We start from the raw sequence: 55907 nt of genomic DNA, 5'->3' as shown, positions 1-55907 counted from the left end.
AAGGGCGTCCTGATGACCGTGCTGTCGGTGGCCGCCGCCTACGGCAGCCTGGTGGCGGTGTTCCAATGGGGCTGGCTCGAGGACCTGGGCTTCAACCGGATCTCGTCGTTGGACAGCACGATTCCGCCGCTGGTCCTGGCGATGACGTTCGGTCTGTCCATGGACTACGAGATCTTCCTGCTGACCCGCATCCGTGAACGCTTCCTGCTGACCCGCAACACGCGCGACGCGGTGGCCTACGGCGTGAGCACCAGCGCGAGGACCATCACCAGCGCCGCGCTGATCATGATCGCGGTGTTCATCGGGTTCGCGTTCGCGGGCATGCCGCTGGTCGCTCAGCTGGGTGTGGCCTGCGCGGTGGCGATCGCGGTGGACGCGACGGTCGTGCGGCTGGTGCTGGTGCCGGCCCTGATGGCGATGTTCGACGAATGGAACTGGTGGCTCCCGCGTTGGCTGACCCGCATCCTGCCGTCGGTGGACTTCGAGAAGCCGCTGCCCAAGGTGGACACACCCGATCTGATCATCATCCCCGACGACCTCTCGTCGCTGGGACCGACCGGTTCTGAGCTACGCACCGTAGTCAAGTCGGCCGCCAAGCTGAAAACCCTTGTCCCGCAAGCTGTCACGGTCGCCGATCCGCTGGCCTTCAGCGGCTGCAGTCCCGACGCACCGACCACGAAGATGCGCAGCATCGGACGGCTCAACGCCGGGCACCGCGGTGGCGGCGGGGGTACCGCGTTGGCCACCGCGCCGCCCCCGGTCCATCCGGTGACGATGTGGCGTGGCCGGCTGGCGGTCGCCCTGGACGCGCTCGAGACCGCATCGGAATGCGAGCACGCCACGATGGAACGGCGCAGTCCGATGGAGACCACCAACGTCCAACTACCGACCGGCGACCGGCTGCAGATCCCGACGGGCGCGGAGACGCTGCGGCTGAAGGGCTACCTCATCATGTGCCGCAACACCACGCGCGACTATGCGGAGTTCGCGGATCTGGTCGAGTGCATGGACACGCGCACGGCGGCAGAAGTGTTGAGCACAATGGACCGGTACTACTCTGGTTCACAGTCAAGAAGGCAGTGGGTGGCCACTCAGCTGGTGCGCCGACTGGCCGACCCTCAACCTTCGGACGAGCACGACACCCGGATGTCCGGTCCGGAGGCGGAGGCGGAGTGGGCGAAAGTTCGAGAGCGCTGCCTTTCGGTGGCGGTCGCGATGCTGGAGGAGGCGAGGTGACGGTGACTCCCGACATTCGGGATACCCGCCGCCGCGAGGGTGTCTCCGCAGAGCAGAGCCCGAAACCGCCCGCGACGCAGGCCGTCGACGAGCGTCCGGTCGAGTTCTGGCCGACCGCGGCGATCCGCGCGGCCCTGGAGACCGACGACCTCGCGGTCTGGCAGCGCATCGTCGCGGCGATCAAGCGGGACCCGTTCGGCCGTACCGCGCGACAGGTCGAGGAGGTCCTCGAGACCGCGCGACCCTACGGCGTGTCCAAGGCGCTGGCCGAGGTGCTCACCCGCACCCGCGAACATCTGGAGGCCAACGAGCGCGAGGAGGTGGCCCGTCACATCCGCGCGCTGCTCGAGCACTCCGGGTTGGGCCGCCAGGAGTTCGCCTCGCGGATCGGCGCGCCCCCCGATGATTTCGAGTCGTTCCTCAGCGGGCAGACGAGTCCGTCGGCGGCGTTGATGGTGCGGATGAAGCGGCTCTCCGAGCGGTTCGCGCGGATGCGTTCGAGCCGGCCCAACGGCTGATGGCCCGGCCCGCTGGGTATACGCCGGGAATGGACCTCGAACAGATTCTGCGGGACACCCGCAGGGTGGCGATCGTCGGCGCGTCGCCGAACCCCGACCGCGCCAGCCACGAGATCTGGACCTACCTCAAGGCGGCCGCCGATTACGACCTGTACCTGGTCAATCCGACCGTCAGCGACATCGAGGGCACCCCGGTCTACCCGTCGCTGGCCGATCTGCCTGTCGTGCCCGACCTCGTCGACGTGTTCCGCAGGCGTGAGCACCTGCCTGCGGTGCTGCAGGACGCCATCGCCGTCGGAGCCAAGGTGCTGTGGCTGCAACTCGGACTGTGGGACGAGCAGGTCGCCCGCGACGGCGAGGCGGCCGGGTTACAGGTCGTGATGGACCGCTGCATCAAGGTCGACCACGCCCGACTGCTCCGTTAGCCGCCCGGCGTCACCGCGCGTGGATCGGCGACACGTTGTCGACCAACCACCGACCGTCGGCCTTGGACAACGTGACCCGCAACGCCAGCACGGCGGTGTCCGGCGGTTTCCCCGGCGAATTCTGCGTTGCGTGCAGGATCACCGCGACGCTCGCGGCGTCCGGGCCGATAGCCTCGACGCCCGCTGAGACGGTGCTCGCCTGGGCCGACACGTTGCGGTTCGCCAAATCCTTTGCCACCGTGGCGAACTCATTCTTGAACGCGTCGGCGCGCTCCGGAGACATCATCGCCGCGGCCCGGTCGATCGACGCGGTCGGACTCTGCGGGGTGAACGTGGCCGACGCTTCGGCCACACTGCTGGCGATGCCGACGACCTCGGTGCTGTCGTTGCGCAGCGCCCGGTCGGGCACGGTCCACTTCAGATAGCCGACGAGCACCGCGGCACCCAGCGCCGCCGTCGCGACCGCGACCACTCCCAGCCGCAGGCCCGGGCCGTCGTCGTCGGTGCCGACCGTCACCGCGTCGCGGCGCGCCAGCACCGCGTTGACCACCACGCCCTGGACGATCAACAAACACAGCACCGAACAGACCGAGACCCACCACAGCGGCCACGCCAGCGCGATGCCGATGTACACCAGCGCCGCGATCGCGGCCAGCGGAGCCGCGACATCGAACGCGGCGACCCGCAAGACATTCCTCATCGGATCGGCTCCAGCCGCGAGATCTTCAGCGTGCCGTCCACATCGGACACGTCGAGCCGTAGATTCCAGCGCACCGTCCTGGGCTCCCCGCCGCCCACGTTCTGGCTGACCGATGTGGCCACCACCATGACGGTGTCGGTGCGTGCTGCGAACTCCGCGAGTTCGGGCTGAGGTCGCCGCGGCTGCGCCCCGTCCGGGCCGGGCGGCGGGTGGTAGATCGATTCGACCGCGACGGAGTCGATCTGCCCGGTGGTCTGCGACTGCAGGGTCTGCACGAGCTTGCGGTACGGCTGGACGGCCGCGTCGAAGTCCGCGTTCAGCTGGCCGACGGTGCCTTCGTGCAGCCGATTCATGTCGGCCTGCACGGTGTCCTTGCTCATGTTGATCAGCACGTTGGTCCAGTCCACCGCGGTCTGCATGACGCGGGCGCGGTAGCGCAACTCGTCGGTGTGGTCGTGGTGCTGGGTCCAGATCAAAGCGGCCAACGCCACCGCCACGACCGCGATCAGCCCCAGCACCGCCGACGCGATGCCGTACTTGGTGAAGACGGAACCGTCCTCGACTGCAGTGGGCTCGTCCTCGGGCATGCGCGTGAGGCTACCGGGCTGCGGGCCGAACGCCCGTGAGCGGTCAACGTCACATCCACCCGGCACTGGAGAAACGACAAGACGGGTATGCAGGCTTGCGACCGGCGAAGGAAAGGGATGCGTGGCCAACTACCTGATTGCCGCCAGCCCGATCCCCGGGCATGTCATGCCCATGCTGCACGTCGGCGCGGACCTGGTGCAGCGCGGTCACCGCGTCACCGTGCTGACCGGCGCCGAACACAAGGATGCGGTCACCGGGCTGGGCCTGGCGGCCCTGGAGCTGCCGGGCGCGGCTCGCCCCAAGCGCAACGGCAGCGACATGCGTGTTCTGCCGGCGCTGCTGGACCGCTGGTACCGGGGGCGAACCGAGATGCGCTCGGTGTTCATCGAGCCGCTGGCCGCGCAGTACTGGGCGTTGCGCAAGGCGCTTAGCCATGACCATTTCGACGCGGTGTTGTGCGACGTCGCCTTCACCGGAGCCCTGCCCTTGCTGACCGGACACCGGCCCCGGCCGTGGATCCTGGTGTGCGGGGTCGGCCCGCTGACCTTGTCGAGTGCCGACGCACCGCCGTTCGGACCGGCGTGGACCCCGCGCTCGGACCTCAACTACGAAGCGATGACGTGGGTGACGCACCGGGTGTTGTTCGGTGACGTCCACAGTGACCTGAACGCCGAACTCGCCGCCGTCGGCGCCCCGGCGTCCCCGGTGTTCCTGACGGACTGGCCCGTGCTCGCCGACCGGCTCCTGCAGTTCACGGTGCCGTCGCTGGAGTATCCGCGCAGCGATCTGCCGGCGAACGTCGTGTACACCGGCCCGGTGATACCGAAGCCCGCGGACAAGCGCGGGCTGCCGTGGGATCCGGCCGGCGATCCGCGCACGGTCGTCCACGTCAGCCAGGGCACATGGGACAACGACGATCTCGGCGCGCTCGTCGTGCCCACGGTCGAGGCGCTCGCCGGCCGCGAAGATCTGCTGGTGGTCGCGACGACCGGCCATGAGGGCCGCACGACGATTCCCGGCCGCGTGCCCGCCAACGCGCGCATCACCGACTTCCTGCCCTATGCCGAACTCCTGCCCCACGTCGACGTGATGATCACCAACGGCGGATACGGCGGCGTGCACCAGGCGCTCTCGCACGGCATACCTCTGATCGTCGCCGGCGGTTCGGCCGACAAACCGGAGGTCGCCGCCCGGGTGGGTTACGCGCGGGCGGGGATCAACCTGGGCACGTCGCGGCCCAGCCGCGCCGAGATCGTGGGCTCAGTCGACGCGGTGCTGGGCACGCCCGCCTACCGCGCCGCGGCGCGCCGGTTGAGCCGCGAGATCCGCACGATAAACGCCTTCGACCGCATCGCCGAAACGCTGGCAGGGCTGGCGGTGCCGCAGCGGCCAGCAACAGCGGCCGCGCGTTCTGGCACCCTGGTGGGGTGACGGTAGAAGCAATCAGATCCGGCATCGACCTCAGCTACGTCGACACCGACGCCCGCCCGCAAGACGACCTGTTCGGCCACGTGAACGGCCGCTGGCTGACCGAGTACCAGATGCCCGGTGACCGAGCCACCGACGGCGCGTTCCGCTCGCTGTACGACCGAGCCGAGGAACACGTGCGCGACCTCATCACCGAAGCCGCAGCGGCGAACGCGGCGACGGGGACCGACCAACAGCGCATCGGCGATCTGTACGCCAGCTTCATGGACGAGCAGGCCGTCGCCGCGCGGGGTGTGCAGCCGCTGCTCGAGGAACTCGCGGCGGTCGACGCTGCCGACTCCCCCGAGTCGCTGGCGCGGGTGCTCGGCGCGTTGCAGCGCACCGGAATCGGCGGCGGAACCGGCGTGTACGTCGACACCGACTCCAAGGACTCGACCCGCTACCTGCTGCACCTGACCCAGTCCGGCCTGGGCCTACCCGACGAGTCGTACTACCGCGACGAGCAGCACGCCGAAATCCTCGCCGCCTATCCTCAGCACATCGCGGCGATGTTCGAGTTGGTTTACGGCGCAGGTGATCACACCGAAACCGCAGCCCGAATCGTGGCGTTGGAGACCAAGCTGGCCGCCGCGCACTGGGACGTCGTCAAGCGGCGTGACGCCGACCTCACTTACAACCTGCGTACCTTCGCCGACCTGCCGACCGAAGCGCCGGGCTTCGACTGGTCGGGCTGGGTGTCCGAACTCGGTACCACCCCAGAGAACGCCGCAGAAGTCGTTGTGCGCCAACCCGACTACCTCACCGCGTTCGCCGCCGAGTGGTCCGGCGGGGATCTCGAGGATTGGAAGCGCTGGCTGCGCTGGCGCGTGATCCATGCCCGCGCCTTCCTGCTGACCGACGACCTCGTCGCCGAGGACTTCGCGTTCTACGGCCGGCGACTCTCGGGCACCGAGCAGATCCGCGACCGGTGGAAGCGCGCCGTGTCGGTGGTGGAGAGCCTGCTGGGCGACGCGGTCGGAAAGTTGTACGTGCAGCGGCATTTCCCGCCGCACGCCAAGGAGCGGATGGACGAGCTCGTCGCCAACATCCGCGAGGCCTACCGCGTGAGCATCAACTCGCTGGACTGGATGACGCCGCAGACGCGGGAGAAGGCGCTGGCCAAGCTCGACAAATTCACGCCCAAGATCGGGTATCCGCGCAAGTGGCGCGACTACTCGGGTCTGGTGATCGAGCGCGACGACCTCTACGGCAACTACCGCCGCGGCTACGCGTTCGAATACGAGCGCGAGCTGCGCAAGCTCGGCGGGCCCGTCGACCGCGACGAGTGGTTCATGACGCCGCAGACCGTCAACGCCTACTACAACCCGGGCATGAACGAGATCGTCTTTCCTGCGGCGATTCTGCAACCGCCCTTCTTCGACGCCGACGCCGACGACGCCGCCAACTACGGCGGCATCGGCGCGGTCATCGGCCACGAGATCGGGCACGGCTTCGACGATCAGGGTGCCAAGTACGACGGCGACGGCAACCTCGTCGACTGGTGGACCGACGAGGACCGCACCGAGTTCGGCGCGCGGACAAAGAAGTTGATCGAGCAGTACGACGAATACGTGCCCCGGCAGCTGAGCAACGGGCACCACGTGAACGGCGCCTTCACCGTCGGCGAGAACATCGGTGACCTGGGTGGGCTGTCGATCGCGCTGCTGGCCTACCGGCTGTCGCTGAAGGGTGAGCCCGCGCCGGTCATCGACGGGCTGACCGGTGAGCAGCGGGTGTTCTTCGGCTGGGCTCAGGTGTGGCGGACGAAATCCCGTGACGCCGAAGCCATCCGGCGTCTGGCGATCGACCCGCACTCACCGCCGGAGTTCCGGTGCAACGGTGTGATCCGCAACATGGACGCGTTCTACGAAGCGTTCGATGTCACCGAGGACGACGCGCTCTACCTGGAACCCGAACGACGCGTCCACATCTGGAACTAGCGGCCCCAGAACGCCGCGAGACTACGGTTTTTGACGGGGTTACTCGCGATTCCCATCAAAAACCGTAGTCTCGGCGCCCGCCTCAGAACATCTGCCAGTCGGATGCGCCGTCGGGCTGGTTGTAGATGCCGGTCGAATTCTTGATCACCACGGCGTCACCGCTGCCGAAGTTGTCGAAGAACCACTTGGCGTTGGCCGGGCTCAGGTTGATACAGCCGTGGCTGACGTTGCTCTCGCCCTGCGAACCGACCGACCACGGGGCGCTGTGAACGAAAACACCGCTGTTGTCGATGCGCACGGCGTCTTTCACCTTGAGCTTGTAGCCCTCGGGCGAGTCCACGGGCACGCCGTAGGTCGAGGAGTCCATGACGATGTCGGCGAACTTCTCCAGGACGTAGTAGGTGCCGTTCTTGGTGTCGTGGCCCTTCTTGCCCATCGACACCGGGAACGTCTTCTCGAGCTCGCCGTTGCGATGGACATACATCTGCAAGGAGTCATTGTCGATGGTGGCGACGAGCTGCTCGGGCACGGTGAAGCTGGACTTGGTGCCGGAGGCGTCGATGTTGACCACCGTGCCTGCGGGCCAGAAGTCCTGCGGACGCCACCGCACCTGGGTATCACTGGTCCAGTAGAACCGGCCGGGAACGGGCGGGTTCGACGAGATGTGGATCGCACTCTCGGCCATCTGACGGTTGGCGATCGGCCGCTGGAAGTTGATGTAGATCGGTTTGGCGGCGCCGACGATCGAACCGTTGGTCGGGTTGAAGGACGGCGGCGCGAACACCGGTGCGCCGACGTACGGCGTGGGGTTCTGTCCGGCCGGCGTGCCCTCCGGAATCGGCTGCTGCTGAGCCAGCGGATCGGGCGGGGCGAAGAACGGGTTCGACGGCGGCGGAGGGGGCGGAGCCTCGGCGGCCGGGGCCGGCGGTGCCGGTGGCGCGGGTGCGGCGAACGGGTCCGCCGGGGGCGGCGGGAAGGCCGGCGCGGGTGGCGGCGCCGCGGCGACGGCCGGATCGACCGGCGCCGGCGGTGGTGGCGGCGGAACACCGGGCTGAGCGAGCGCGGACGGGCTGGCGAGCATCCCCCCGACGACGCTGGCCGCCGCGATCGCAGTGAGCAGCCGACTGCGCTTTACCCTGCGCATACACAACCTCCCAGTCGCAGAACTCCAACCAGTGTGGCATAACGCCCCGGGCCTCCCCGGCCGATGGCGCGCCTCTCCCCTCCGGGCAAACACTCACGCCACACTCGTGACCTGCACTGTTCATCGCTCATGGGCGCTCACTGTTAACAGCGCAGCTACCGAGCCGCCCTCCGGTGGCAGGCTTGTCCCATGATTGTGGCTTTCAGCGTGAGCCCGACGGGAGGCGACGACAGCGTGGGCGACGCGGTCGCCGAAGCGGTCAGGGTGGTCCGCGAGTCGGGGCTTCCGAACGAGACGAACGCGATGTTCACCAACATCGAGGGTGACTGGGACGAGGTGATGGACGTCGTGAGGCGGGCCGTCGACGCGGTGGCCGCTTCCTCACCGCGGGTGAGCCTGGTGCTCAAGGCCGACATCCGCCCCGGCCACACCGATCAGTTGTCGGCGAAGGTACGGCGGATCGACGAGGCCCTGGGCGGCTAGGAGCGCACCAACCGCGCGATGGCGGCGGAGGCCTCGGCCAGCTTCGTGTCGGCCTGGTCACCGCCTTCGGCGACCGCCTGGGCCACGCAGTGTCCGAGATGCTCGTCGAGCAGACCCAGCGCGACGGACTGCAGTGCGCTGTTGACGGCGCTGATCTGGGTGAGCACGTCGATGCAGTACTTGTCGTCCTCGATCATCTTCGCGATGCCGCGAACCTGACCCTCGATTCGACGCAACCTCTTGGCGTAGTTTTCCTTCTGCTGCGAATAGCCATGCGTCGCGGTCATGTTCAGCCCCTCAACATCTGATTCATCTGGTCGATCTCCGCCTGCTGCGTGTCGACGATGGTCTGAGCCAGCCGCTTGGCGTCGGCGTTCTCGCCGTTGTCGAGTTCGGCGCGGGCCATCTCGATCGCACCCTGGTGGTGGGCGATCATCGACTGCAGCCACAGGGTGTCGAACTCGGCGCCCGACAGCGTCTGCAGCTTGGCCATGGTGGCGTCGTCGACCATGCCCTGCATCGCACCGCCGTGGCCCTCGTGACCGCCGTGCCCGGTGGCGGCGTCGGGGTTCTCCTTCCACTGCACGAGCAGCACCTGCATGGTGCGGATCTCGGGCTCCTGGGCCTTCGAGATCTGATCGGCGAGCGCCTTCAACTCCGGATTCACCGAGCGCTCCGGAACCAGCGCCGACAGTTCGACGGCCTGCTCGTGGTGCGGAATCATGTCAGTTGCGAAGGCGACGTCGGCGGCGTTGTAGCCGGCCGGTTGCCCGCTGATCACCGGTTCGTCGGGATGCTGGTGGTCGGTGTGTCCGTCAGAGGCCGGGGTGCTGGTGCAGGATGCGAGCATCAGCGCGGTGGCGAGGGCGAGCAGGACAGCGGCGAGGCGAGCGATCAGCGACGGCATGCGCCCGATGGTACTCCATACCCCTCGGGGGTATGAATAACGGTTTGGCCGGGCGAAACCACCGAAGGCATACTTGTTCGATGCCCTCAGAAACCCCCGACACCGAAACCCGCCGTCGGGCGGAGCCCGACATCAAGCCCCGCAGTCGCGACGTCACCGACGGCCTGGAGAAGGCCGCCGCCCGCGGGATGCTGCGCGCGGTGGGCATGGAGGACGACGACTTCGCCAAGCCGCAGATCGGGGTCGGCTCGTCGTGGAACGAGATCACCCCGTGCAACCTGTCGCTGGACCGGCTGGCCAAGGCCGTCAAGGACGGCGTCCACGCCGCGGGCGGATTCCCGATGGAATTCGGCACCATCTCGGTGTCCGACGGGATTTCGATGGGCCACGAGGGCATGCACTTCTCGTTGGTCTCGCGCGAGGTGATCGCCGACAGCGTCGAGACAGTCATGCAGGCCGAACGCCTGGACGGCTCGGTGCTTCTGGCCGGATGCGACAAGTCGCTGCCCGGCATGTTGATGGCCGCCGCGCGCTTGGACCTGGCCAGCGTGTTCCTCTACGCCGGGTCGATCCTGCCCGGTAAGGCCAAGCTGTCGGACGGCACTGAACGCGAGGTGACGATCATCGACGCGTTCGAGGCGGTCGGCGCGTGTGCGCGCGGGTTGATACCCCGCGAGGACGTCGACGCGATCGAGCGCGCGATCTGCCCCGGCGAGGGCGCCTGCGGCGGTATGTACACCGCGAACACGATGGCTTCGGCCGCCGAGGCGCTGGGCATGTCGCTGCCGGGCAGCGCGGCGCCGCCGGCCACCGACCGCCGCCGCGACGGGTTCGCACGGCGCAGCGGGCAGGCCGTCGTCGACCTGCTGCGGCGCGGTATCACCGCGCGCGACATCCTCACCAAGGAGGCGTTCGAGAACGCGATCGCCGTGGTGATGGCGTTCGGCGGGTCCACCAACGCCGTGCTGCATCTGCTGGCGATCGCCCACGAGGCCAACGTCAAACTGACGCTCGAGGACTTCACCCGCGTGGGCGCCAAGGTGCCCCATCTGGCCGACGTCAAGCCGTTCGGCAAGCACGTGATGTTCGACGTCGACCACATCGGCGGCGTCCCGGTCGTCATGAAGGCACTGCTGGATGCCGGTCTGCTGCACGGGGACTGCCTGACGGTCACCGGTGAGACCATGGCCGAGAACCTCCGCCACATCGCGCCGCCGGATCCCGACGGCAAGGTGCTGCGCGCGCTCAGCGACCCCATCCATCCGACCGGCGGCATCACGATCCTGCACGGCTCGCTGGCGCCGGAGGGCGCGGTGGTCAAGTCTGCGGGCTTCGACTCCGACGTCTTCGAGGGCACCGCAAGGGTTTTCGAGCGGGAGCGCGCTGCGCTGGATGCGCTCGAGGACGGCACGATCCAGGCCGGTGACGTCGTGGTCATCCGTTACGAGGGCCCCAAGGGTGGACCCGGGATGCGCGAGATGCTGGCGATCACCGGCGCCATCAAGGGCGCCGGTCTCGGCAAGGACGTGCTGTTGATGACCGACGGCCGGTTCTCCGGCGGGACGACCGGCCTGTGCGTCGGCCACGTCGCGCCCGAAGCCGTCGACGGCGGTCCGATCGCGTTCTTGCAGGACGGCGACCGCATCCGCCTCGACGTGGCCAACGGCACGCTCGATGTCCTCGTCGATCCCGCGGAGTTCGATTCCCGCAAGGCCGGTTTCGAGCCGCTGCCGCCGCGCTACACCACCGGCGTGTTGGCGAAGTACACGAAGCTAGTCGGGTCGGCGGCGGTCGGCGCGGTCTGCGGATAGCGCGCTCGCCGTCCCGCCTGACGACGGCTATCGAGGCGGCGGCGGATCGGTCGGCGTCAGCGCGATGGGCAACCAGTACGTGCCCGGCCCCTGGCCCGGGCATCCCGGTGCGGGCACCGTGAACGTGCGCTCACCGGAGAAGCTGCCGTCGCCGTTGGGTCTGAGCCAGTCCGAACGCTGCGTCGTCACGGTGCCGCCGCTGCCGTCGGGATTGCAGTAGAAGGGGTACTCGCCGGCGGACTCCCACCGATCGCCGTTCCAGCGGTATTCGAATTGCGCTGGCGCGTAGAGGTCTTGGGAGATCGCCGTCTCCCTCAACCAGCGGGAGATGCAACCGTTGACATCGCAGGCAGTGGTGAACAGGCCGAGCTGGGTGGCCGGCTGCGCGACGGCCGGTGCACCGTTGAACGTCTGTCTCGCGTGATCGAGTAGGGCGTTGTAGTAGCCGTAGATCGGCGCGGGTTCGGGGCGATCGGCGACGGATACGGGTGCCGGCGCCACCGTGATACAGCCGATGCCCACGGCGACGGCCAGTGCTTTCGACTTCACCGGAGCTCCTTTTCGTCGGAGCCCTCCACGGCCTGAGAACTCTGCGGCCCTGAATAGCACAGCGCCGCGCCGGATGTCGCCGAAATCAGCCAGTTTGTCGCGCGGACGCCAGCCGGGCTATCCGCGGCAGCGCGATCGCACACACGGGCAGGTATGCGGTCGCCCACCACGGCACGCCGAACACGATTCGGGATCCGCCGTTTTCGGCGATCACCTCATGTCGCGTCGCACCGACGCCGGCGACCTTCCACGCCCAGCAGCGGCGGGGGCGAAACTCGGTGATGGTGAACGGCAGCGCCACCCCGACCGGCGTGAACACCCTGCCTTGTGACCCGAGGTGCATGGCCCCGGTCTCGTCCAGCTCGGCGCCCGACACGGTGGGCCCCCACTGCGGCCAGGTGTCGAGGTCGGTGATGACATCCCACACCGCGTCGGGAGCAGCGTCGCTGCGTAACTCCACCGTCGGCATCCCGCGTCGGAATCCGAAGTCCACCTCTGGCTGATGCCCCGGCCGGCAGCGCGTTAAACGACGACTACGGAGGTGGCGGGTCGATGGGAGTCAGAGAAAAAGGCAGCCAGTGGGTTCCCGGGCCTTCGCCCGGGCACCCGGCCCCCTCGACGACGAGGGTTCGCTGCCCGAAGAAGCTGCCGTCCGGATTGGGGATCAGGTAGTCCGAGCGTGTGGATTTCACCGCGCTGGCGGGGTCGTGGCGATCGCACAGGTAGGGATACTCGCCGCTTGTCGTCCACCGGTCGCCGGTCCACCGGTACTCGTAAACCGGCGGAGCGCCCGGATTGCGGGCCTGGTCGTCCTCGTTGTTCCAGCGTGCGACGCAACCGTTCACATCACATTGGGTGGTGAGTTCGACGGGAAACGTAATGGGGTTCATCGGTGTCGGCCGGCCGTTGAACGTCTGCTTCGAGAAGTCGATGAACACGTCGTAGAACCCGTACAGCGGCGGCGGTTCGGGGCGGTCCGCGTGCGTGACGGGAGCCATGACCACGGCTGCAGCGACGGCAGCGACGGCAGCGACGGCAGCGACGGCCACCATCATCGATCTCGACATAGGCCTGCGTAACACACCGTGGCGATCAGTGCCCGGAGAATCGCGTGAAAAGCTCCGGAAGGAAGCCGGCGAGATGGTTCATCTCCTGCGCGCAGTGCACCATCAGATCACGCGGATTCGGAAGCTGACGCGCCGCGACGGGGCGAATCACCTTGTCCGTCAACCTGTTTCCGTGGCGGACACGCACATGCCTGCCGCCCATCCAGAACCGCGACCGCATCTCGGCACCGTCGGGCGTCGCGCGGACCTGATGCACCAGCCAGCCGACATCGACCGGAACATCGCTTGACCCGAGACGCGCGCAGATCGCCACCCCGTCGCTCAGGTCGCCGAGGCCCACTTCGGACGGCCGCACGAACCTGATCGCCGGCCGGGTGAACGACGACCCGAGGTACTCCTGAACCAGAGAGGTCCGTCCGACGTATCCCCCTTCGCCACCGCCGTCGTCCCAGCGGGCGGAGACGTGCGCGCGGGGATGCCACAGTTTGTAGCGGCGCGGATCATGGCCGTGCCACCCGAACCACCAGTCCCACATCGCCGGGGTGACGCCGGGCATGTCGGTGCGTACCGACACCTGGATGCCGCCGTCACGCAGGACGCCGTATCCGTTCTCGGTCTGCTGATATCCGTCGACACGCATCGCGACGATGTCGTCGAACGCCGGCAACGTCGGCTCCGCCTGGGGACCGTGCTGTAGCGCCTCGACGACATGCCCTGGAAGAGCAGTTATCTCGGGGTTGTAGAACTCCGAGAACTCGACGGCGAAGTCGTCATCGCGATAGCCGAGGTAGGACTCCATGTCACACCCTGCCCATCCAGCTGTGGAACCGCCCGTCGGGGTCATACTGCGCGCGAACGCGATCCAGGCGGGTCATCGCATCGTCGGTGGCGAATCGAGCCGGCCGCTGGCCGAGGTTCTCGTCGGCGAGCTGGATGCCTGTGGCCAGATGCGCCATCGATGCCATGTTCGAGCAGGCCCAGTCCGCGTAGCGATCGTCGTCGGCGGCGTCGCGCCAAACCGTATACAGCGCAAGATAAATATCGTCCTCGAGGCTGTACGCCATGTCCTGACGAGTCGGCGCGGGGCCCCAGTTCAACCACAGAAAGTGCGACGGGTGCGGGGGCAGGGTCTCGATGATGCGGCGGATCCCTGGCAGCAGTTCGTTGGCCGATGCCGACGTCCACATGTTGTCGGTGGCGTAGCGGTACCCGGTCGGATAGTTGCTCATCACCCCCTCGTACCAAGTCGCGAGGTCGGCGGGTGCGTATGGGACCGCGACGAGGGCCTTCTCACGGACCGGGCAGGTGTCGAGCAACGCCAACGCTTTTGTCGCCTCATCCTCGGAGTCCGCGAACACCGGTGATGCCATGACGATTCCCGGCTGCTCGATTCCTGCACCGGGCACGCTCCGGGACGCGACGATCTGCAACTCGACCCGTCGGTCGACGTCGGCACTGATCGCCCTGGCCCAGGTGAAGATCTCATCGGCCAACTCGATGGGATACACGTACAGGCTGCTGCCACAGATCGCTGGGCGCCGATACAGCTTGAGGTGGAACGCGGTCACCACACCGAAGAAGCCGGGCCCTGAACCTCTTGCTGCCCAGTACATATCGGGGTGACTGTCGGGGCTGCAGTGGATCCGCTCGCCGTCGGCGGTCACCACATCCAGTCCGATGACACTTTCACACGCCGGTCCGAGGATCCGGCTGTTCCAACCGTATCCGCCCTGCAGCAGATATCCGCCGATGCACACCCCCTTGCAATGCCCGGCCGGGAAGAACAGGTCGTGCGCCTCCAGGTCCGCGGCCAGCAGGCTGCCGCCTTTTCCGGGTCCGACCACCGCGGTCATGCGCTCGGCGTCGATGATGCAGTCGTTCAGCCGACTGACGTCGAGCAGCATCCCGCCGTCGCGCACGTGGTTGCCCGCCCAACTGTGACCACCCGAGCGCACGCCGACGCGAAGGTCGTGCGCGGCCGCATAGCGCAGAGCGGCGACGACGTCGTCGACATCGGCGGCTTGCACCACCACGTCGGGATAACGGTCGGGAGTGCGCGCGTTCCAGACGGTCGCGCGCCGGGCAGCCTCGTACCCGTCGTCGGCGCGGGTGAAGGAACGGCCAGATGGGAGCGCCATCGGGACCTCCTTGGTCCGTATACCGAATCTTTGTGAACCGGTATGCGGATCAATATAGTGAGGGCGTGACTCGTCCGGACCGAAATGAGCGAACTGATGCGGGCCGGGAAGACGGCATCCAGGTGCTGCGTCGCGCAGCAGCGGCCCTGGACGAGATCGCCGCGGCGCCCGGTCGGCTTCGGCTGGTCGATCTGGGCGCTCAGCTGGGCCTGGCCAAGTCGACGGCGCGTCGACTGCTCGTCGGATTGGTGGAGGTCGGCTTCGCGGCTGTCGACGACCAAGGCCGGTTCTCGCTGGGGGATCGGCTGCTCGGGCTTGGAAGCGCAGACGTCGCGGGGCTGGCGGCGTTGTTCCGGCCAACGCTCGAGGAACTGGCCGCGACCACCGGGGAGACCGTCGATCTGTCGGTGTTGCGGGGCGGCGAGATGTTGTTCATCGATCAACTGGAATCGGCGCATCGACTGCGCGCGGTATCGGCGATCGGCATGCGCTTTCCGTTGGAGTCGACGGCCAACGGCAGGGCGGCGACGGCGCTGTTGAACGGGTCGACCGACGTCGCGTTCGATCGGGACGAACACACGGTCGGGATTTCGGCCGCCGGTGTGGCGGGGCGTACGGCCGGCGGACATGTCGTCGCGATATCGGTGCCGGCCCCGACTGATCGGTTCGCGACCCGTGAGGAGCAGATCGTCACCGCGCTGACGACCGCGGCCGCTACGGCGCCCTGGTCGAGATGACTATCCGACGATGCGGGCGACGGCGAAGCCGTCCCAACCCTTGAGCCCGACGGTCTGTATCGCGGCGGTTTCCAGTTGCGGGTGGTCGCCCATCATCTCGAGCATCTCGCGCACGGCGCGGGCCTGAGCGTCGTCGGCGGCAGGATCGAGTACGCGGCCGAAGCGAGCGATGTTGTCCACCACGATGATTGAGCCCGGCCGACCGAGCTTGATGGCCCACTCGACGTAAGCGACGTTGTTCTCCTTGTCGGCGTCGATGAAGGTCAGATCGAACACGTCGCCGCGGTCGGCGAGCATCGGCAGCGTGTCGAGCGCCGCGCCGACAATGATCTCGATGCGATCCTGCACGCCGGCGCGAGCGAAGTTCTCCTTGGCGATCTCGGCGTGCTTGGGGTCGTACTCCAAGGTGACGACGCGTCCGTCGGGCCCGACACCGCGGGCGAGGTTGATGGTGCTGTAGCCGGCGAGGGTTCCTATCTCCAAGACACGGGTGGCCGACGACAACGAGGCCAGCAGGTACAAAAGTTTGCCGTGCTGACCGGAGACCTCGATGGGAGGCATGCCTGCGGCGTTGCCGGACTCACGCGCGGCGCGCAGGGCGTCGTCTTCGGTGTGCAGGATGCGGTTGAAAAGCTCGTCGAGCGACTTCGAGTCGGGGTCGGACATCTGCGGAACGATAGCGGAAACGACTGTCCGCGGCGAAGGCCGTCGTCGGGGTTTGCTGGCGTCGGCGGCCACGGCCGATTGTCCGGTGACGGTTCGAGCCAGACGCGGTGCCGATCGGTAACTCGTCGTGCGTGGCAGGGCCGCTTGAGAGCCCTTCGAACTGCGAGGCCAGCGTCAGGTCTGGCGCGCCGGCGTGGAGAAAATTGGCGCGATGGCCGGTGTTGCGGGTCGGGTAGCATTTGCCGGGTGACGCCTGAGGGGGCATGCCAACCGATCGGCGCGATGCTGATCGCTGCGCGGAATGACGATGACTGAGCCGCTGCGCATCGATACCGACCTGGTGCTCGAAGCCGGTGGACGGTTGCGTGCGCTCGCCGATGCCATCCCTGAGCCGCCGGCTTCGTTCAAGCCGGCGGGCGGCGATGCCTTGTCGACCGCGATCGCGGCGAAGGTGGCAGAAGTGGTCGATCCGGCGATCGCTGAGCTGCCGGTGGTCAAGGCGGAGTTGGCGAAGTACGCGCAGAACGTGGTCCACGCCGCCAACACTTACGACGCGGTTGACCGTCAGATCGCCGCGGAGATACGCAAGCGCCTCGAACTGCTCAACGATGCGGCCGGGGAGGGACCGGGGACCGCGCTGTGAGTTATCCGCCACCGCCGGGTCCGCCGCCAGGAAATCCCGGTCCGCCACAGGGATACTTGGGGCCATACGGTCCGTCGCCGCAGCAGCCGCCGTGGGCCCAGCAGTGGCCGGCGGGCCCGCCGCCGAAGAAGCGCGGTAACGCCTGGAAGTGGCTGCTCGGCGGTGTTGCACTGTTAGCCGTCATCGGAGTCACTGTGGCAGTGACGGTTTCGGTGACATCGGATGGTAGCGATGACGATCCGACGCCGTCGGGCGAGACCTATGGACTGGCGAGCGCCGACGACACTGGGCCCGTGAACATCATCACGGAAGACCCGACTTGTGCGGCGTGGACGCCCATCAACCAGACACTTGGCACGGCACTCAAGAAAGGCTGGGATAAGCGTGACGTGAGTATTCCGGCCACCGATTGGCCGCCCGAACTCCGAGCGCAATATGACGAGGTGGCCGAGGGGCTCAGGGTAGCGACGGAAGAGACTGTGCGATTGGCACAGCAGACACCACATCGGGTGATGCGTGAGCTGTACGAACAATTCATCGCCTATGGACGAGCATTCAGGGATGCGGTGCCGACATATACGGAGGAGGACAACCACCTGGCTGCGGCAGCAATTACCTCCACGAATGCACTCGTTTATATCTGCTCGGCAATCCGGTACGGGTCGGCCGCAGCTCGCTTTCCGCTCGTCGATCAACCTAAGCAACCGTCGGAGGTTCCGAGGCTGGAAGACCCTAACAATCCGTCAAGATTACTAACGGACGCTGATCGAACCTGCGACGACTGGGATCGTGTGCTCAATGAGTTCAACGCCCGAACGAAAGCGTGGCAGGCGCTGGACCCAAATTTGACCGCTTCGGATTGGACAGTAGAACAACGCGCTGTCGTCGAATCGGTAATACCGGAATTGCAGAAGTCAGCTGACGCGTTCGAACGAATCGCCTCGCGTACAGGCAATTTAACTCTCCGAGACCTAGCCATCTTCGCCGCGCAATATCGCCGCGCATATGCGGAAGCGCTTCCGACCTATATTGTCGCTGACAGCTATCTCGACCTCACCGCCTACAGAGTCTCGTCGTTCATCTATGAGGCATGCAAAGCCGTCAGGCAATAGCGATGGGGCGTTCTCGACCATTCGATCCTTACGGCTTGACCGCGCCGCCCGCATGGCCTGACGTTGATGAGGACGTCCTCAGCAGATGCAGTGACACCTTCGCTTACACATCGAAATCCCTCTCTTTGCAATTGGATTCGTTGAGACAGCAACGCTCCCGAATGTTTGCGGGCGCTGGAGGGTGGTCGGGAATTGCCGCGGCCGCAGCCGATGGCGCCGGTCGTCAACGTGAAATCGACCTTGAGTCGGCCAAGGAGATGCTGAACTCTGCGGCCAAGTTGTTCAGCGACAGTGCGCGTGCGGCGGCCAGCGCCAAGAACGTAATAATCAGCACTGTTGAACTAGCGAATAAGATTCTTGACTGGATCCGGACGAGCGAGGACATACCCGAAGATGCAAAGGCGCTGGCGATCAAAGAAGGCGTAGCAGCCATCCGAAGGGAAAATATCGCGACCATCGCAGTTGCAGCTGATCGGATAGCGGCTGTTTCGAACCGATTTCCGGAGGCTCCACCGACCGACGACAGGCAGCCCGCGACTGAGCGTGATCCAGCCCGAGACCCAGCTATCGGTCCGGTCAGCAACTGGCGGGGACTTGAACCTTCGACCGAAGTTGCCGACGCTCCTCCGCTAGAAGCCGGTCCGCTGGATTTGCCTGCAGGCTTGAGCAACGGCCGTGGTCCATCCGGAGAATCGCACAAGGTAGCGGAGGCTCCTCTTCCGGAAGCACCTGCCCTAATCGCAGACGCAGCCGTCACCTCCCGCGACCCACAAGGATCTACCACTCACACGGACGCGCCACCCATACAATCACTGCCTGGAGGTATAGATACGACCGAACCTCCTGCCGTCCCCGGAATCCCGGGCGCGCCAAGCACTCCCGCGGCACCCGCACCTCCACGCATCAACGCTCCAGCTAGTCCCATGTCGAGTGGCGGAACTTCTACGCCCTCAGCCCCGGCTACACCGTCCGCACCCACCGCGCCGAGCGCACCAAGCACCGTGAACCCCGCAGCCGCCACACCGGCTCAGGCGCAAATGGCTGACTTCCAAAGGACGATGGCCGATTCGGCAGCCAAAGCTGTTGGGCAGGCACCGATCCCGCCACCACAGTCCGCTCCGGTCACCCCATCAGCGATGCAGCCGCCCCCTGTTGCCCCGGCCGTGGACGCCGCACCGTCGACGCCACCCCAGACCACAGCCCCGACTGCTTCGGGTCCAACAACCAGCCAAGCACCCGTGGCGCCGCTTCCCGCGCCAGGCGCCGCTCCCGCTGCACCCGTACCTCTGGGTCCGGCACCCACTCCTCCGCCGGCGGCACCGGTTGCTCCGGTTGCCAACGTCGCCCCCAGCGTCCCGCCCGGCACGGCAGCTCCCGGTGCCAGCACTGTCGGCGCCCCTGCGCCCGTTCCGGTTTCGGCAGCACGCGCCCAGCGCGAGGCGATCGCGGCCTCGACCCTCCGGCGGCCCTCCGGCAGCGATCCCGCTCAACTCGCACAACGCATCGCGGCTGCCTTGAACGTCGGCATGACCGACATGGGCTTCTACTGGGTCACCGGCCTCGCGAAAGACGGAACCATCGTCGTCGCCAACAATTATGGCCTCGGCTACATCCCCGATGAGGTCAAGCTGCCCGACCGCGTCAAGATGGCTACCGCCGACGAAGGTATCCCGCCTCATGTTCGCGGGTCCTGGGCAACGTATCCCATTCTCGCACTTCATGGTTGGGCACAGCACCACAACACCGAACTACGCGCTGTCATCGCCACCGAGGACCAGTTCAAAGGCTTTGACCCGGGTGCACCACGGATTATCCTTCGGCCCGACGACATCCCCGAGAACGGCCAGATGAATGGCCGCCACCGTCTTCAGGTCATATCCCCCGACGCGGCAAGCAAATTGGCTGCCATCGCGCCCACCGGCCTCTCCGAGGTGCTACCACCACCACCCACCGACGCCACTCCCCCTGAGGACCGCCGCGCCCTGCTGTGGTTCGAAGTCTTCCGTCCGTTGCTCAGCAACTCTCCTGACCGCGCCCCGGTGCAACTGCAGTGCTTCGTCGCCTATGCCGACCACGCCCAAGAGCTGGCACTACACCGCGCACACACCGCGAGCGACGTCGCCGAACAGCGCGCCGCCATCGCCGACTGGATCTACTGGCAGCATCTGAGCGTCCTCATGCAGGACGCGATCGCCACCGACGCCACCGTCTGATCCACCGTCAACTCGCGCCCACTGCGGAAAGTTTGGCTCCCCGCTGAGTGGGCACGCCTCCCTCAGACCATGAGGAGGCGCCCATGCGAGCAGTCACCTGGCAGGGTCGTCGGAAAGTATCCGTCGACAATGTGCCCGATCCCGCGATCAAGGAACCCACCGACGCGATCATCCGAGTCACCAGCACCAACATCTGCGGCTCGGACCTTCACCTCTACGAGGTGCTCGGCGCATTCATGAACCCCGGCGACATCCTGGGCCACGAAGCGATGGGCGTCGTCGAAGAGGTCGGATCCCAGGTCGACGGCCTGCAGCCCGGCGACCGCGTCGTCATCCCCTTCAACATCTCCTGCGGCCACTGCTTCATGTGCGACCACGGCCTTCAGAGCCAGTGCGAAACCACTCAGAACCGCGACCAAGGGACGGGCGCCGCCCTGTTCGGCTACTCCAAGCTCTACGGCGAGGTCGCCGGCGGCCAGGCCGAATACCTGCGCGTCCCCCAGGCGCAGTACACCCACATCAAGGTTCCACACGATGGACCCGACGACCGCTACGTCTATCTCTCCGACGTCCTGCCCACCGCATGGCAGGCCGTGGAGTACGCCGCGGTACCCGACGGCGGCACCCTCGTGGTTCTCGGATTGGGCCCGATCGGCTCGATGGCCTGCCGTATCGCCGCGCACCGAAAGGGCTGCAAGGTCATCGGCATCGATCTTGTCGACGAGCGGCTCTCCCGCGCACGCGCCTACTGCGATGAGGTGATCGACCTACGCACCGACGACGCCGACGAGGTCGTCAAGAGCCACACCGACGGCCGCGGCGCCGACTCGGTCATCGACGCCGTCGGCATGGAGGCACACGGCTCGCCCGTCGCGGAAACCCTGCAGACCGCCAGCGGCTTCCTCCCCTCCCCGGTCGGCCGCGTCGTGATGAAGAACGCGGGCGTCGACCGGCTCGCGGCCCTGAACTCCGCGATCGCGCTCGTCCGTCGCGGCGGCACCATCTCCCTGTCGGGCGTCTACGGCGGCGCCGCCGACCCGATCAACATGATGACGTTGTTCGACAAGCAGATTCAGCTGCGAATGGGTCAGGCCAACGTCAAGAAATGGGTGCCCGACATCCTGCCGTTGCTGACCCCCGAAGATCCGTTGGGCGTCGAACAGTTCGCCACCCACCGACTGCCGCTCGACGACGCACCGGGCGCGTACGAGACCTTCCAGAAAAAGGAAGACGGCATGGTCAAGGTCATCCTCAAGCCCTGATGCCGATGGATCAATCCGAAGCTCCGCTGCTCGACGCTCTCGTCGATTACCGCCAGCGCAACCGCTACGGCTTCACCCCGCCGGGTCACCGGCAAGGGCGAGGCACCGACCCCCGGGTGCTCGACGTGCTGGGCCCTCAGGCCTTCGCCGACGACCTACTCGCCAACGGCGGACTCGACGACCGTCGCAGCAGCAACGAATATCTCACGCGCGCAGAGGATCTCATGGCTGATGCGGTGAGCGCCAAGGTCGCCTGGTTCTCGACATGCGGTAGCTCGCTGTCGGTCAAGGCCGCGATGATGGCGGTTGCCGGAGGCGATGGTGGCCTGCTCGTCCCCCGCGACAGCCACAAGTCCATCGTCGCCGGGCTGATCTTCTCCGGCGTGCAACCGCACTGGGTCACCCCGCGCTGGGACGCCGAACGACATTTCAGCCATCCCCCGTCACCGGACGACTTCCGCCGATCCTGGGATGAGCATCCCGACGCCGCCGGGGCGCTCGTGGTCTGCCCGAGCCCCTACGGCACCTGCACCGACTTGGCCGCGGTCGCGGACGTCTGCCACGAACGCGGAAAGCCACTGATCGTCGACGAGGCCTGGGGTGCGCACCTCCCGTTCCACGAGGACCTGCCGACATGGGCGATGGACGCCGGTGCTGACGTCTGCGTGGTCAGCGTGCACAAGATGGGTGCGGGGTTCGAGCAGGGATCCGTCTTCCATCTGCAGGGCGACCTCATCGATCAGGACCGGCTCTCAGCGTGCGCCGACCTGCTGATGACGACGAGTCCCAACGTGCTGATGTATGCCGCGATGGACGGTTGGCGGCGGCAAATGGTCGAGCACGGTCACGAACTGCTCGGCAACGCGCTCGATCTCGCTGGGCGCCTCCGCCACGAGATCGACATGATTCCCGATATCGAAGTGATGGAGGACGACCTGCTGGGCGCCGAGGCTTCTCACGACCTCGATCGCCTCCAGATCCTGATAGACGTCTCGGGCACCGGCACGTCGGGCTACCAGGTCCACGACTGGCTGCGGGAACACAAGCACCTCGACGTCGGCATGAGCGATCACCGGCGCATCCTGGTCACCATGTCCTTCGCCGATGACAAAGCCACCGGTGAACGACTGCTCGAAGCGCTGCATGCCTGGCGCGAGGCGGCCGACGACTTCAACCCGCCCGCTCCCGTGCAGCTTCCATCCCCCGAGGACATCGAACTGGAAACGGTGAAGCTGCCCCGCGACGCCTTCTTCGGTCGGGTCGAGCAAGTGCCCGCCGACAAGGCCAGTGGCAGGGTTTGCGCCGAGCAGATCACTCCCTATCCACCCGGAATTCCCGCGGTGGTCCCCGGCGAACGGCTGAATGACGCGGTCATCGACTATCTGCGCACCGGCGTACAGGCGGGAATGAACGTTCCCGACGCGGCCGACACAACACTTGAGACAATCCGTGTTGTCGCTACCTGATACCCCTGGTTTCGGTATCGCGGGTTCTGGCAACATTACCGACGAGTAAGGAGAACTCCGACTTCCGGCAGGTGGGCATATGACGAGTACTTGGAAAGCCTCAGAGATTTCGGTAGTAGCCCAGAGCGAGGGCGGCGGCGCCGCCATCCACGAAATCATCGGTCTGTCGATCGCCGCCGCTGTGATCGCCGTGGTGCTTTTGTGGATCGGCTGGATGCACCGCACGCACAAGATCGAGTGGTTGGCCCGCCTCGGCGACTGGTCCGGACGCCGATTCAAGCGGCCGTCATGGGTCGCCTTACCCATTGCGCTTTTCGTCGCGTCGATCATCTGCGCGCTGTTCGGATTCATCTGGGACGTCAGCCTGCACATCGGCAACGGACGCGATGACGGCGCACTCGCCAACCCCGCCCACTACTTCATCCTCATCGGCCTGTTCGGCATCTTCGTCGCCGGCTGCACCGCAATGGTGCTGCCCCGCGGCGCCCAAGAGCGACCCGGCCCTGCCGCGGTCCGCATTACCGACCACTGGTATGCCCCGGTGGGCGGCATCGTCATGGCCGGGTGCGGGTTGTATGCGCTGCTCGGATTCCCCCTCGACGACATGTGGCACCGCATCTTCGGCCAGGACGTCACGTTGTGGGGGCCCACCCACCTGATGATGATCGGTGGCGCAGGCTTTTCCACCTTGGCCGCTGCCTACCTCGAACTCGAAGGCAAGCGGGTCCGGACGCCCGACACGCCGCCTGACGGTATCGGTCTGAAGTTCATCCAGTACCTGGCATTCGCCGGGGTTCTGATCGGCATGTCCGTCTACCAGATCGAGTTCGACTTCGGCGTACCGCAGTTCCGCCAGGTCTTCCAGCCCATGCTGATCGCCGCGGCGGCCGCGCTCGCCCTGGTGGCCGCGCGCATCTTCCTCGGCCGCGGCGCGGCGATCATCGCGGCCGTCATCGCCATCGGCCTGCGCGGGATCGTGGCGTTCCTCGTCGCCCCCGTGCTCGACGCACCGGTCAACTGGTTCCCCCTCTATCTCGGCGCCGCCGTCGTAGTCGAGCTCATCGCCCTGACGCCACTGCTCAAGCGTCCGGTGCTCTTCGGCGCCGTGGCCGGCCTGGGTGTCGGCACCGTCGGTCTGTGGCTGGAGTCGCTGTGGATCAACGCCGTCTACCACCTGCCCTGGCCCAGCAGCATCTGGCCCGAGGCGCTCGCGATGTCGGTACCGGTCGCCATCCTGACCGGCGCGTGCGGCGCAATGATCGGCATGGTGTTGACCGAACAGCGACTTCCGCGCCGGGCGCTGAGCGTTGGCCTCGTCGTGTTGACGGTGCTTGCGATCGGCGGCGCCGCCGCCAACGGCCTGCGCTACAACGTTCCCGAGAACGCCAACGCCACCATCGTCTTGACCGAAGTCCCCGGTGACGACGGGGCGCGATTCGTCACCGCCGATGTGCAGATCACGCCCGCCAACCTGCTGAGCGAGGACCCGAACTGGGTGTCGGTGCTCGGGTGGCAAGGGGGACTTCCGAACCAGCGAGGCATGTTCGTCGACAACCTCGAGCAGGTCGGGCCCGGCCACTACCGCTCCACCGAGCCGATGCCGGTTTCTGGCACGTGGAAGACGCTCCTGCGTGTCCACGACGGCGGGATGCTGACAGCGGTGCCGATCTACCTGGCCGGTGACCCCGGCATCGGCGCGGAGGAAGTGCCCGCCGAGCCGAACATGACGCGTCCGTTCGTTTCGGAGATCACGATCCTGCAGCGCGAACGCAGCCCGGACATCCCAGAGTCGTTGTGGCTCATCGGATGCCTCGTGGTGCTCGTGTGCTCGCTCGCCATGGTCGCCGGTGTCGCCTGGGGAGGCGGTCGGATCAACCGAACCGAGCCGACCGCGAGTGAGGCCGAGCTACAACCCAGTGCGCAATCATGACGGGCGCGCCCGACAGCGCCGACGTCGTGATCCTCGCCGATCATCCGATCTGGATAGCGGTGCCCGCCTTCGCCCCGGCGATCGTCGTCGCCGGGGTGGTGGTCTACATAGCAATGAAGAACCGTCGTAAACGAGAAGAATCCAACGGGGAAAGCACAACGTGAAACCGACCCTCATCCGCTCCGGCGCGATCTGTTTCGCCGCGACGCTTGTCGTCGCCGGCTGCGGCGGCTCGCGCGATACCGAACCGGAAGCGAGTAGTCCCGCCCAGTCGACTGTTGGCGCTGCGGACATGCCGGATCAGCAGCGTCCGCCCGATCGCTTGACCATCGACGTCACGATCGAGGGCGGCAACGTCGACCCGACGAACGCACAGATTCAGGGCAAGGTCGGCGAGCCGATCGTGCTGCGGGTCAACAGCGACGCGGCCGATGAACTGCACGTGCATTCGGTGCCTGAACACACCTTCAAGGTGGACCCGACGCCTGGCCAGCAATTCCAGTTCACCGTCGATGTGCCCGGCAACGTCGAGATCGAACTGCACGAACTGAATCGCGTGATCGCCACCGTTCAAGTCCAGCAGTGATGTCGGGGCCGTCGGTCTCCGTACTGGCCCACGGTCTCGGCGGTTCGACGGATCTGCCGATTCCGTTCACCTACGCGGTGGTCGGGGCCGCATGGGCGCTGACGTTCACCTTCGCGGTGGTGGCGCTGGCATGGAAGAAACCCAAGTTCGATCCGGCCAATTCCGTTCGTCCCCTTCCGCGTTGGGTAACGGCGGTGGTCGACGCACCCGCGGTCCGTTGGGCCCTCGCGCTCGGCGGCTTGGGCTTCGCGGTGTGGGTCGGTGTCGCCGCCGTCCTCGGTCCCCAGGACGCTAGGAATCCGCTGCCCGGTGTCTTCTACGTCCTGCTCTGGGTGGGCCTGGTGGCCGTGTCGCTGATCATCGGTCCGGTGTGGCGCGCGATATCGCCTGTGCGGACGGTGCTTCGGCTGTTGGGCGGGCGGTCGCTCGGGCTCACTTACCCGGCACGGCTGGGCTATTGGCCCGCCGTGTTCGGCCTGTTCGCGTTCGTCTGGTTGGAGCTGGCCAGTCCCGATCCGGGTTCGCTTGGCGCCATCCGGATCTGGCTGCTGATCTATCTCGGGGTCACGCTGGCCGGGGCGCTGTTGTGTGGTGAGCGCTGGTGCACCCGGGCCGACCCATTCGAGATGTACAGCGTGGTGGCCTCGCGGCTGTCGCCGTTTCGCCGAGACCCCGGCACCGGCCGCGTCGCGATCGGCAACCCGTTCGACCACCTCCCGTCGCTGCCGGTGCGTCCGGGTCTCGTCGCCGTGATGGCCGTTCTCCTGGGGTCGACTGCGTTCGACAGCTTTTCGGCCATGCCCGAATGGCGCAACTTCGTCGACGACCATTCCTCCTCGACGCTGACCGCCACCCTCATCAAGACCGCCGGCTTGGCCACGTTCGCGGCTGTCGTCGCCGCCACGTTCTGGCTCGCCTCGATCGCGACCGGCGGTGTGGACCGCGACCGGCGCCGGCAACTGCCGGGGTTGATGGCTCACTCGCTGATCCCGATCGTCATCGGCTACGTGTTCGCCCACTATCTGACCTATCTGGTCGAGCGCGGTCAGCAGACGATCATCCTGCTGGCCGACCCGCTGGCGCGCGGGTGGAACCTGCTCTGGTTGAGCGACGCGGAGGTCAGCTACTTCCTGTCACAACACCCCGCGGTGCTGGCGACGCTCAAGGTCGGCTTCGTCTTGGCCGGGCACGTCGCAGGTGTGGTCGCGGCGCATGACCGGGCGTTGCGCCTGCTGCCGTCGGCTCACCAACTGACCGGGCAGTTGGCGATGATGCTGGCGATGGTCGGCTACACGTTCACCGGGCTGTACCTGCTGTTCGGCGGGTAGCGTCGGAGGGCATGAAGGCGCTGATCATCGTCGACGTGCAGAACGACTTCTGTGAGGGCGGCTCCCTGGCCGTCAGCGGCGGCACTGACGTCGCCCGCAACATCAGCCGGTTGCTCACCGGGCCGACCAAGTACGCACATGTGGTGGCCACCAAAGACTTTCACATCGACCCCGGTGACCACTTCTCCGACAGCCCCGACTTCGTGACGTCGTGGCCGCGGCACTGCGTCGTCGGTACCGCCGGCGCCGACTTCCATCCTCAATTCCGATCCGAGGCGGTCGAGGCCGTCTTCACCAAGGGCGAGTACTCGGCCGCCTACAGCGGGTTCGAGGGCACCGACGAGACTGGGACGACGCTGGCCGATTGGTTGCGTCACCGCGGGGTCGACGAGGTCGATGTGGTCGGTATCGCGACCGACTACTGCGTGCGGGCGACAGCGTCCGACGCCGTAGCCTACGGGTTCACGACCCGCGTCCTGCTCGACCTGACCGCCGGAGTTGCCGCCGAATCCACGGCCAATGCCGTCGAAGACCTGCGCGCGGCAGGCGTCGGCATCGTCTAGTCCGCGGCCGTCGGGTCGACGGGCCTACCCGTCCACGATGGCCTTCGCCCTTCCATGAACGCGCGCACCCCTTCTTTGGCGTCGTCGTGTCCCATCAGCCGCAGGTGGATCTCCGTCTCGCGGGCGCCGACCGCGGACCGGTCGAGGTCGTAGGACTCCCACAGCAGGCGCTTGCTGGCCGCCACCGACATCGGCGCGGTGTTGACGGCGATGTCGCGGGCGAGGTCCAGCGCGGCGGGCAGCACCTCGTCGGCAGGCAGCACGCGACTGCCCAATCCGAGCTGCACCGCCCGCGCACCGTCGAAAGTCGCTCCCGCCAGCAAGATTTCGGCTGCATTGGCGACACCGACCAGGCGCGGGAGAATCCAGTGAGAATAGGCATCGCCGACGACTCCACGCCGCACCTGCACGACGCCGTAGCGGCCCTCGGCGGCGAAGAACCGGATGTCGCAGTGCAGCGCCAACGTCAGTCCCAGCCCGATCGCGTGGCCGTTGACCGCCGCGATGACCGGCTTGGGCAACGTCCACGCGGGAACGTCCACACCGGCGGCGCTGAACCCCGGTCCGGGGGCCGCGAAGGTGTCCTCGCCGGCGGCCAGGTCCGCGCCGGCGCAGAAGGCGGGCGGGATTCCGGTCAGCACGATCACCCGCACCCTGTCATCGCCGCCGAGGGTCCGGTACGCGTCGGCCAGTTCCTCGCGCATGCCGTCACCGACGGCGTTGCGCTGCCGCGGGCGATTCAGGGTGATGGTCGCCACGCCGTCGTCGATGTCGGTCAGCAGGGTCCGGTAACCGGGCAGGTCGGGGCGGGCGGGCACGCGTTTCTCCTGGCTGCTGTGATCTCGTGCGGGTTTGGTTGTGATGCTGCCGCATCGGGCACACCCGTATCGTTCCGTTGTGAGTTGTGTCGTCGTCTGGAGTGAGAATTGACCCAAGCCCCCGCCCCCCAAGCCGCGTCCCACGAGGTCTGGCCGGGTAAGGCCTACCCACTCGGCGCAACCTACGACGGGACGGGCACCAACTTCGCGGTGTTCAGTGAGGCCGCCGAGAAGGTCGAGCTGTGCCTGTTCGACGCCGATGGCACCGAGACCCGCATAACGCTGCCCGAGAACGACGCGTTCGTCTGGCACGGGTTCATCCCGAACATCGAACCTGGCCAGCGGTACGGCTACCGGGTGCACGGCACATATGACCCGCCGACCGGTCAGCGCTGCAACCCGAACAAGCTGCTGCTCGATCCGTACTCGAAGGCCATCGACGGCAACTTCGACTGGAACCAGTCGCTGTTCAGCTACAACTTCGGCGATCCCGACAGCCGCAATGACGACGACTCCGCGCAGAGCATGCCGAAGTCGGTGGTCATCAACCCGTACTTCGACTGGGGCAACGACCGGCCGCCGGACTACGAGTACGCCGATTCGGTCATCTACGAGGCGCACGTCAAGGGGTTGACGCAGACGCACCCCGACATCCCCGAGAACATCCGCGGCACCTACTCGGCCGTCGCGCATCCGGTGATCATCGAGCATCTGCAGTCACTGGGGGTGACGGCGATCGAGTTGCTGCCGGTGCACCACTTCGCCAACGACTCCACGCTGATCGACAAGGGCCTGTCCAACTACTGGGGCTACAACACGATCGGCTTCCTCGCGCCGGACTCCAAATACAGCTCCAGCCCGAACCCCGGCGGACAGGTACAGGAGTTCAAGGCGATGGTCCGCGCGCTGCACGAGGCGGGCATCGAGGTGATCCTCGACGTCGTCTACAACCACACCGCCGAGGGCAACCATCTGGGCCCGACGCTGTCGATGCGGGGCATCGACAACGGGGCCTACTACCGGCTCGTCGAAGACGACAAGCGGTACTACATGGATTACACCGGAACCGGCAACAGCCTCAACGTCGGCCATCCGCATTCGCTTCAGCTGATCATGGATTCGTTGCGGTACTGGGTGACCGAGATGCACGTCGACGGATTCCGATTCGATCTCGCCTCCACACTGGCCCGGGAATTCTACGACGTCGACCGACTGGCAACGTTCTTCGAACTCGTACAACAGGATCCGACGGTCAGCCAGGTCAAGCTGATCGCCGAACCGTGGGACGTCGGCCCCGGCGGTTACCAGGTGGGCAACTTCCCTCCGCAGTGGACGGAGTGGAACGGAAAATACCGCGACACGGTCCGCGACTACTGGCGCGGTGAACCCGCCACACTCGACGAATTGGCTTATCGCTTAACGGGTTCGGCCGACCTGTACGAGCAGACCGGTCGGCGGCCCGTCGCCTCCATCAACTTCGTCATCGCCCACGACGGCTTCACGCTGCGTGACTTGGTGTCCTACAACGAGAAACACAACGAGGCCAACGGCGAGGATAACAACGACGGCGAGAGCCACAACCGGTCCTGGAACTGCGGCGTGGAGGGACCGACCGACGATCCCGAGATCAACGCGCTGCGAGCGCAGCAGCAGCGCAATTTCCTTACGACGCTGTTACTTTCGCAGGGTGTTCCGATGATCGCCCATGGCGATGAGCTGGGTCGCACCCAGCAGGGCAACAACAACGTGTACTGCCAGGACAACGAGCTGTCGTGGATCGACTGGTCCAGCATCGACACCGAATTGATGGAATTCACCCGCAAGGTATCGGCGCTGCGCGCGGCGCACCCGGTGTTCCGCCGGCGCCGGTTCTTCTCCGGTCGGCCGGTGCGCCACCGCGGCGGCGAAGGGCTGCCCGACATCGCCTGGTTCGCACCCGACGGCTCGGAGATGAGCGACGAGGACTGGGAAGCGGGCTACGCCAAGTCAATCGCGGTGTATCTCAACGGCCAAGGCATCCCCGATCGCGACGTGCGCGGGCAGCGCATCGTCGACGACTCGTTCGTGCTGTGCTTCAACGCCCACTACGAGCCGATCGACTTCGTGATGCCGGAGAAGAAATTCGGCGAATCCTGGATCGCGGTGATCGACACGTCGGCCGACGGCGACGACGAGCCGACCCCGGTCGAAGCCGCGCAGAAGGTATCCGTCGCCGCGCGCTCGGTTGTGGTGCTGCAGGCGGCCCCGGCGGAGTAGCTACTCGACGACCGGGAAGAACGAGTCGCCGTCCTCGGGGGTGCCGTCGATCTGCCCCCTGTTGCGGCCGTGCTGGTCTGGGTCGATGCGCTCGAACTGGTCGTCGGGGCGCAGCTCGGTGTCGCCGCTGGGCTCCCCCCTCGGCTCGTTCAGCTCAGGCTGCTCGGGCTCTTCGGCGGCCAGTTTCTCGTCAAGGGTCTCGTCGACCTCGCCGTCGGCGTTGATCTTGTCGGCTTCCCGCCACCCCTCTGGCGGATCGACCGTTTCGTCGCCGTCGGCATTGCGCACGTCGTCGGAGTCGAACGCCTCCGTCGGGCGCAGCGTGTCGCCGACGCCGCCGCCGTCGTTGGGTGAATAGCCTGGGTCCGGGTTTGCGCTCACAGTTGTTCGGTTGCCCACCTGCCGGGTGGCTAAACGCCGCATCGCGCGGCGTACGGACCGACGCCGTCCGTCGGCCGCAGCGCCGGAAGTGCTCGCGTTCGGCCCGACCGTAGCCGAAACCGACTGTGCGACAGGCCTCTTGACCGTCGAAATCGCTGACGCGAACACGCTTTTGTGCTACGGTTTGTCTCACAGCAACCGTGGCCGTCGCGAATGACAGTCTGAGTTGTCACACGCCCGGGCGGGGCGAGTAGGAGCCGATGAGCGGCGGCGCCTACCGGCGGCCACGGTTGCCGTCCAGATTGTTAGTCCGAAAATTTTCGTGAGTGTCAGTAATGGGGACGCATCCGCGTATGCTGCCCTCCATGACCGCCCCCACCAGCACCGGGCGTCGGGTCACCGCTCAAGACTGGATCCAGACCGGTTTTGACGTGCTCGCCGACGGCGGCCCCGGAGCGCTGCGGATCGGCCGTCTGTGTGAGCGTCTCGAAGTTACCAAGGGCAGCTTCTACTGGCACTTCACCGACATGCCCGCCTACCGCGACGCGCTGGCCCGGGCGTGGGCCAATCTGCACGACGAGCAGCGGCACCGGTTCGAGGGCATGCGCGGCGCCGAACCCCGCGCCCGGTTGGCGGCGATGATCCAGACACTGATGTGTCCCGACCAGTGGGCGCTGGAGCGCGCGATGCGGGTCTGGTCGTTGACCGACCAGACGGTGCTGGCCAGCGTCCAGCAGAGCGATGTGCGCGTGCTCAACGCGGTGCGGGAGGCGCTGGTCGACTACGGGTTCGACGACGGCGAGGCGGACCTGCGTTCGGCTCTCCTGTTCGCCACCGGCCTCGGCTTGTTGCACGAGGTGGGAGCGGCACCGCGCGAGCCCGCGGCGCTGAGCGAGCGCGTGCTCGACCTCATGCTTCACCAATAGGCCGGGACGGCTTCAGCCCGGTCTTTCCGTCGAGGTACTGCAGCAGCTGGTGGGCGGCGAGTTCCACGTCCTTGTGCCGCCACTCCGACGCCCGGTACACGCAGGCGATGAGCCCTGACCGGTGGAGCCGGCGAAAGTCGCCGTAGACGAACGCGTACCGCGCCTTGGTCTCGTCGCGGGCACCCTCGGTCAGGCCGAGATGCCATGCCGCATAGTCCTGCCAGGAGTGTGTGTCGAGATAGGCGTTCTGCGCCTCGGCGCGCGGCTGCACCTCGCCCCAATCGCTGTCGAGCACGTACTGGCGCGCATCGATCAGTTCACGCGCTCTGGCCACCGCCGCATCGTTGAGCGAGTACTTGGCCACGATCGGATCAGCCGATGATGCGCGCGATCGACTTCATCGGGATCGGCAACCAACTCGGCCGGAAGCGCGCCTCGTACGCGGCCTCGTAGATCGCCTTGTCCAGTTCGTAGGCCGCCAACAGTTGCCCGTTGTCGCGAGGGTCGGTACCCGACACCTCTGCATAGCCCTCGCAGAACGACGCGGCGTTGCGGTCCACCCACTCGCGGGCTCGCGCGCCGAGCTGACGGTCGTGGTCCTCGTCGGAGGACTGTTCCATCAACCGTTGGTAGGCGGCGTATTCGAAGGACCGCAGCACCCCGGCCACGTCGCGCAGCGGGGAGTCCGGTCGGCGCCGTTCCTCGAGCGGCTGACCGGGCTCACCCTCGAAGTCGATGAGCAGCCAGCCTTCGGGGATGCGCAACACCTGGCCGAGATGCAGATCGCCGTGGATGCGCTGAACGGTGACGGTCTCCTCTGACAGCTTGCGGTACCGCTCCTCGATCAGCGGCGCGTACTTCTCGAGGTCGGGCACGGACTTTGTCGCCGACGCCAGCCGCTCCAGCGCGGTGTCCGTCGGGAACAGCGTGGTCTCGGTGCCCAGTTCGTCGGCCAGCGTCGCGTGCACCGACGCGACCGCCTCGCCGAGCCGGTACGACTCGCCGGCGAAGTCGCCGCCGACCTCGTCGGCGTATAGGTCACCCTCGGCGAACAGGTCACGCGTGCTCGCGGTCGCCATATCCCAGCCCTCGGCCGAGGTCGCCGCGAACTCGGTCACCATGCCGAGCGCGCACGGCTCGCCGTCCTCGCGCCCGTCCCACGTCGTCTCGAACGAGCCGAGCAGCCGCGCCACGTGCGGGTTGCCGGCGCGGGCCAGCACGCGGTTCAGCTCGATGTCCGGGTTCGTGCCGGGTGTGATGCGACGGAAAAGCTTGAGGATCGCCTTCTCCTCGAACACCACGCTGGTGTTGCTCTGCTCGGCCGCCGAGACCCGCGGCGCCGCGTCCAGCGGCAACTCCACATCGGGCTCCTTGACGAAACGCACCGCCCCGGCACCGTCCCCCACCGTCGCCGACGAGTCGATCAGCGACAGCAGGTACTGCGCCGCGCCCGGGTCGTAGAGGGCGTCATAGGCGGTGCGGTCACCGTCGGCGCCGATGGTCGCGACCTCCGCGTACTCCTCAATGGGGCCGGTGTTCCAGCGCACCAACACCTGATAGCGCTCACTCGAACCGTCGGTGTAGGAGACATCGAGCAGCACCAGGTCCAAATCGTCGCGCAGCGTGGTGGAGGCCGCCTGCTGCACCGCGGCCAACTCACGGCTGCGCCCGGCGTACCACCGTTGGTGTGGCAGCCACTCGTCGAACGGCAGGGTCATGACTGTTCTCCATGCTCCTGGCTGGGTGCCTTCAGCGAGAACCAGTAGAACCCGTGGCCGGGCAGGGTCAGCAGGTAGGGCAACTGCCCGATGCGGGGAAACTCCACGTACCCGGTCATCTCGACCGGCGTATATCCGTTGTAGGCCTGCAGGTTCAACTCGATCGGCTGAGGGAACCGGGAGAGATTGTTGACGCAGAGCACGGTATCTTTCCCGCCCGAGTCCTTTTCGACCTCACGGACGTAGGTGAGCACCGACGGGTTGGAACCACCCAACTCGTGGAAGCTGCCGATGGCGAACGCCTCGTGGCGGCTGCGCACCGCGAGCATCGTGCGGGTCCAGTTCAGCAGCGAGTTCGAAATGTCCCGCTGCGCTTCCACATTGACGGCCTGATAGCCGTAGATCGCGTCCTGGTTCGGCGGCAGATACACCCGCCCGGGCGTCGCCGTCGAGAAGCCCGCGTTGCGGTCAGGCGTCCACTGCATCGGAGTGCGCACCGCGTCGCGGTCGCCGAGCCAGATGATGTCGCCCATTCCGATCTCGTCGCCGTAATACAGCACCGGCGAACCGGGCAGCGACAGCAACAGCGCGGTGAACAGTTCCATCTGGTTGCGGTCGTTGTCCAGCAGCGGCGCCAGCCGTCTGCGGATGCCGACGTTCGCCTTCATCCGCGGATCCTTGGCGTACTCGGCGTACATGTAGTCACGCTCTTCGTCGGTGACCATCTCCAGGGTCAACTCGTCGTGGTTGCGAAGGAAGATGCCCCACTGCGCCATCTCGGGGATGTCGGGCGTCTGCGCCAGGATCTCCGAGATCGGGAACCGTGATTCGCGACGCACGGCCATGAAGATGCGCGGCATCAGCGGAAAGTGGAACGCCATGTGGCATTCGTCGCCGCCGGTGTCCGGGTCACCGAAGTACTCGACGACGTCGGCCGGCCACTGGTTGGCCTCGGCCAACAGCACGCGGCCCGGATACTCGTCGTCGATCACCTTGCGGCAGTGCTTGAGAAACGCGTGCGTCTCGGGCAGGTTCTCGCAGTTGGTGCCCTCCCGCTCGAAGAGGTAGGGCACCGCGTCCAACCGGAACCCGTCGATGCCGATGTCGAGCCAGAACCGCAGGACATCGAGCATCGCCTCCTGAACGGCGGGGTTGTCGTAGTTGAGGTCGGGCTGGTGGCTGAAGAAGCGGTGCCAGTAGAACTGCCGTCGCACCGGATCGAAGGTCCAGTTCGACTCCTCGGTGTCGACGAAGATGATTCGGGCGTCGGAGTACTTGTCGCTGGTGTCGCTCCACACGTAGAAGTCGCCGTACGGTCCGTCGGGGTCCCGTCGCGATTCCTGGAACCACGCGTGCTGGTCGGACGTGTGGTTCATCACGAGGTCGGTGATGACGCGGATCCCGCGGCGGTGCGCGGCGTCCAAGAGCTCGACGAAGTCGTCGACAGTGCCGAATTCCGGCAGCACCTTGTAGAAGTCGCGGATGTCGTAGCCACCGTCGCGCAACGGCGAATCATAGAACGGCGGCAGCCAAAGACAGTCCACGCCAAGCCACTTCACGTAGTCGAGCTGCTCGGTCAGCCCACGCAGATCCCCGATGCCGTCGGAGTTCGAATCGTAGAAGGCACGCACCAGCACTTCGTAGAAGACGGCGCGTTTGAACCACGTGCGGTCCTCGGGCAGTACCCGAGCGTGGCCGAAGTCCTCGGCGGTGGGGTGCTCGACGACACCGTCCTCGACGTGACTGCCCTCCGCCGGGTCGTGGTCGGCGGATACGTCGGATGCTCGGGCACCGCTGTGCTGGTCCAACCGGTGTAGTTCCATACGGTGTTCAACCTACCCACGTCGCCGAGAATCGAATCGGCGGAAATTTCTGCGCGCGCTGACTTCGGTATCGTTCCGGCGTGGCCACACGTGATCACGGCGACCCCGGCGACGCACCGTCGATTCCTCCGCCGCTGACGGAGGTCGTCAACTCCGTCCGCCCGACGGCTGCCGAGGAAGCCCGGACCATCGCCGCATCCACCAATACCGCGACATTGGCGACGCTGACGGCCGAGGGGGATCCGTGGGCGTCGTTCGTGACGTACGGGTTGCTCGCCGGCGCTCCTGTGCTGTGCGTGTCCAACCTCGCCGAGCACGGCCGCAATCTGTTGGCCGACCCGCGGGCGAGCATCGCGATCGTCGCGCCGACGTCGGAGACCGACCCGCTGGCCAGTGGAAGGGTCACGCTCGCCGGGGTGGTCGAGCGGCCCACCGACGACGAACTCGCCGCCGCGCGCGAAGCACACCTGTCGGCCGTCGCTGCCGCGAAGTACTACATCGACTACAGCGACTTCACGCTGTGGGTGCTGCGGGTGCGGCGGGTGCGCTGGGTCGGCGGCTACGGGCGGATGGAGTCGACGACCGGTGAGGCGTATTCGGCAGCGCAACCCGATCCGGTCCAACCGCTGGCGGCCGGCGCTGTCGCGCACCTCAACGCCGACCACGCCGACACGCTGGTCGCGATGGCCAAGGCGTTGGGCGGCTACCCCGACACCACCGCGGCGACCTGCACCGGCGCGGACCGGTACGGCCTCGACCTGCGACTCACCACCGACCGCGGTCTGGCCTACACCCGGATCGGCTATCCGAAGAAGATCGACTCGATCGACGAATTGCGTTCGGCCGCCGTCGAGCTGACCCGCCTGGCGCGCCGCGGCTGAAATACGATCACCCCATGACTGCTGCGGCTCCCTCCGGGCGACCGGCCACCTGGCAAGCGGCGTTCGACCTGATCGCCACCCGCGGCCACGAGCGCCGCGACGAGCCGTTCCGGTTGGCCAGCGGCCAGCTCAGCCACGACTACATCGACGGCAAGTACGCGATCGACACCGGTGAGCGGCTGACGATCGTCAGCCGCGCGGTCGCCGAACTGGCCGAGAGCCGCGGCATCGACTTCGACGCGGTGGGCGGGTTGACCATGGGCGCCGACCCGCTGGCGCACGGCATCGCGATGGTCACCGGCAAGGCGTGGTTCTCGGTCCGCAAGGAACAGAAGTCACGCGGACGCGAGCAGTGGATCGAGGGCACCCGGTTGGCGCCGGGTACGCGGGTGTTGCTGGTCGACGATGTGATCAGCACCGGCGGCTCGACCGAGATCGCGTTCGACCGGGTGACCGCGGCGGGTGCGGTGGTCACCGGCGTGATCCCGATGGTGGACCGCGGCGACATCGCCTCCAAACGCTTCGCCGCGCGCGGTGTGCCGTTCGCCGCGCTGGTCAGTTACCGAGACCTCGGCATCGAACCGGTCAAAGACGTCTGACCCCGTTCACCCAGGCACGACCAGCACACCGTCGGATTCCACACCGACGGTGACCGCGTCGCCGGGCGCGAAGTGGCGCGCCGCCGAACTCGCCATCTGCGAACAGATCACGGTGCCGTCCTCCGTCGCGGCGTAGACGCGCGAGATCGCGCCGAGGAACGCCACCGAGCTGACGGTCGACGTGCCTGCCTCATCAGCGGTCACCGTCACCGATTCCGGCCGGACCATCGCCAGCCCGGGCCCGGACGTCACCGAACCCGGCAGCGTCGGAACCGACGTGCCCAGCAGGTGGGTCCGGCCACTCGAAACTGCCGCGCGCACTTTGTTGTTCAGGCCGACGAACTCCGCGACGAAGGGTGTCGCCGGGTTGGCGTAGATGTCGGCAGGAGCGGCCAGCTGTTCGAGTCTGCCCTGGTTCATCACCCCGACGCGGTCGGCGACAGCGAGCGCTTCCTCCTGGTCGTGGGTGACGAACAACATCGTGGTACCGACCTCCGACTGCACGCGGCGGATCTCGTCGCGCAACTGGGACCGCACGACGGCGTCCAACGCCGACAGCGGTTCGTCGAGCAGCAGCACGCGCGGCGCGATCGCCAGGGCGCGGGCCAGCGCGACGCGTTGCTGCTGACCGCCGGACAATTCGCTGGCGTACTTGTCGGTGTGGCCCGACAGGCCGACCAGGTCCAGCATGTCGCCGGCCCGAGACAGGCGTTCACGTTTGGAGGTATCGCGCATCTTCAGACCGAATGCGACATTGTCGAGCGCGGTGAGGTGGGGAAACAGGCTGTAGGCCTGAAACACCATGCCATATCCCGCTTGTTGGCCGGTAGCCGGCTGACGTCTCGCCCATCGACGGACACCGTGCCCGATGTCGCCCTGTCCAGCCCGGCGAGGATGCGCAGCGCGGTGGTCTTACCGCAGCCCGACGGGCCGAGCAGCGCGACGAGCTCGCCGGGTTCGATGCGCAGTGTCAGCCCGTCGAGCGCCTTCATCGACCCGTACACCCGCGTCAGCTCGTTGAGCTCGACGACGACTCCCGTGTTCATGCGGTGACTCCCTGAACTCGGCGGCGCCCTCGGGTGACGAGTGAAAGTCCCACCAGCAGAACGAAACCTAGCAACAGAACGGCCAACGACGCGGCCACCGACGTGGGACCGTCGGCCTTACCGATCGCCACGATCTGTACCTGCAAAGTCTCGTAACCGCTCAGCGATGCGATGGTGTACTCCCCGAGCACGACGGCGATCGAGAAGAAGGCTGCGGACAGGATCCCCGACCAGATATTGGGCACGACCACCCGCAGAATCGTTGCCGCCCAACCGGCGCCGAGCGATCGAGCGGCGTCAGTGAGGGTGCGTAGGTCGATCGACGACAACGCCGCGTCCAGCGCACGGTAGGCGAACGGAAACACCAACACGATGTAGACGAAGGTCAGCGTCAACGCCGATTCGCCGAGAAAGTACACCACCCACAGGTAGACATTGCGCAGACCGACCACGATGACCAACGCTGGAATCGTCAACGGCAGCAGGCACAGGAACTCGAGGGTCCCTTTCGCCCACGATGCCCGCAGCCGTACCCAGATCATGGTCGGCAACAAGATCACCAACGTCGCGAGCGCGGTGAACACCGCGAGCAGCAGGGACACGACGATGGCCTGGTAAAGCGCGTCGTCGGCGATCAGGTTGCCCCACGCCCGCAACGTGCGTCCGCCCGCCACCAGGTTGCGTGTCGAGAAATCCGCCATTGCGTAGAGCGGGAACAGGAAGAACAGGCCGAACAACGCCCAGAGCACGCCCCGAATCATCCTGGTGCCGAAGGTCATCGGAGCCACCGCGCCGAACGTCGCACCAATCTGTGGTAGGCCACCATCACCACCGCCACGACGACGATCATCTCGAGCGCCAACGCATACGCGAAGCCGGTCTGCCCCAACACCACCTCACTGGTGAGCGCCGTCCTGATCAACAGCGGCACGATCGGGCTGCCCTGACTGACCAACGCTGCGGCCGTCGCGTACGCGGCGAATGCGTTGGCGAACAACAACAACGCCGACCCCAGGAACGCGGGCGTCAACAACGGCACGACGACCTCGCGGAAGTACTGCAGCCGAGAAGCGCCCAGGCTCAGCGCCGCTTCGCGCCACTGATCTCGCAGGCCCTCGAGGGCGGGCATGAACACGATGACCATCAGCGGGATCTGGAAATACGTGTAAACCAGGATCAGGCCGGGCAGCCCGTACAGCCATCCCGATGCGGCCAGGTTCCAGTCGAAGAGCCGCTGGACCCACAACGTCAGCACACCATTGAGCCCGATGGTCGCCAGGAACGCGAAAGCCAGTGCGACACTGCCGAACTGTGCGAGCACACTACACAAGGCCAGCACCGCGCGCCGCACCAGCGACGTCGGAGAGCCGGACGCGATCAGCCAGGACAGCACCGCCCCGAAGGTCGCGCCGATGAGCGCGGTGCTGCTCGACAACACCATGCTCTTGCTCAGGGCCGACAATGCCGGGCCTGAGAACAACGCGTCGATGCGCTCCAGGGAGAACGCGCCGTCGGCGAAGAACGCGTTGACGATCACCGTCACAGTGGGGATGAGCAGAAAGACCACCACCACCGCCACAAACGGCAGCAGCGGCAGCGTGTCTCGCGCGGCGTCCCGCAGCCTCTTCAGACTCACACCTCCCGTGCTCGGTCAGCCGATCGCGGCGGCCCAGTGCTCCGACAGGTACTTGGTGGCCACCTGCGTCTGCTCGGGTGAGGGCACCGTCACCGGCCCGTCGATGACGGGCAGTGAATCCGCCGCCGCCTTGTCCAAAGTGGCGTCGGTGGCCATGATGTCGGCGCGAACCGGGCGAACACCGCCGAGCGCGAACAAGTTCTGCCCCTCGTCGCTGTAGAGGAATTCCTGCCACAGCCGTGCGGCGGCCGGGTGCGGCGCATCCTTGTTGATCGCCTGGTAGTAATAGCCGGCGACGGGGTGATCCGACGGCACCAGAACCTGCCACGACGGCAGCTTCTTGCTTTCGGCGGCGTTGGTGTAGTTCCAGTCGATCACCACCGGTGTCTGACCGGATCCGATGGTGGCCGGCGTCGGGTCAACGGGCACGAAGTTTCCCGCGTCCGCCAACTTCCGGAAAAACTCGACGCCCGGGGCGATGTCGTCGACCGAACCTCCCTGAGAGAGGGCGACCATCAGCACACCGGAGAACGCGGCGCCCGCCTGCGTGGGGTCACCGTTGAGTGCCACCTTGCCCTGGTACTCCGGCTTCAGCAGGTCGTCGATGCGCGTCACCGGCGGCACCTTGGCCGAGTCGAAGCCGATCGACATGTAGCCGCCGTAATCGTTGACCCAGGTGCCGTCCTTGTCCTTGAACGCCGCGGGGATGTCGTCGAAATTGACAACCTTGTAAGGCGCGAACATCTCGGTGTTGGCCAGGGCGACGGACTGTCCGAGGTCGAACACGTCGGGCGCGGTGCTCCTGCCCTTCTGCTGGTTGGCCGCGTTGATCTCGTCCTGGCTCGACGCGTCGGGCTGTGCCGAGTTGACCTTGATGCCGTACTTCTCGGAGAATGCCTCGATGATCGCGCCGTAGTTCGCCCAATCCGGCGGTAGCGCAATGACGTTGAGCTCGCCCTCGTTCTTGGCCGCCGTCACCAGCCCGTCCATCCCCCCGAAGTCCTCGGCGGACGTGGCTTCTGCGGCCTTGACACCGGACTGCGTCTGCTCGCCGTCACCGCTCTTCTCCGGCGGCGCGCACGCAACCGAACCGGCCAGCAGCAGAACGGATGCGGCGAATGTGGCCGCCAGACTGGTCATCTTCATTGCCGAACCTTCCGATGGTCGGGAGTCGGTGTGGTGACGCAGCGGTTACCGCATCGGATCGCCGCGGCGAACGACTCCGCGCGAGGGCGCTCGAAACCCTATCGCGGGGGTCACGGCGACGCGCAAGTTCCCTCGGAGTTTGCCGGGCCACCCGCTTTCCCCGGCGTTAGCATTCTCATGTGGCGCGACGCGAAGTTTCGGGGGACTTCGACTACCTCACAGATGACCCGGTCGATGTCGTGAAAGCCGCCGACTCGGGGGCGGAAGCGGACGCTGACGTCTTTGATCCCGAGAAGGTGCCGGGCCGGGACATGATGTTCGACGCCTTCGACGAAAACAGCTGGTACTTCGAGCCCGCCCCACCGCCCTGGTACCGCACCAGACGAAACCTCGGCATTCTTCTCGCCACCGCGCTCGCGGCCGCCGCGCTCGTCGTCTCCGCTGTCCTGCTGATACTCCGCGCGCCGGGCGAGCCCGCCGGCCGGGATCCTGAACCGGTCCGCCCGACCGTCCAGACCACGGCGCCGGCGCGCACGCAACCGCAGTCACCGAACACCCAGGCGCCGCCGCCACGGCCGGCTCCACCACCGCGAGTCGAGACGTCGGCCGCGCCGGTCACCCCTGCGCCACCAGCGACCTACCGGCCGCGCACTCCGCCGACCCGCACCGGCCGCGACCCGGAGATCGGGGTGACACGCACGCCGGTGACCCGGTCACCCATCAGCGTCGCGCCGCAGCGGCCCGGTCCGCCTCAGCGATGATGCCCGTTGTCGTGGCGCAGCTCGAAGCCGTAGGGCCCGTAGAACGGGTACTGCAGTCGGGCGGCGTCCGCTGAGGCCTGCCCCGGCTGGGCGGTGATCTGAACGTTGCCGGGCGTCTGGCACGCCACGGCACCGCCGGTATAGGAGCAGCCTGTCGGTGCGGCTGCGGCCACCGGCGCGAATCCGATCGCAGCGGCAGTGACGGCCAGTGCCAGGGGCGTGATCAGGGTTCTCATCGTCGTTCTCCTTCTCACTCGTGCGCTGCGGGCCCGCAACGACGACGTCTCGCGATTTCCGAATAATGAATTCAACCGGTGTGTCCGGTGCGCGATTCCCGTTCGCACCTGTGAGTCCGGCGGCTCGCCCCTGTGGGTCACGCGGCTCGTGCCTGTGGCGGCGACCCCTGCCCGCGCGCGTCGAACCGGAATAGGCTGCGAGCATGGCCACATTCGATCCCGAGGCCATGTTCGCCGCGGCACCCGTCGCGGCGCTCGCCACCGTCGGAGCCGCAGGGGCGCCACACCTGGTGCCGGTCGTGTTCGCCGTGCACGCCGGAACGGTCTACACCGCCGTCGACGCCAAGCGGAAGTCGACGCGCAATCTGCGGCGGCTGAGCAACATCGAGGTCAACCCGCAAGTGAGCATGCTCGTCGACCACTACGACGACGACTGGGCGCAGCTGTGGTGGGTGCGCGTCGACGGACAGGCCGAAATTCACTACGCCGGCGAGGAATTGGCGACCGGGTACACGCTGCTGCGCAACAAGTATCCGCAGTATCAGCGGATCGCCCTCGACGGCCCGGTGGTCAGCGTGACCATCACGAAGTGGGCGTCGTGGCAGGCCTGAACGCGAATTCGGTCAAGCTCTTGTGCTCGCTGTCGGTTAGGGGAATTGTGGTCTAACACACACTTTGGCGGCAGCGCAGCCGTCGTGGAAGGGAACGTCATGGCTGACAAGACGACACATTCCCAGGGCGCCGGAGCCGCCCCGACCGCGGACAGTCCGGCCGCCATCCGCAATGTGGCGCTGGTGGGCCCATCGGGTGGCGGCAAGACAACACTCATCGAGGCACTTCTGGTGGCCGCGGGCGTCCTCACCAGACAGGGTTCGGTCCAGGACGGCACCACGGTCTGCGACAGCGACGAAGCCGAGGTCTCCCAACAGCGTTCGGTGGGCCTTGCGCTCGCATCGCTGCGACACGACGGCATCAAGGTGAACCTCATCGACACTCCCGGCTACGCCGATTTCGTCGGCGAACTGCGGGCGGGGTTACGCGCGGCGGACTGCGCGCTGTTCGTCATCGCCGCCAACGAAGGGGTCGATGAACCGACCAAGGCGCTCTGGCTCGAATGCGACCAGGTCGGCATGCCGCGCGCGGTGGTCATCACGAAACTCGACCACGCCCGCGCCAACTACGCCAACGCGTTGGCCGCCGCGCAGCAGGCGTTCGGCGACAAGGTGCTTCCGCTGTATCTCCCCGCGGATTCTCCGTGCACGGGGCTGATCGGGCTGCTGTCCGAGACGCACTACGAGTACGCCGACGGTAGGCGCACCACCACCCATGAACCCGACCAGTCATACGCCAGCGCGATCTCCGAACAGCGCGGCGTCCTGATCGAGGGCATCATCGAGGAGTCCGAGGACGAGACGCTGATGGAGCGTTACCTCGGTGGCGAGGAGATCGACCAGTCGGTGCTCATCGACGATTTGGAGAAGGCCGTCGCCCGGGCGACGTTCTTCCCCGCTCTTCCGGTGTGCAGCGGCACGGGCGTCGGCACGCTCGAACTGCTCGAGATCATCACCGCCGGCTTTCCCTCACCCCCCGAGCATCGATTGCCCGAGGTCTTCACGCCGCAGGGCAAACCGCGCGCCGAGTTGCCCTGCGACCCGGACGGCCCGCTGCTGGCCGAGGTGGTCAAGACGACGTCGGATCCCTACGTGGGACGGGTCAGCCTGGTCCGGGTGTTCTCGGGAACCATCACGCCCGACTCGACAGTGCATGTGTCCGGCCACTTCTCGTCGTTCTTCGGCGGTAGCGGCTCGTTGACCGGCCCGCTCGCCGCGCACGAGGATCACGACGAGGACGAGCGCATCGGCTCGCTGTCGTTCCCGCTCGGCAAACAGCAGCGCCCCGCACCGTCGGTGATCGCCGGCGACATCTGCGCGATCGGACGGCTCAGCCGCGCCGAGACGGGAGACACGCTCTCGGACAAGTCCGATCCGCTGGTGCTGCGGCCATGGAGCATGCCCGAACCGCTGCTGCCCATCGCGGTGCAGCCGAGAGCAAAGACCGACGAGGACAAACTGTCCGGCGGTCTGCAACGGTTGGCCGCCGAAGATCCGACCCTGCGCATCGAGCAGAACCCCGAGACCCACCAGATCGTGCTCTGGACGATGGGTGAAGCGCACGCCAACGTCGTCCTCGACGCGCTCTCCCGACGCTATGGTGTCGCCGTCGACACCGTCGAGTTGCGTATCCCGCTGCGAGAAACCTTCGGCGGCAAGGCAAAAGGACACGGCCGACACGTCAAGCAGTCCGGCGGACACGGCCAGTACGCGGTCTGCGACATCGAGGTCGAGCCGCTGCCCGAAGGCTCCGGTTTCGAGTTCATCGACAAGGTCGTCGGCGGTGCGGTGCCCCGCCAGTTCATCCCGAGCGTCGAGAAAGGCGTTCGGGCACAGATGGAAAAGGGTGTCGGACCCGGCTACCCGGTCGTCGACATCCGCGTCACGCTGTTCGACGGAAAAGCCCACAGCGTCGACTCGTCGGACTTCGCCTTCCAGATGGCGGGCGGGCTGGCACTGCGAGAAGCGGCAGCCGCGACCAGGGTGAACCTGCTCGAACCTGTCGACGAGGTGAGCGTGCTGATTCCCGACGACTTCGTCGGCGCGATCATGGGCGACCTGGCCGGGCGGCGAGGCCGCGTGCTGGGCACCGAAAAGGTCGGCGACGACCGCACCCTGGTCAAGGCCGAGATCCCCGAGGTCGAGCTCGCCCGCTACGCCATCGATCTGCGTTCGCTGGCCCACGGCGCCGGCACGTTCACCAGGACCTTCGCCCGCTACGACCCGATGCCCGACCACGCCGCGGCCAAGGTCGCCTCCGCCGTCTGAGTCGCGTCAATCAGCGGATTCTGCAGGCGCTGCCAGAGACATCTCAGGTCGCCTCCCTAGCGTCGCCGCCATGAAGGACCGAACGCATCTGCTGGCTCACGTGGTCGTGACCGGGACCCTGGCGGTCATCATGATCGTCGCCACCTGGTTCTGCCTTTTCAACGGCGCCATCTGAGCACTCACCGGGGCCGGTCCCCCCGCCAACTGAAACTGTTGACGTATTTGCCCATGTCCAGGGCGATCTGGAGATTGGCGCCGGACGGTTTACCGAACCCGAAGTCGGGGCTGAACTGGTGATACGGGCCCACCGCCGCGGCAACCAACGCCAGGTCGTTCTTCACCGCGGCCACGACAAGGACCCGCATCCGCAGATAGCTGCTGTTGGCGCCCTGCGGCCAACAGTCGGCGACTTCACCGTAGCCCGGATGGAAGCCGACCATGGCGTTGGGGATCTCGTAAGCGGTGCGCGTGTCGGGAAAAGTGGCTTGCACCAACGACTTTGCGATCTCCTGCGCTGATCGACCCGCGGCGGGTTCGCTGAACAACTGCAGCGTCCCGCCGTCTCCGGCGAGCAGTTCGGCGGTCACCCCGTTGGGATTGGTGCTCACCCGGTAGGCCGACTCCGCCGCCGGATAGGACACCGAGAACGCACCGTCCGGCGAAGTGAAGCGCGGGTTGATGGCCACCGGGGTGCCGGTCGGCGGACGCCCACAGTCGGGCGGGCATATGTAGCGCACCGGCCGCTTGGCCACCATCGCCGACACACCGACGAGGACGGCGGCGATCACCACGATCGCGGCCGACCACGTCAGCACCAGCCGTCTGCGCGAGGTCCGCCGCGGCGCAGCGGCCGCGTACGCGCCGGCCGGAACCGCGTAGCCGGGAAAGAAGTTCGTCGGCGTGCTCACGTTGGGTCACCGCGAACCGGGCGCGATTCGCGCCTCGTCCTGCGTGACGAGCGCGAGGACGCGCGCGTGGCCACCCCGCACGCCGGGCAGAACGCCATATCCGGCACGACATGACCGCAGTGCGGGCACAACAGCGGTTCCTCCGCACGGATCTCGTCGTGCGCCTCGTGTAGCAACGCCAGGTGTAGGCCGATTCGCAGCACCAGCAGCGCCACCGCCGCCAACATGAGGTACAGCACCAGCATCAGCATCTGCGGAAAGCGGGCGACGTCGATCAGGCCGAGCGCCAGATACACGATGAGCACCGCGGCCGCGAAGCCGATCAGCATCGCGCGCACGACGCCCGGGCGTTGGTCGCGTTTACTCGGTGGCCGGGTGAACCACAGTGCCGCACCGATCAATCCGCCCGCCGCCGCGGCGATCAACGGTGCCGCCAGTCCGCGGATGCCCGCCTCGACGAGCAGGCTTTCCATCGGGCGCTTGCTCACCACGCCGGTGCCGAACTGCGGAGCCAGCCGCGTGAGCGTCGCCGCCGCGGAGAAGCTCAACGCCGCCAACGTTCCGATCATGAAGCCGTCCAGCGCTTCTCGTGACGACGGACGGGCCACGCGAATGAGCACGGCGGGTAACAGCATCAGAACGACCCCGCCGAGTGGAACCACGATGCCCATGCTCAACATGCGCGTGCCGACGATCGCCGAACCCAACGCGACACCATAGGACTTGGCGAACATCGCACCGGTCAACAGCGCCCAGCCGACCGCGAGCCCGACAGCCAGCACGACCGTGAGAACCAGTGTGCCGACGGGAAAGTCGCGGAACGCGTCCGACTCGCGCAGATACAGCACGAACAGCAGCGGCAGACCCAACGCGGCAACGGTCACCACGGCGGCAGGCAACCGCAGCAGTGTGAAGCCGATGAGCGCCGCCACCAACACCAGCAGGCCGATCCGGAACGCGGCGCGAGACCGCCCAGGCAGATGCGGGAACAGCGAGCTCGCGACCGAGACCTGCAGGAGGTGCTCGTTGGGGGCGGCGCTGAAATCGCGCGGGCGCAACCAATCCGGGCCCTCCCACGGCCGCGGCGTCAGGTGACATCCGCACAACCCGCAGTACTCGCCGGCCGGCACGTCGGTCTTGCAGACCCGGCACTCCGCGGTCGGGACGCTGTCGTCGTCGCCGGTGGTCATGCGGCCGCCCTCTGCAGGATGAGCACGTTGCGCACGAGGTTGTCGACATCCGGGGTGCCCAAGCCGGTCACCAGGTCGTACCCGGGCAGTGCGTCGGCGACGGCGTTACCTCCGAGGGTGACGTCGCGGAAGGCCGGCAGCGGTGCGCCGCTCGAGATGCGATACAGCAGCGGGTTCAGGTCGCCGAGCAGGTGGCCACCATTGGCGAGCAGGTACTGGTTCATCACCGCGGCCAGGCCGGCCCAGATCGGCGCCGACTGCGACGTGCCGCCACCGACCAGGGGCGTCTGCTGAAAGACGATGCGCACGCCGGTGAACGGGTCCGCGACGGCGGCGACGTCCGGAGTCAGCCTGCGATCGGTGTCGCGGTCCGGCCACACCTGGCGCTGCCAGCCGGGACGGTCGAACACCGCCGAGACGCCGCCGCCCGTGCCCACCGACAGCGGCACGTCGAACCACGCCTGCTCGGACAGCCACCGACCCTCGCTGTCGGTGGACAGGGTGGTTCCGCCCACATCGGTCATCTCCGGCAGCGAGGCGATCGAGTCCAGGCCGATGTCGGACTCGCCCGGCGGCGAGGACCAGTCGTCGCCGCCTTTGCACTCGAGGCCCGCGAGATCACCACTGGCGTTGAACGCCGTCGTGCCGTGTGACTGCGCGGCGGCCAGCGCCGACCGCACGGGCGCGAGGTCGGCGGCGGTGATCAGCTTGTCGCAGCCCCACCCGATGGAGAAGCTCCACACTGCGCCCGGATACCGGCGGTCGGTCTCCTCGAGCATCTGGCCGATGCGTTCGAATGCGCCGTCGGCGGTGACGGTCGGAAGGGCACTGACCACGACCTTGCGTGCATCGGGCGCGACCGCGTGCGCCACCTGCAGGTCCATCGTGGCTTCGCCGCGCGGTTCGTCGAGTTCGCCGATCACCTCGGGGGTGAAGCGGGGTAGGTCGTACGTGTCGGCGAAGCTGTCGAGGTCGGCCTGGTCGAAGCCGTCGAAGGCGAAGAACACGATCGTGGTGCCCTTGCCGGTGTAGCCGGCGGCGGCCAGCGGCGCGGCGTTGTAGGTGTTGCGCAGCGCCTCGGGCGTCAGGCCCTTGTCCGGAACATCGAGCGGCAGCGTCCAGATGTGCGACGTGTGGTGCGGCACGTAACCGAGAATCCGGCCGACCTCAGAGACCTCCTCGCGCAACACATCCGGCACGTCCGGTTGTTGCGGGGATGCGTAGAACACCTGGCCTCGGCGCCCGCGGTAGTCATGCACCTCGACGTCGAACGCATCGGCCACCGATGCCGCCGGTCCTTCCACCACGGCCCACTGGTGTCCTTGGCGCCACCGGACGGACAGGCCGCGGCCGTCCGCCCAGGCGTACACCCCCGCGGGGCGGTGCTCGTAGCGCAACGCGACCGTCAGTTGTACGCCGCTGTCGCGGGAGGGCCCCAGATCGGCCGAGCTCGCCAACAGGTAGGAGTAGGGGCCGGCGATCACCTCACCGCCGGGGCGCACGGCGGCGGGGCGCAGATCCGCGACGAGTACGAATACACCCACCGCGATCAGCGCCAGCACACCGAGATGCCGCGCTTTCACGGAAGCCAGCGTATTTCGAACCCGGGTCGGTGACTGGCTAGTGGTCGCCGGGGATCGCCGTCGGCGCCGGTGGTGCCGTCACCGTCGGTGAGAACGGGTTGGGCCCCGGCGAAATGCGCGGCGCCTTGTCGGTGGTCTCCACCGGCGGAGGGGGCGGCGCTTCGGTGGTGGTTGTCGTCGTGGTCGTCGTGGTGGTGGTCTCTTCCGGCGCCTTCTCCTCGCTGGAGCACGACGCGCTGAACATCACCATCGCGACCGCGGCGGTACCGCCCGCGACGGCGGCGATGCGACGACCGATCCGAGCTGACCTCATGATTGCAGTCCTAACTGTCCCGACCGGCGCCAGATGGCTTCAAGATCAAAGCCGGCGTTCGAAACTCTAACCGAAGATCGGGACCTTCGCTCAGTTCGAAACCGCAGCTAGCAATGTGCGGGGACTAGGAACCGGACTTCAGCGCGCCCAACGCCTCGGCGAGGGTCGGATACAGCGAGAACACCTGATCGAGTCCGGTCAGCTGGATCGGTCTGCTGGTCGCAGGCCCGTCCGCCACCACCGCGAAGCGTGCGGATTTGCTCACGGTTTCGTGTGTCGCGACCAGCGCCTGCAACCCCGCGGATGCGAGGAAGTCCACCGCAAGCAGGTCGACGACGAGGGCCGAGGGCTCCTGGGTGAGCACCTCGGTGATCGCCGCCTGAAACGCCGGGACCGTGGCGAGGTCGACGTCACCGCCGACCGTCAACACAGCGATGCCGTCCTCGTGGGAGATCGAAGTGGTTATCGGCTCATTACGTGACAACGGTGGTCCTCCGGTAGGCGCCGCCACCACGACGGCAATGGGGCGAGCTTAACCCGTCGCGCCCTGGCACAGATCAGTGCTTCAGCGGTTGATGCTGTGATACGCAGGCTAATGTCGGGGAGAGACTTGTGCGCTGGGTGATTCCGGTGTGAGCGCGAGCTGGGAGGACCGACTGCCGCGAACATGACCGACACCGCAGATTTCTACCAGCGCTACGAGCGCGAACGGGCGAGGGCCGACCATCTCGCCGATCGCGACGTGTTTCGCAGCGCGCTGGTCAACTCGCTGCAAGAGGGCTTCTTCGTCAGCGACGCCACCGGGTGCGTCGTCGAGATCAACGACGCCTTCGCAGAGATCACCGGGTACGGCCAGGACGGTCTGCCCTATCCGATGCCTCATCCCTGGGCGATCGACGGGGTCGCGGCCGACGATCGCCGGGCCACCCTCGTCCGCGAAGGCCGCCTGACGGCCGAAACGAAGATCAGGCACCGCGACGGACGGACGCGGTGGGTCGCGATCAGCATCAACGCCGTACCGGACCATCAATCCCGGCGCGGTCTCTACGTGGGCACCATCCGGGATGTCACGGCGCCTCGAGCCGCCGCGGAGCGCGACCGGGCGATGGCGCGGTTGGCGACGGCCGTCAGCGTCGCCAAGGACGTCGACGAGGTGTTGGCGATAACGCTCGCGCAGTGTCGCGTGCCGTTGGACGCACAGCGGCTGATCGCGGTGACGTGGCCGCAGGCCGACGGGGAGGAGCCGACCGTGCGGGTGGCCGGCGAACCCGCGGTCGCCTCATGGCGGGACCTCGGCGATGACTGGCGCCGCACGTTCGAGGACGCACGCACGTGGATACCGCTGACGGTGACGCCGGTCGGCGCGGTGCCCAGCGCAGGCACCACCAGGGGATTCGTCGCGGTTCTCTCAGGTGCCCGAGACATGGTGCTGTGCCTGGAGCACCACGTTCCGCGGGTGGTCAGCGCTGAGGACCGGCGCCTGGTCTCGGCGCTCGTCGGCCATCTCAGCTCGGCCATGCAGCACGTACGACAGTTCGCGAGCGCCAGGGAGACGTCGCTGACGCTGCAGCGGTCGATGCTGTCCCCGATCGATCTGCCGCCGGGGTTCGCGGTGCGCTACGAGCCCGCGGTCCATCCGCTGGAGATCGGTGGCGACTTCTACGACGTGCTCCCCGTTGGTGACGGCCGGATCGGGATCGTGGTCGGGGACTGCGTCGGGCGCGGGCTCGCGGCGGCCGCCGTGATGGGGCAATTGCGGGCGTCGACGCGGGCACTGCTCCTCACCGGGGCGCGCCCGGCGACGGTGCTCGAACACCTCGACTCGGTCGCGGAGTTCATCCCGGACGCCTACTGCACCACCGCGTTCGTGGCGATCGTGGACACCGTGTCCGCGACCGTGGAGTACAGCAGCGCCGGTCACGTCCCGCCGGTGCTGGTGTCCGGAACCGCTGCGCCGCAACTACTCGACGAGGCGAGCTCGGTCCCCCTCGCCGTGGCGCACTCCCGTCCCCGCCCGCAGACGACGCACCCGTTGCCCGCGGGCTCGACGTTGATGCTCTACACCGACGGCCTGGTCGAACGCCGTGACCGGTCGATCGACTCGCAGATCGACCGGCTGTCGGCGGTGTTGGCCGAGACCGTGCGACTGCCGATCGAAGGTGTCGCCAACGCGGTGCTGAGCGCCTTGGTGCCCGACAGCGGGTTCGACGACGATGTGGCGATCGTGATCTATCGGTCCCCGAAAGCCTCCCTGGTCATCGACGACACCGCGACCGCTGCGAAGCTGACCGAGATCCGGCACAGGTTGGCGGCGTGGCTCGCGGCCAACGGCGCCACCGACGAGTCGGTGTCGGACCTCATCCTCGTCGTCAACGAGGCCTGCTCCAACAGCGTGGAGCATGCCTACCGCGGCCATGAGCCAGGACGCGTGCGCGTCGAGGCCGAGATTCACGACGCGGCGATCCACGTGCGGGTCACCGACTTCGGATCGTGGAAGCCGCCGCCTCCCGATCCGGGCACCCGAGGTCGCGGTCTGTCGTTGATGCGCGCCGTCAGCGATCGCGTGGACCTCGACGGCACAGCGGCCGGCACCACGGTCGATATGACGTTTCACTTACCGGAGATTCGAGTTTGAACGAGCTCTGCCCGCGTGAATACCGCTGTCGTGGTATTAAAACTATTGGCAAGGAACGTCTGTCGGGAAGAGGCAGCAATGCGGGCTGTTTGGCGTGCACAGAGGCGGTGGAGCCGCTAGGACATCGGGAGGTTCTGTGATCGGATTCGCTCACACTGCCGTCCAGCGGTGTGGCGCGTCGATGGTGGGGGGCTGAAAACAGTGACCCGCAACCAGTTCCGGCTCGAGTCCGGAGGCGCTGAGGCGCCTCCGGTTGTCACCGCGGTCGGCGAGATCGACTTGGCGAACGTCGATGAGTTCAGCGACGTGTTGTCGCGCGCGGCCGCGGACGGTTCCTCCGTCACGGTCGACCTGACCGGGGTCACGTACTGCGACAGCGCCGCGCTGCGGGAGCTGTTCTCCGTCGCGGCCAACGCCAAACTCGAACTGGTGGTGCCCACAGATGGGCCGATCACGACGCTTCTCGGGATCTCCGGCCTCGACAAGGTCGCGACAGTCACCGTCGTCAATTGAGCGGATCGGGATGCCAGCGCCCAGTTTTCAGCCTCGTCAGCACCCCGAACTGATCGCGCTCCTACACAGGATCCTCGAACGGTTACAGGCCGCCGTACCGAACACGGTGGGGGTTGCCGCCACCGTCCACGACAAGCGGTTCAACGAGGATGCGTCCACTCTCGCGGCGCTCGGTATCGAAGGCGAAATGGTGGCCGCGCAGCTGTCGGGACTGGGCGGACCCGTCGCCGACGCGCTGTTTCATCAGGTGCCGGTGCTGAGCCTCGATCTGTGGACCGATGATCGTTGGCCCGACCTGAACTTCGATGCGGCGTCGGACCGCGCCGGGGAAATCGCGGCCGACCTGCAAGCCGTCCACGGAGCGGCGGCGGTGCCGGGCTTCTGGCGCGACGACGCGGCAATCGTCTTGTCGTGCACATTGACCGAGCCGGCGTCGGCGGTGACCGTCACGACGTTGATCGCCTACGAACAGCTCGTCTCGGCGGCTCTGGTCACCACCGCGGCCCAGAATGAGGCGGCGTTCGAGGACCTGCTGGCCGCGTTGCAGTCGCGGGGCGCCATCGAGCAGGCCAAGGGCGCTTTGATGGGGTTGGTCGGCTGCGACGCCGAGCAGGCGTGGAGCATGCTGCGTCGCGCGAGCCAGGAGTTCAACGTCAAGCTGCGCGAACTGGCAGTGGCGTTGTTGGAACACATCAGTGGTCGTCCGGCCCAGCAGCCGGGTGTCGCTGAGCCGATCGCTCCTCAGCCGTCCGCGCGCGACGCCGCCCGGCTGTTGTGGACCGCGATGGCCAACGAGGAGCGTCGATCCGACGGTCCCTGACTTCGCCGTCAGGGGCCGTGTTTGGCCGCCGCGGCGGCCTCCGCCTCGAGCTCCTCTTCGAGCGCGCCCTCCTCGCGACCGAGCGCGATCGTGGCCGCCGCCATCGCGACGAGGGCGGCGGAAATGGCGACCGCCTTCACGCCACCGACGGTCATGTGCTCGCCGAGAACGACCGCGCCCAGCACAACGGCGACCACCGGTTCGAAGACGAGCATCGTCGGCACCGAGGTCTGCAGCGATCCGGCGTGGAATGCGGACTGCTGCAGGAATACCGCGAGGACCCCCAGCACAATGAGCAGATAGAGCGCCGGGGTCGTCATCACCTTGCCGACGCCGCCGTTGGCGAGCAGGAACATCACGATCTTCGTCAGCAGCGCGACGACGCCGAACAGCAACCCGACCGCGACCGCGAGCAGCACCGCACGTTTCCATCCGGCGGTGCGGACGGCCAGGATCACGCATGCCGTCACGGCACCGGTACACACGACCGCCACGAGCGCGGACAGGGGAACGGACGCCTCGTAGTCGCCGGGTCGGGTCTTGGCCAGCACCACGAATACCGCTAGCGCAGCTGTGAGCAGAAGCGCCCACATCCACTCGCCGCGGGTGACCCGACGGTTGGCGAGCCGGGCGCTCAGCGGCAGCGCGAACAGTAGAGCCGAGACCAGGATGGGCTGAACCAGCAGAAGTGATCCATTGATGAGGGCGAGGGCCTGGAAGCCGTAGCCCGCCAGCGCGGCGGCCGTGCCCGCCCACCAGAGTGGCCTGCGCAGCAGCGTCACCACCATCACGGTGCTGACGCCGTGCTCCTCCGGCACGTCCATGGTGGCGCGCTGCCGAACCACGATGCCGATCGCCAAGAAGACCGCTGCGAGCAGCGCGAGCAGGACTACGAGACCCTGCTCTACCACGAGTGGCCTACCAACGCGTTTCGCTCCTTTTCGGCCGGGCTGCGCACATCGGACAAGCACAACATACGGATCGCGGACCCGCGCGCCTGGCTCTGCGGCGCCGGCCGGTTGCGAGGTTTGGTGCCCCACCTATTGGGGCATCAAACCGATCATGAACCTGCGACGTTTGCTTGTGCTGGTCGGTGCGGTGGTGCTTCTCGTCGGAGTCATCGCGTTGTTGGTTCCGGTGTCGATCTCCGGACCTGACAACCAGAAGATTTCGTGTGGCAATGCCATCGCCGCGGACGACACCGCAGCCAGCCAGGCCAACAGCAACGATCCGAACCAACTGAAGAACCTGCCGATCATCGACGAGCTGACGGCGGATCCGCCGGACTACGTGGCGCAGTGCCATTCGGCGGTCGGCGACCGTCGGACGTGGGCGATCCCCGTCGCGATCATCGGTCTGGTTGTGCTCGTCGCCGGGTTCCTCGTCGGCGGCCGCACCGCACGGGCGGGCTGACACCCGCCGGTCGCGAGGCGCTAGCTGGCCTCGCGGCCGCCGGCGAGCACGCGCAGTGCCGGCGCACCGGACTCGGGGGCGATCCGATCGTTGACGGTGGCGACGACCGTGTCGACGCGGTTGACCGCCCGGTCGCACAGGCCGCGGACTTTGTCGCTGGCGGTGTCGACGTCGTCGGCGGCGCTCAACAGGTACGCCCGCACATTGACGCGTAGTCGCTCGCCGGCGGACCGAACGCGGCGACGCAACCGATCGTCGATCTCGACCGTGACGTAGGGCATCACGCGAAGCTTCATGGACCCACCCTAGCCGCGGGGTGGGGATCCGCGGTCTGTGCGAGCGGCCGGCCCGCGGACTCCCGCAGCGTGACGATCGTCGCGAGCGAGACCACGGCCGCGACGATCAGGTACCACGCGGGTGCCAGGTCGTTGCCGGTCTCTGCGGTCAACCAGGTGACGACGTACGGGGTGGTACCGCCCAGCCCGGCGACGCAGATGTTGTAGCCGATCGAGAATCCGCTGTAGCGCACGGTGGTCGCGAACAGTTCGACTCCCGCCGAGACCGCGGTCGAGACGTAGATCGACTCGATGGCCGCCAGGGCGCAGTGGGCGGCGATGGCGGCGACCAGCGACCCGGAATTGAGCAGCAGGAAGAGCGGATAGCCGAGAACCGCGAAGGCCACCGCCCCGGCGATCAGCATCGGACGGCGGCCGATCCGGTCCGACAAGGCGGCCAGCGGAAGGATCAGGACGAGCGCGACGAGGCTGGCCAGCGTGACCGACAGGAACGCGTCGGTCTTGGAGAACTCGAGCGTCTTGATGAAGTAGGTCGGCAGGAACGTGAACACCACGTAGTAGCCGACGTTGAAGACGACGAACATGCCGATGACTTGCAGGATCGGTCGCCATGACGTGGTGAACGCCTCGCGCAGCGGCGACTCGGCGACTCGGTCGGTCCTGCTGAGTTCGGCGAAGTGCGGTGTGTCGTCAAGGCGCAGCCGGATGTAGAGGCCGACGAGGCCCAGCGGCCCGGCGATCAGGAACGGGATGCGCCAGCCGTAGCTCTCCATCGCCTCGGTGGGCAGCAGGGCCTGGAGCAGGGTCACCGTGATGGAGCCGAGCAGGAAGCCCAGAACACCGGACCAGGCCATGAAGGTGATGGTCAGTCCCCGGCGGCGATCGGATGCGAACTCCGCGAGATAGACGGCGCCTCCCCCGTATTCACCGCCGGCCGAAAATCCCTGCAGGCAACGCAGAAGCAGAAGGAGCAGCGGCGCGGCCACACCGATCGAGGCGTAGGTGGGCAGCACGCCGATGAGAACGGTCGCGCCCGACATCAACAGGATCACCAACGCCAGGACCCGCTGCCTGCCGAGCTTGTCGCCCAGCGGACCGAAGACGAATCCGCCGAGCGGACGCATGAAGAAGGCGGCGGCGAATATCGCGAACGTGTTCAGCAGCGCCGCCGTCTCGTTGCCCGCTGGAAAGAAGTTGGCCGCGATGAACGTCGCCAGAAATCCGTAGATCGCGAAGTCGAACCACTCGACGGCGTTCCCGATCGACGCGCCCGTGATCGCTTTCCGCACATCGCTTGGCACCGGACCTCCCGAAAGTAAGCGCTGCGCTGAGCATTTCGCTTACCCGGCCGGGAAGCGATGCCAAGAAGATATCGGGCTGGGTCCCCCATCCGCGAGCGGCCGGCTTGTTCATCCCGTCGTCGGCGTCAGCTTCGGCCGAGTCGGAATTCTCAGGAGTCGGAATTCTCAGAAGGGTGGGGGTTCGGTGTCGGTGGTGTTGCTGCCGGCATCGCTGGTGATGTTCCACGTGTCGTCGTGGGTGGGTGGGGGTTGTGGGTTGTGGTGGTGGTGTGGTTGGTTTGGGTGGTGGTGGTGTGTTCGTCGGCGTCCGGTGTTGGGGAGCGTGACGGCACGGTCACGCCCCTCTCTAA

Annotated in this window: 58 protein-coding genes and 1 pseudogene (1 of these 59 running past the window's edge); 29 read left to right on the top strand and 30 right to left on the bottom strand. The window is 67.1% G+C overall.

Annotated features, from left to right (window positions below; all coding sequences use genetic code 11):
• The 3 genes in view from AU197_RS19750 to AU197_RS19740 are tightly spaced (at most 29 nt apart) and all read left to right on the top strand, a layout consistent with a single transcriptional unit that may run on beyond the window.
• A protein-coding gene (locus AU197_RS19750; protein WP_064404646.1) for an MMPL family transporter crosses the window boundary here: on the top strand, nucleotides 1–1236 show its final stretch. The gene continues 1671 nt to the left of window position 1, outside the view; the window shows 1236 of its 2907 coding nt (coding positions 1672–2907); the start codon falls outside the window, past its left edge; its stop codon occupies nucleotides 1234–1236.
• Nucleotides 1233–1754 carry a hypothetical protein gene (locus tag AU197_RS19745; RefSeq protein ID WP_064404644.1) on the top strand — a complete coding sequence of 174 codons (522 nt, stop codon included), beginning with the start codon at nucleotides 1233–1235 and terminating at the stop codon, nucleotides 1752–1754. The genes AU197_RS19750 and AU197_RS19745 overlap by 4 nt, the downstream gene beginning before the upstream one ends.
• A 29-nt stretch (nucleotides 1755–1783) precedes the next feature.
• Nucleotides 1784–2179, top strand: a complete 396-nt coding sequence (locus AU197_RS19740) for a CoA-binding protein (protein ID WP_064404642.1) — start codon at nucleotides 1784–1786, stop codon at nucleotides 2177–2179.
• Between the two features lie 10 nt (nucleotides 2180–2189).
• On the opposite strand, the gene AU197_RS19735 is transcribed toward AU197_RS19740, so the two are convergent.
• Both AU197_RS19735 and AU197_RS19730 read right to left on the bottom strand, forming a co-directional pair.
• Nucleotides 2190–2879 carry a hypothetical protein gene (locus AU197_RS19735; RefSeq protein WP_064404640.1) on the bottom strand — a complete coding sequence of 230 codons (690 nt, stop codon included), beginning with the start codon at nucleotides 2877–2879 and terminating at the stop codon, nucleotides 2190–2192.
• Nucleotides 2876–3466 (bottom strand): Rv1363c family protein, encoded by a 591-nt coding sequence (locus tag AU197_RS19730; RefSeq protein WP_064404638.1) that lies wholly within the window; start codon nucleotides 3464–3466, stop codon nucleotides 2876–2878. Before AU197_RS19730 ends, AU197_RS19735 begins: the two co-directional genes overlap by 4 nt.
• A gap of 121 nt (nucleotides 3467–3587) precedes the next feature.
• On the opposite strand from AU197_RS19730, the gene AU197_RS19725 reads away from it, so the two are divergent.
• Together AU197_RS19725 and AU197_RS19720 are read left to right on the top strand one after the other, a co-directional pair.
• On the top strand, nucleotides 3588–4898 hold the full coding sequence (locus AU197_RS19725; protein ID WP_064404636.1) for a glycosyltransferase: 1311 nt from the start codon (nucleotides 3588–3590) through the stop codon (nucleotides 4896–4898).
• A complete protein-coding gene (locus AU197_RS19720) occupies nucleotides 4895–6874 on the top strand; it encodes a M13 family metallopeptidase (RefSeq protein ID WP_064404634.1) in 1980 nt (659 codons plus the stop codon). Before AU197_RS19725 ends, AU197_RS19720 begins: the two co-directional genes overlap by 4 nt.
• Before the next feature lie 82 nt (nucleotides 6875–6956).
• Here AU197_RS19720 and AU197_RS19715 read toward each other — a convergent pair whose 3' ends face one another.
• Nucleotides 6957–8018, bottom strand: coding sequence for a L,D-transpeptidase (locus tag AU197_RS19715; RefSeq protein WP_064404633.1), 1062 nt, complete (start codon nucleotides 8016–8018; stop codon nucleotides 6957–6959).
• Between the two features lie 189 nt (nucleotides 8019–8207).
• On the opposite strand from AU197_RS19715, the gene AU197_RS19710 reads away from it, so the two are divergent.
• A complete protein-coding gene (locus tag AU197_RS19710; protein WP_064404631.1) occupies nucleotides 8208–8501 on the top strand; it encodes an MTH1187 family thiamine-binding protein in 294 nt (97 codons plus the stop codon).
• Here AU197_RS19710 and ricR read toward each other — a convergent pair.
• Together ricR and AU197_RS19700 are read right to left on the bottom strand one after the other, a co-directional pair.
• The gene (gene ricR, locus AU197_RS19705) at nucleotides 8498–8788 is read right to left on the bottom strand and encodes a copper-sensing transcriptional repressor RicR (RefSeq protein WP_064404629.1); all 291 of its coding nucleotides are present in this window, start codon (nucleotides 8786–8788) and stop codon (nucleotides 8498–8500) included. The genes AU197_RS19710 and ricR overlap by 4 nt on opposite strands.
• A gap of 2 nt (nucleotides 8789–8790) precedes the next feature.
• A complete protein-coding gene (locus AU197_RS19700) occupies nucleotides 8791–9408 on the bottom strand; it encodes a DUF305 domain-containing protein (protein WP_064404628.1) in 618 nt (205 codons plus the stop codon).
• 80 nt (nucleotides 9409–9488) lie between these two features.
• On the opposite strand from AU197_RS19700, the gene ilvD reads away from it, so the two are divergent.
• A complete protein-coding gene (gene ilvD / locus AU197_RS19695) occupies nucleotides 9489–11219 on the top strand; it encodes a dihydroxy-acid dehydratase (protein ID WP_064404626.1) in 1731 nt (576 codons plus the stop codon).
• A 27-nt stretch (nucleotides 11220–11246) separates the two neighbouring features.
• On the opposite strand, the gene AU197_RS19690 is transcribed toward ilvD, so the two are convergent.
• The 5 genes from AU197_RS19690 to AU197_RS19670 all read right to left on the bottom strand — a co-directional run bounded on the left by AU197_RS19690 (nucleotide 11247) and on the right by AU197_RS19670 (nucleotide 14973).
• Nucleotides 11247–11768 (bottom strand): MBOE_33420 family protein, encoded by a 522-nt coding sequence (locus AU197_RS19690; protein ID WP_502687892.1) that lies wholly within the window; start codon nucleotides 11766–11768, stop codon nucleotides 11247–11249.
• 85 nt (nucleotides 11769–11853) lie between these two features.
• The gene (locus AU197_RS19685) at nucleotides 11854–12237 is read right to left on the bottom strand and encodes an SRPBCC family protein (RefSeq protein WP_064405048.1); all 384 of its coding nucleotides are present in this window, start codon (nucleotides 12235–12237) and stop codon (nucleotides 11854–11856) included.
• A 64-nt stretch (nucleotides 12238–12301) separates the two neighbouring features.
• Nucleotides 12302–12835 (bottom strand): MBOE_33420 family protein, encoded by a 534-nt coding sequence (locus AU197_RS19680; protein ID WP_082696759.1) that lies wholly within the window; start codon nucleotides 12833–12835, stop codon nucleotides 12302–12304.
• A 25-nt stretch (nucleotides 12836–12860) separates the two neighbouring features.
• Nucleotides 12861–13634, bottom strand: coding sequence for a DAPG hydrolase family protein (locus AU197_RS19675; RefSeq protein ID WP_064404624.1), 774 nt, complete (start codon nucleotides 13632–13634; stop codon nucleotides 12861–12863).
• A 1-nt stretch (nucleotide 13635) separates the two neighbouring features.
• Nucleotides 13636–14973: an FAD-binding oxidoreductase gene (locus AU197_RS19670; RefSeq protein ID WP_064404622.1), complete on the bottom strand. Its 1338-nt coding sequence runs from the start codon at nucleotides 14971–14973 to the stop codon at nucleotides 13636–13638.
• A 65-nt stretch (nucleotides 14974–15038) separates the two neighbouring features.
• On the opposite strand from AU197_RS19670, the gene AU197_RS19665 reads away from it, so the two are divergent.
• Complete coding sequence (locus AU197_RS19665) at nucleotides 15039–15710, top strand: IclR family transcriptional regulator (RefSeq protein WP_064404620.1); 672 nt, start codon at nucleotides 15039–15041, stop codon at nucleotides 15708–15710.
• Here the strand turns inward: AU197_RS19665 and AU197_RS19660 are convergent, their stop codons facing one another.
• Nucleotides 15711–16376: an O-methyltransferase gene (locus AU197_RS19660; protein WP_064404618.1), complete on the bottom strand. Its 666-nt coding sequence runs from the start codon at nucleotides 16374–16376 to the stop codon at nucleotides 15711–15713.
• A gap of 307 nt (nucleotides 16377–16683) precedes the next feature.
• Here AU197_RS19660 and AU197_RS19655 point away from each other — a divergent pair, with 307 nt between their 5' ends.
• The 10 genes from AU197_RS19655 (at nucleotide 16684) to AU197_RS19615 (ending at nucleotide 27479) form a co-directional block, all read left to right on the top strand.
• Nucleotides 16684–17019, top strand: a complete 336-nt coding sequence (locus tag AU197_RS19655; protein ID WP_156434492.1) for a type VII secretion target — start codon at nucleotides 16684–16686, stop codon at nucleotides 17017–17019.
• Nucleotides 17020–17219: 200 nt separating this feature from the next.
• Nucleotides 17220–18131: an ESX-1 system-associated protein gene (locus tag AU197_RS26105; protein WP_231745073.1), complete on the top strand. Its 912-nt coding sequence runs from the start codon at nucleotides 17220–17222 to the stop codon at nucleotides 18129–18131.
• 1526 nt (nucleotides 18132–19657) lie between these two features.
• Complete coding sequence (locus AU197_RS19645) at nucleotides 19658–20344, top strand: EspK C-terminal domain-containing protein (protein ID WP_082696777.1); 687 nt, start codon at nucleotides 19658–19660, stop codon at nucleotides 20342–20344.
• Nucleotides 20345–20427: 83 nt separating this feature from the next.
• Nucleotides 20428–21606 carry a zinc-dependent alcohol dehydrogenase gene (locus AU197_RS19640; protein WP_064404612.1) on the top strand — a complete coding sequence of 393 codons (1179 nt, stop codon included), beginning with the start codon at nucleotides 20428–20430 and terminating at the stop codon, nucleotides 21604–21606.
• A 5-nt stretch (nucleotides 21607–21611) separates the two neighbouring features.
• Complete coding sequence (locus AU197_RS19635) at nucleotides 21612–23072, top strand: aminotransferase class I/II-fold pyridoxal phosphate-dependent enzyme (protein WP_064405042.1); 1461 nt, start codon at nucleotides 21612–21614, stop codon at nucleotides 23070–23072.
• A gap of 79 nt (nucleotides 23073–23151) precedes the next feature.
• Nucleotides 23152–25002 (top strand): hypothetical protein, encoded by a 1851-nt coding sequence (locus AU197_RS19630; RefSeq protein ID WP_064404610.1) that lies wholly within the window; start codon nucleotides 23152–23154, stop codon nucleotides 25000–25002.
• Nucleotides 24999–25166, top strand: coding sequence for a hypothetical protein (locus tag AU197_RS26515; protein WP_197415607.1), 168 nt, complete (start codon nucleotides 24999–25001; stop codon nucleotides 25164–25166). The genes AU197_RS19630 and AU197_RS26515 overlap by 4 nt, the downstream gene beginning before the upstream one ends.
• Entirely contained in the window at nucleotides 25163–25588 is a 426-nt protein-coding gene (locus AU197_RS19625) for a hypothetical protein (RefSeq protein ID WP_064404608.1), read from the top strand. The genes AU197_RS26515 and AU197_RS19625 overlap by 4 nt, the downstream gene beginning before the upstream one ends.
• Nucleotides 25588–26916, top strand: coding sequence for a hypothetical protein (locus AU197_RS19620; protein ID WP_064404606.1), 1329 nt, complete (start codon nucleotides 25588–25590; stop codon nucleotides 26914–26916). The genes AU197_RS19625 and AU197_RS19620 overlap by 1 nt, the downstream gene beginning before the upstream one ends.
• Before the next feature lie 11 nt (nucleotides 26917–26927).
• Nucleotides 26928–27479: a nicotinamidase gene (locus AU197_RS19615; RefSeq protein ID WP_064404604.1), complete on the top strand. Its 552-nt coding sequence runs from the start codon at nucleotides 26928–26930 to the stop codon at nucleotides 27477–27479.
• Here AU197_RS19615 and AU197_RS19610 read toward each other — a convergent pair.
• Nucleotides 27476–28297, bottom strand: coding sequence for an enoyl-CoA hydratase/isomerase family protein (locus AU197_RS19610; RefSeq protein WP_082696756.1), 822 nt, complete (start codon nucleotides 28295–28297; stop codon nucleotides 27476–27478). The genes AU197_RS19615 and AU197_RS19610 overlap by 4 nt on opposite strands.
• Nucleotides 28298–28405: 108 nt before the next feature.
• Here AU197_RS19610 and glgX point away from each other — a divergent pair, with 108 nt between their 5' ends.
• Complete coding sequence (gene glgX / locus AU197_RS19605; RefSeq protein WP_064404602.1) at nucleotides 28406–30553, top strand: glycogen debranching protein GlgX; 2148 nt, start codon at nucleotides 28406–28408, stop codon at nucleotides 30551–30553.
• Here glgX and AU197_RS19600 read toward each other — a convergent pair whose 3' ends face one another.
• Nucleotides 30554–30934: a hypothetical protein gene (locus AU197_RS19600; protein WP_064404600.1), complete on the bottom strand. Its 381-nt coding sequence runs from the start codon at nucleotides 30932–30934 to the stop codon at nucleotides 30554–30556.
• 365 nt (nucleotides 30935–31299) lie between these two features.
• Here AU197_RS19600 and AU197_RS19595 point away from each other — a divergent pair, with 365 nt between their 5' ends.
• Nucleotides 31300–31860: a TetR/AcrR family transcriptional regulator gene (locus AU197_RS19595; protein ID WP_064405038.1), complete on the top strand. Its 561-nt coding sequence runs from the start codon at nucleotides 31300–31302 to the stop codon at nucleotides 31858–31860.
• Here the strand turns inward: AU197_RS19595 and AU197_RS19590 are convergent.
• The 3 genes from AU197_RS19590 to treS are packed head-to-tail and all read right to left on the bottom strand — an operon-like array spanning nucleotide 31844 to nucleotide 35401.
• Nucleotides 31844–32224 (bottom strand): hypothetical protein, encoded by a 381-nt coding sequence (locus AU197_RS19590; protein WP_064404599.1) that lies wholly within the window; start codon nucleotides 32222–32224, stop codon nucleotides 31844–31846. The two genes, AU197_RS19595 and AU197_RS19590, sit on opposite strands and share 17 nt — an antisense overlap.
• Nucleotides 32225–32231: 7 nt before the next feature.
• Complete coding sequence (locus tag AU197_RS19585) at nucleotides 32232–33578, bottom strand: maltokinase N-terminal cap-like domain-containing protein (protein WP_064404597.1); 1347 nt, start codon at nucleotides 33576–33578, stop codon at nucleotides 32232–32234.
• Nucleotides 33575–35401, bottom strand: a complete 1827-nt coding sequence (gene treS / locus AU197_RS19580; protein WP_064404595.1) for a maltose alpha-D-glucosyltransferase — start codon at nucleotides 35399–35401, stop codon at nucleotides 33575–33577. The genes AU197_RS19585 and treS overlap by 4 nt, the downstream gene beginning before the upstream one ends.
• Before the next feature lie 80 nt (nucleotides 35402–35481).
• On the opposite strand from treS, the gene AU197_RS19575 reads away from it, so the two are divergent.
• Both AU197_RS19575 and AU197_RS19570 read left to right on the top strand, forming a co-directional pair.
• Entirely contained in the window at nucleotides 35482–36282 is an 801-nt protein-coding gene (locus AU197_RS19575; RefSeq protein ID WP_064404593.1) for a HugZ family pyridoxamine 5'-phosphate oxidase, read from the top strand.
• A gap of 14 nt (nucleotides 36283–36296) precedes the next feature.
• Nucleotides 36297–36881, top strand: a complete 585-nt coding sequence (locus AU197_RS19570; RefSeq protein ID WP_064404590.1) for an orotate phosphoribosyltransferase — start codon at nucleotides 36297–36299, stop codon at nucleotides 36879–36881.
• Nucleotides 36882–36887: 6 nt separating this feature from the next.
• Here AU197_RS19570 and AU197_RS26695 read toward each other — a convergent pair whose 3' ends face one another.
• The 5 genes and pseudogenes from AU197_RS26695 to AU197_RS19550 form a co-directional block, all read right to left on the bottom strand.
• Nucleotides 36888–37109, bottom strand: a complete 222-nt coding sequence (locus AU197_RS26695; protein ID WP_231745123.1) for a TOBE domain-containing protein — start codon at nucleotides 37107–37109, stop codon at nucleotides 36888–36890.
• 387 nt (nucleotides 37110–37496) lie between these two features.
• Nucleotides 37497–37873 (bottom strand): annotated as a pseudogene (locus AU197_RS26690) (ABC transporter ATP-binding protein); the annotation flags it as partial.
• A gap of 50 nt (nucleotides 37874–37923) precedes the next feature.
• Nucleotides 37924–38706, bottom strand: coding sequence for an ABC transporter permease (locus AU197_RS19560; protein WP_064404588.1), 783 nt, complete (start codon nucleotides 38704–38706; stop codon nucleotides 37924–37926).
• Nucleotides 38703–39563 (bottom strand): ABC transporter permease, encoded by an 861-nt coding sequence (locus AU197_RS19555; protein ID WP_064404586.1) that lies wholly within the window; start codon nucleotides 39561–39563, stop codon nucleotides 38703–38705. The genes AU197_RS19560 and AU197_RS19555 overlap by 4 nt, the downstream gene beginning before the upstream one ends.
• 15 nt (nucleotides 39564–39578) lie before the next feature.
• A complete protein-coding gene (locus AU197_RS19550; RefSeq protein WP_082696755.1) occupies nucleotides 39579–40709 on the bottom strand; it encodes an ABC transporter substrate-binding protein in 1131 nt (376 codons plus the stop codon).
• Between the two features lie 179 nt (nucleotides 40710–40888).
• On the opposite strand from AU197_RS19550, the gene AU197_RS19545 reads away from it, so the two are divergent.
• Nucleotides 40889–41470, top strand: a complete 582-nt coding sequence (locus tag AU197_RS19545; RefSeq protein ID WP_064404583.1) for a hypothetical protein — start codon at nucleotides 40889–40891, stop codon at nucleotides 41468–41470.
• Here AU197_RS19545 and AU197_RS19540 read toward each other — a convergent pair.
• Complete coding sequence (locus tag AU197_RS19540) at nucleotides 41461–41706, bottom strand: hypothetical protein (RefSeq protein WP_064404582.1); 246 nt, start codon at nucleotides 41704–41706, stop codon at nucleotides 41461–41463. The genes AU197_RS19545 and AU197_RS19540 overlap by 10 nt on opposite strands.
• A gap of 203 nt (nucleotides 41707–41909) precedes the next feature.
• Between AU197_RS19540 and AU197_RS19535 the strand changes: the two genes are divergently transcribed.
• Nucleotides 41910–42317, top strand: coding sequence for a TIGR03668 family PPOX class F420-dependent oxidoreductase (locus AU197_RS19535; protein ID WP_064404580.1), 408 nt, complete (start codon nucleotides 41910–41912; stop codon nucleotides 42315–42317).
• Nucleotides 42318–42416: 99 nt separating this feature from the next.
• Entirely contained in the window at nucleotides 42417–44585 is a 2169-nt protein-coding gene (locus AU197_RS19530; protein ID WP_064404578.1) for an elongation factor G-like protein EF-G2, read from the top strand.
• A gap of 179 nt (nucleotides 44586–44764) precedes the next feature.
• On the opposite strand, the gene AU197_RS19525 is transcribed toward AU197_RS19530, so the two are convergent.
• The 5 genes from AU197_RS19525 to AU197_RS19505 form a co-directional block, all read right to left on the bottom strand.
• Entirely contained in the window at nucleotides 44765–45493 is a 729-nt protein-coding gene (locus AU197_RS19525; protein WP_064404577.1) for a hypothetical protein, read from the bottom strand.
• Nucleotides 45490–46683 (bottom strand): zinc ribbon domain-containing protein, encoded by a 1194-nt coding sequence (locus tag AU197_RS19520; protein WP_064404575.1) that lies wholly within the window; start codon nucleotides 46681–46683, stop codon nucleotides 45490–45492. Before AU197_RS19520 ends, AU197_RS19525 begins: the two co-directional genes overlap by 4 nt.
• Nucleotides 46680–48266 (bottom strand): S53 family peptidase, encoded by a 1587-nt coding sequence (locus AU197_RS19515; protein ID WP_064404573.1) that lies wholly within the window; start codon nucleotides 48264–48266, stop codon nucleotides 46680–46682. The genes AU197_RS19520 and AU197_RS19515 overlap by 4 nt, the downstream gene beginning before the upstream one ends.
• A 37-nt stretch (nucleotides 48267–48303) precedes the next feature.
• Nucleotides 48304–48579 (bottom strand): hypothetical protein, encoded by a 276-nt coding sequence (locus AU197_RS19510; protein WP_064404571.1) that lies wholly within the window; start codon nucleotides 48577–48579, stop codon nucleotides 48304–48306.
• Between the two features lie 124 nt (nucleotides 48580–48703).
• Nucleotides 48704–49063, bottom strand: a complete 360-nt coding sequence (locus tag AU197_RS19505; RefSeq protein WP_197415606.1) for an STAS domain-containing protein — start codon at nucleotides 49061–49063, stop codon at nucleotides 48704–48706.
• 183 nt (nucleotides 49064–49246) lie between these two features.
• Between AU197_RS19505 and AU197_RS19500 the strand changes: the two genes are divergently transcribed.
• The 3 genes from AU197_RS19500 to AU197_RS19490 all read left to right on the top strand — a co-directional run bounded on the left by AU197_RS19500 (nucleotide 49247) and on the right by AU197_RS19490 (nucleotide 52547).
• Entirely contained in the window at nucleotides 49247–51214 is a 1968-nt protein-coding gene (locus tag AU197_RS19500; protein ID WP_064404564.1) for a SpoIIE family protein phosphatase, read from the top strand.
• Nucleotides 51215–51415: 201 nt separating this feature from the next.
• Nucleotides 51416–51727 carry an STAS domain-containing protein gene (locus AU197_RS19495; protein WP_064404561.1) on the top strand — a complete coding sequence of 104 codons (312 nt, stop codon included), beginning with the start codon at nucleotides 51416–51418 and terminating at the stop codon, nucleotides 51725–51727.
• 10 nt (nucleotides 51728–51737) lie between these two features.
• Entirely contained in the window at nucleotides 51738–52547 is an 810-nt protein-coding gene (locus tag AU197_RS19490; protein ID WP_064404559.1) for an ANTAR domain-containing protein, read from the top strand.
• Between the two features lie 8 nt (nucleotides 52548–52555).
• Here AU197_RS19490 and AU197_RS19485 read toward each other — a convergent pair whose 3' ends face one another.
• Complete coding sequence (locus AU197_RS19485) at nucleotides 52556–53458, bottom strand: DMT family transporter (protein WP_064404557.1); 903 nt, start codon at nucleotides 53456–53458, stop codon at nucleotides 52556–52558.
• A gap of 151 nt (nucleotides 53459–53609) precedes the next feature.
• Here AU197_RS19485 and AU197_RS19480 point away from each other — a divergent pair, with 151 nt between their 5' ends.
• Nucleotides 53610–53960 (top strand): hypothetical protein, encoded by a 351-nt coding sequence (locus tag AU197_RS19480; protein ID WP_064404555.1) that lies wholly within the window; start codon nucleotides 53610–53612, stop codon nucleotides 53958–53960.
• Nucleotides 53961–53980: 20 nt separating this feature from the next.
• Here AU197_RS19480 and AU197_RS19475 read toward each other — a convergent pair whose 3' ends face one another.
• Both AU197_RS19475 and AU197_RS19470 read right to left on the bottom strand, forming a co-directional pair.
• The gene (locus AU197_RS19475; protein ID WP_064404554.1) at nucleotides 53981–54256 is read right to left on the bottom strand and encodes a hypothetical protein; all 276 of its coding nucleotides are present in this window, start codon (nucleotides 54254–54256) and stop codon (nucleotides 53981–53983) included.
• The gene (locus AU197_RS19470) at nucleotides 54253–55557 is read right to left on the bottom strand and encodes an MFS transporter (protein ID WP_064404552.1); all 1305 of its coding nucleotides are present in this window, start codon (nucleotides 55555–55557) and stop codon (nucleotides 54253–54255) included. Before AU197_RS19470 ends, AU197_RS19475 begins: the two co-directional genes overlap by 4 nt.
• Between the last annotated feature and the right edge of the window lie 350 nt (nucleotides 55558–55907).

Origin of the sequence: Mycobacterium sp. IS-1590, assembly GCF_001500025.1 — a bacterium.
Lineage (GTDB): Bacteria > Actinomycetota > Actinomycetes > Mycobacteriales > Mycobacteriaceae > Mycobacterium.
Note: the sequence above shows the minus strand (reverse complement) of the source record. Positions and strands in the feature narration are given on the sequence as shown.

What these genes read in the sequence shown, in the direction of transcription:
- AU197_RS19500 (WP_064404564.1), top strand. Translation starts at nt 49,247, where the DNA reads ATGACCGACACCGCAGATTTCTACCAGCGCTACGAGCGCGAACGGGCG.
- AU197_RS19475 (WP_064404554.1), bottom strand. Translation starts at nt 54,256, where the DNA reads ATGAAGCTTCGCGTGATGCCCTACGTCACGGTCGAGATCGACGATCGG.
- AU197_RS19550 (WP_082696755.1), bottom strand. Translation starts at nt 40,709, where the DNA reads ATGAAGATGACCAGTCTGGCGGCCACATTCGCCGCATCCGTTCTGCTG.
- AU197_RS19480 (WP_064404555.1), top strand. Translation starts at nt 53,610, where the DNA reads ATGAACCTGCGACGTTTGCTTGTGCTGGTCGGTGCGGTGGTGCTTCTC.
- AU197_RS19680 (WP_082696759.1), bottom strand. Translation starts at nt 12,835, where the DNA reads ATGTCGAGATCGATGATGGTGGCCGTCGCTGCCGTCGCTGCCGTCGCT.
- AU197_RS19530 (WP_064404578.1), top strand. Translation starts at nt 42,417, where the DNA reads ATGGCTGACAAGACGACACATTCCCAGGGCGCCGGAGCCGCCCCGACC.
- AU197_RS19520 (WP_064404575.1), bottom strand. Translation starts at nt 46,683, where the DNA reads ATGACCACCGGCGACGACGACAGCGTCCCGACCGCGGAGTGCCGGGTC.
- AU197_RS19535 (WP_064404580.1), top strand. Translation starts at nt 41,910, where the DNA reads ATGGCCACATTCGATCCCGAGGCCATGTTCGCCGCGGCACCCGTCGCG.
- AU197_RS19640 (WP_064404612.1), top strand. Translation starts at nt 20,428, where the DNA reads ATGCGAGCAGTCACCTGGCAGGGTCGTCGGAAAGTATCCGTCGACAAT.
- AU197_RS19710 (WP_064404631.1), top strand. Translation starts at nt 8,208, where the DNA reads ATGATTGTGGCTTTCAGCGTGAGCCCGACGGGAGGCGACGACAGCGTG.
- AU197_RS26695 (WP_231745123.1), bottom strand. Translation starts at nt 37,109, where the DNA reads ATGGTCCGGCCGGAATCGGTGACGGTGACCGCTGATGAGGCAGGCACG.
- AU197_RS19510 (WP_064404571.1), bottom strand. Translation starts at nt 48,579, where the DNA reads ATGAGGTCAGCTCGGATCGGTCGTCGCATCGCCGCCGTCGCGGGCGGT.
- AU197_RS19715 (WP_064404633.1), bottom strand. Translation starts at nt 8,018, where the DNA reads ATGCGCAGGGTAAAGCGCAGTCGGCTGCTCACTGCGATCGCGGCGGCC.
- AU197_RS19700 (WP_064404628.1), bottom strand. Translation starts at nt 9,408, where the DNA reads ATGCCGTCGCTGATCGCTCGCCTCGCCGCTGTCCTGCTCGCCCTCGCC.
- AU197_RS26515 (WP_197415607.1), top strand. Translation starts at nt 24,999, where the DNA reads ATGACGGGCGCGCCCGACAGCGCCGACGTCGTGATCCTCGCCGATCAT.
- ilvD (WP_064404626.1), top strand. Translation starts at nt 9,489, where the DNA reads ATGCCCTCAGAAACCCCCGACACCGAAACCCGCCGTCGGGCGGAGCCC.
- AU197_RS19730 (WP_064404638.1), bottom strand. Translation starts at nt 3,466, where the DNA reads ATGCCCGAGGACGAGCCCACTGCAGTCGAGGACGGTTCCGTCTTCACC.
- AU197_RS19740 (WP_064404642.1), top strand. Translation starts at nt 1,784, where the DNA reads ATGGACCTCGAACAGATTCTGCGGGACACCCGCAGGGTGGCGATCGTC.
- treS (WP_064404595.1), bottom strand. Translation starts at nt 35,401, where the DNA reads ATGGAACTACACCGGTTGGACCAGCACAGCGGTGCCCGAGCATCCGAC.
- AU197_RS19675 (WP_064404624.1), bottom strand. Translation starts at nt 13,634, where the DNA reads ATGGAGTCCTACCTCGGCTATCGCGATGACGACTTCGCCGTCGAGTTC.
- AU197_RS19570 (WP_064404590.1), top strand. Translation starts at nt 36,297, where the DNA reads ATGACTGCTGCGGCTCCCTCCGGGCGACCGGCCACCTGGCAAGCGGCG.
- AU197_RS19615 (WP_064404604.1), top strand. Translation starts at nt 26,928, where the DNA reads ATGAAGGCGCTGATCATCGTCGACGTGCAGAACGACTTCTGTGAGGGC.
- AU197_RS19660 (WP_064404618.1), bottom strand. Translation starts at nt 16,376, where the DNA reads ATGTCCGACCCCGACTCGAAGTCGCTCGACGAGCTTTTCAACCGCATC.
- AU197_RS19670 (WP_064404622.1), bottom strand. Translation starts at nt 14,973, where the DNA reads ATGGCGCTCCCATCTGGCCGTTCCTTCACCCGCGCCGACGACGGGTAC.
- AU197_RS19735 (WP_064404640.1), bottom strand. Translation starts at nt 2,879, where the DNA reads ATGAGGAATGTCTTGCGGGTCGCCGCGTTCGATGTCGCGGCTCCGCTG.
- AU197_RS19595 (WP_064405038.1), top strand. Translation starts at nt 31,300, where the DNA reads ATGACCGCCCCCACCAGCACCGGGCGTCGGGTCACCGCTCAAGACTGG.
- AU197_RS19560 (WP_064404588.1), bottom strand. Translation starts at nt 38,706, where the DNA reads ATGACCTTCGGCACCAGGATGATTCGGGGCGTGCTCTGGGCGTTGTTC.
- AU197_RS19645 (WP_082696777.1), top strand. Translation starts at nt 19,658, where the DNA reads ATGACCGACATGGGCTTCTACTGGGTCACCGGCCTCGCGAAAGACGGA.
- AU197_RS19685 (WP_064405048.1), bottom strand. Translation starts at nt 12,237, where the DNA reads ATGCCGACGGTGGAGTTACGCAGCGACGCTGCTCCCGACGCGGTGTGG.
- AU197_RS19635 (WP_064405042.1), top strand. Translation starts at nt 21,612, where the DNA reads ATGGATCAATCCGAAGCTCCGCTGCTCGACGCTCTCGTCGATTACCGC.
- AU197_RS19620 (WP_064404606.1), top strand. Translation starts at nt 25,588, where the DNA reads ATGTCGGGGCCGTCGGTCTCCGTACTGGCCCACGGTCTCGGCGGTTCG.
- AU197_RS19490 (WP_064404559.1), top strand. Translation starts at nt 51,738, where the DNA reads ATGCCAGCGCCCAGTTTTCAGCCTCGTCAGCACCCCGAACTGATCGCG.
- ricR (WP_064404629.1), bottom strand. Translation starts at nt 8,788, where the DNA reads ATGACCGCGACGCATGGCTATTCGCAGCAGAAGGAAAACTACGCCAAG.
- AU197_RS19540 (WP_064404582.1), bottom strand. Translation starts at nt 41,706, where the DNA reads ATGAGAACCCTGATCACGCCCCTGGCACTGGCCGTCACTGCCGCTGCG.
- AU197_RS19630 (WP_064404610.1), top strand. Translation starts at nt 23,152, where the DNA reads ATGACGAGTACTTGGAAAGCCTCAGAGATTTCGGTAGTAGCCCAGAGC.
- AU197_RS19585 (WP_064404597.1), bottom strand. Translation starts at nt 33,578, where the DNA reads ATGACCCTGCCGTTCGACGAGTGGCTGCCACACCAACGGTGGTACGCC.
- AU197_RS19655 (WP_156434492.1), top strand. Translation starts at nt 16,684, where the DNA reads ATGACTGAGCCGCTGCGCATCGATACCGACCTGGTGCTCGAAGCCGGT.